Genomic DNA, 54,420 nt, shown 5'->3' on the forward strand with positions numbered 1-54,420 from the left:
TATCGTGTCAGTCCCGCCGTCGAACTGATGCCGAGCTTGCGCTTGATGTTCTTGCGGTGGGTCTCGACGGTGCGCACCGAAATGTCGAGCGCGTCGGCCACCTCCCTGTTGGAACGGCCCTGAGCGAGTTGCAGCAGTATGGTCTGCTCGCGGTTCGTGAGCTGGTCTCGGGTCACGCCGCCGTCGAGGTCGAGAGAGCCCTGCGCGCCGGTACACAGATATTGACGGCCCGACATCACGGCGTCGATCGCGTGCTTGATCTCCTCGGTCGGCACGTCCTTCAGCACGTAGCCCACGGCGCCGTGGCTGAGCGCGGAAGAGATGTACTCGGGGCTGTCGTGCATCGACAGGATCAGGATGCGGGTGCGCGGCCGCCGTTCGAGGATGATCTCGGTGGTCGACAGGCCGCCGAGCCCGGGCATGTTCAGATCGAGCAGGATCACGTCGGGGTCCAGCGTCTCGACACGATCGATGATCTCCTGCCCGGTGGCCAGCGTCGCGATCACCTCGACGTCGTCGTAGCCCTCCAGAACGGACTGGATTCCCTCGGCCACCATCGGGTGGTCATCGACGATGACAAGGCGGGCAGGCTGATCGGTCATGCGCTTGCCTTCGCGTTCGTGTCCGTGCGGTCCTCAGGCGGCAACAGGTGGGTGAGCGGCACCGATGCCTCGATGACCGTGCCGCCCTTGCTGGACAATATTCTGAGCGTGCCGTCAAGTTGTTCGATCCGTTCCTGCATGTTGCGAAGGCCGAGACCGCCGCCCGTGCCGACCGCCGGGACCTCGGTGGTGTCCAGCCCGCGGCCGTTGTCGGAAATCCGCAGCGTGGCGCCGCGGCTGTGCCCCCGCACATCGACCGCGACGCGCGTGGCGCCGGAGTGGCGCTCGACATTCGTCAGCGCTTCCTGCGCCACGCGGTAGAGCGCGATCTTGGCCTCCCCGTCGAGCCGGTTGCGGAAAACGACCGTGTCGAACGCGGTCTCGATGCCGGTGCGCTGGCCGAAATCCTCCACGAGCGCCTTCAGCGCGGGGCCGAGCCCGAGATCGTCCAGCACGCCGGGACGCAGGTCTCGGCTGATGCGGCGCACCTCCTGGATGGCGCCCGAGAGGTAGCCCATGCCCTTGTCGAGCGTGTCCACCGCGCCCGCGTCGCCCGCTTCCATCCGTCGCCGGGCGGTTTCCAGTGCGTAACGCACGCCCACGAGGATCTGGCTGATGCCGTCATGCAACTCGCGCGCCACGCGGCTGCGTTCCTCTTCCTGCGCGTCGAATATCCTCTGGGTCAGGCGCTTGAGCTTGGCGTCGGCAAGGCGCCGTTCGCGGATGTTGATGAAAAGCCCAGACGTGAAGACCAGCAGAAGCGCCGCGAAGGTAATGCCCCCGATCCACAGGAATGTTCGCTGCATCCGCGCCTCGACGCCGGCGCGCGCGGCGTTCACGGTGGAGGCGACATCGTCGATGAACACGCCCGTGCCCACGGCCCACCGCCAGTCCTGCAGGCCGGTCACGTAGGCGACCATCCGCGCCGTCTCGCCCGTCGACGGTTTGGGCCAGTCAAAGGAATGGTAGCCGCCGCCGCTGCGCGCGAGCCGGATCAACTCTTCCGTGACGGGCGTGCCATCGGCATCGGTCAGACCAAGCCAGTTGCGCCCGATCAGCGCCGTCCTGCGCGGGCTGACGAGGTTTTTGCCATCGTAATCGAAGACGAAGAAGTAACCGTCCTGACCGTAGAGCATCGCCGCCAGCATCCGCGTGACCTGCAGCTTGGCCTCGGCGTCGTCGGGCGCGGCGCGGCCATAGATATTGAAGAACGCCTTTCGCGCGATCGAGAGATAGTTCTTGAGCTCCGCGCGCTTGGCGGCGATCAGTTGCCGCTCGAGGTTGTGGATCTCACGCTCGGCCAGTTGGCGCGACTCCAGCGTGACGATCACCGAGACGAGCACCGCCCCCAGCACCAGCGGGAGCGTGGCCGTCAAAAAGAGCTTCTGGCCGTAATTGAGCGTCTTGAGAAAGCGCAAGGATCGCATGTCGGAACCGAATAAGGCGAATCGCGGCCAAATCCCACCCTCGCAATGGCGGTTGCGGCCACGGCGTGCGGGTTGCACGCCGCGTTCGGCCACGTGCCGGGCTTTCTACGCAGTACTAGGTATTCCCATGCCACGTGTTGCGCGCTAGTTTGCCCGAACTCGAAGCGATCCGCGCGCACGCGATGATACTGTGCGCGCTGCAACTGAACCGGGAGGAAACACCACATGGATCGTCGTTCATTTCTGAGGAATTCTGCTCTTGGCGGCGCCGCGGCGGCGGCATCGGGCCTGGCCGCGCCTGCCTATGCACAAGGCAAGCGCACGCTTACCATGGTCACCACTTGGCCGCGCGGCTTTGCCGGGGTGCATGACAGCGCGCAATACTGCGCAGACAGTATAACGGAGCTGACCGACGGCCAGCTTACCGTGGAACTCAAGGCTGCAGGCGAGCTTGTCGGCGCGTTCGAATCGTTCGACGCGGTCGCGGCAGGGCAGGCTGACATGTATCACGCGGTCGATTACTACTTCATGGGCCAGCACCCGGCGCTGTCATTTTTCAGCCAGGTGCCCTTCGGCATGACCTTCCAGGAATTCAACAACTGGTACTACCATGCGGGCGGCATGGAGCTTGCCGACAACCTCTACTCGATCTTCGGGCTGAAGTTCTTTCCCGCCGGCAATACCGGGCCGCAGTCCGGCGGCTGGTTCAACAAGGAGATCAACAGCCCCGAGGACTTCCAGGGTCTCAGGTTCCGCATGCCCGGACAGGGTGGCGAGGTGCTGGCCCGGCTGGACGCCAGTGTCCAGAACCTGCCCGGCGGCGAGGTCTATCAGGCGCTGTCCTCCGGGTCGCTCGACGGCACCGAGTGGATCGGCCCGTGGTCGGACGAGAAGGTCGGCTTCCAGGAAATCGCCAAGTTCTACTATACCGCCGGGTTCCACGAGCCGGGCCCGGTGCTGTGCCTCAACATGAACCGGCAGGTGTATGACAGCCTGACGCCGGCACAGCAGGCTGCCGTCGAGCAGACCGCCCGGGCCTCCAACAGCTGGACGATGTCGCTGTTCATGGCCAACAACGCGGCGGCGCTTCAGCGCCTGCAGTCGGGCGGGGTGCAGGTGCGCGAATTCCCCGACTCGGTGTGGGACGCCTTCGGCGCCGCGGCCGAGGAGGTCACGCGCGAACCCCTGGACGACGAGATCTACAAGGAATGCTACGATAGTTACATGGCGTCGCTCAAGAGTTCGGCCGCCTGGGGCAGCCGTTCCGAGGGCGAATTCACGCGCCAGCGTAACCGCGTCGTCGGCATCTGACCGGTACCGTGCCGCCGAGAAACAGGCGGACCCCGTTCCGGGGTCCGCCGACCGATGGGCCAGCGGCCCGCTGCATCAATAACCGGGGCACATGCCCAATGCTCTAGGGTTCGGGGGGAATGATGCTGGACGCCATCGTCTGGTTCTTCAAGAATATCGGCCTCGCCTTCTACAATTTCGGCTATGCCGTCACGCATCCGCAGCTCTGGCTCGACTGGTCGGACAAGGAAGCGGTCATGCGCTTCGTCTATTACGGCGGCTCGGTCGAGTTCTTCTTCGTGGTTTTCACCGCCTTCTTGGTGCTGACCGGCGTGGGGCTATGGCGCAATTCGGTGATGTGGGGCGTCGTCCGCGGGCTGGAGACGTTCGCGAACGCTGTCGGTCGGTTCTTTGCATGGGCGGGCCTGATCATGGTCGTCCAGCAGATCATCATCGTCTTCATCCAGCGGATCTTCGCCCGGCCCGACATCGTGCTGGGGTTCGGTATCCCGGTCGAACTGGACATCAGCTGGTGGGCGGAGGAACTCAAGCTTTACAACGCTTTGGTGGTGGCGCTGTGCTGCACCTATACCTTCGTGCAGGGGGGGCATGTCCGGGTCGACCTGATCTATTCCGCCGTGCGTTTCCGCACCAAGAAGGTCATCGACATGGTGGGCGCGCTGCTTTTCATGATGCCGGTCACGGTGCTGATCTGGCTTTACGCGTGGTTTTTCATGTGGCGCCACCTCATCGTGCCCAAGCCCTCGGCGTCGGACACGCTGGACAGGCTGCTTCTGAAATCCCGCGCCATGCGCTGGAACGTCGAGACGATCGGCTTCAGCCCGAACGGGTTCAACGGTTACTTCATTTTCAAGATCCTGCTGGTGGCGTTCAGCGCCATGGTTTTCCTGCACGCCGTGGCGTTCCTTTACCGCTCCTACCTGGAGTGGAAGGAAGGGCCGGAAAGCGAGAACAAGTACCTTGACAAGGACAGTCTCGGCGAGGGCCAAGAGGCCTTCGAGGGCACGCATTAAAGGGGGCAGGGCAGCATGCTTTTCGGACTAGACGGCGTCGAGATCGGCCTGATCATCGTGTTCATCTGCCTCTTCGGCAGCATCCTTTCGGGCTTTCCGGTGGCCTTTGCCATCGCCGGGGCGGGGTTGTTGTCGTTCGGCATCATCGCCGCGCTGGACAGCGCGGGGCTTCTGATCCACCAGGCGATCGACACCACGAGCGATGCCTACGACGCACTCGTGGCGTCGGGGGTGAAACCACAGACGATATCCATATTCCGATACCCGGATTTGCCACGCATCGCCGAACCGGTGTTCGAGCGCGGCTGGGAGATGGCGCTCGACCGCAATATCAGCTTCATCGTCAACCGCATGAACGAACGGGTCCTGGCGGGGCAGTCCATCGAAACGCTGCTGGCGGTGCTGATGTTCGTCATGATGGGCATCACGCTGGAGCGGTCCAACATCGCCGAGGACCTGCTGACGACCATGGCGCGGGTGTTCGGGCCGCTGCCGGGCGGTCTGGCCGTGTCTGTGGTGGTCGTTGGGGCGTTCCTGGCGGCATCCACGGGTATCGTGGGGGCGACGGTGGTGACGATGGGCCTGCTGAGCCTGCCAACGATGCTGCGCAACAACTACAGCCCCGAGATCGCAACCGGGGTCATCTCGGCCTCGGGCACGTTGGGGCAGATCATCCCGCCCTCGATCGTGATCGTGCTTCTGGGTACGCTGGCGGGCGATCTCTATTCCGCCGCGCAGGAGGACCGGGCGCAGGCCGCAGGCTGTACCGACGCGCTGACCTATCTGGGCGAGCCGGCGGTCGTTTCGGTCGGGACGCTGTTCCAGTCGGCCTTGCTGCCGGGCATCCTGCTGGCGCTGCTTTATGCGGGCTACGCGTTTTCCTACGCGTTGCTGAACCCCTCACGTGCGCCCGCGGTCGAACTGGGCGGCGGCGGTGGCGAGCCGCGCACCCGCGGCGAAACCTTCACGTGGTTCCTTGGCGTGCCGGTGGCGCTGATCGCGGGTCTGCTGCTGTTCGTGCAGATCGGAATCGTGGGATCGCAGAGCCTCGTGGTGGACACCTTTACCGATGCCGGCCAGACCGCCTCTTTGCGGACGAATGTCAGCGAAGAGTGCAAGGAGTCGATGATCGCACTGCACGGGCAAGAGGCCTGGGATGCCGCGGTGGCCGAGCAGGAACGCATCGAGGCGCAGGGCGGCGTGGCCGAGAGCACCCGGCTCAGCGAAGAGGAAATCGCCGAGAAGGTCGCCGAGAAAGAGGCCGCGGCGGCGCCCATAGGCACCGGTGTGGCCGTCATCATGCTGCTCCTCGGGCTCACGCTGGCGCTTGGCCGCGGGATCAAGCCCACGGCCAACCCCGCGCCGCTGCTCATCGGGGCGCTCGGTATCGTGCTGGGGCTCTTGGCGGACATCCTCTTGATCGCCCCCTCCATGAGTTCCGGCCTGACCACGGTGATCCTTGCCATTCCGTACGCCATGGCGCTCTACGGCGCGGCGCATGCGGCGGGCCGTCTGGCCCGCAACGACCTGATCCGGGTGGTTTTCCCGCCGCTGGTGCTTATCGTTGCGGTGCTCGGGTCGATCCTGGGCGGTATCACCAACCCGACCCCTGCGGCGGCACTGGGCGCGGGCGGCGCGATCATGCTGGCCGCCTACCGCAAGCTCAGGGAAAACAACGAGAGCGGCAGCGTCATCATCTGGGCGACGCTGGCCGTCATCCTGTCGATCCTGATCGGGATAAACTTCGATCTGCGCATCAACCAGGAGGATGTCGGTTTCGAAAGCTGGGTGGCGTTTCTCGTGGCCTATGCCTCGTACCTGTTCGCCGCCTTCGGCTTGCTCTATTCCTGCTACGTCCTCTTCCGCAAGGGCGTGCTGACCCCCGTTGTGCGCGAGACCGCCAAGGTCACCTCGATGGTGTTCACCATCCTGATCGGCTCGCAGCTGCTTAACCTCGTGGTCATCTCGTTCGGGGGCGAGCATTACATCCAGCAGTTCCTGCGCAGCTTCGACAACGAGTTCACGGTTTTCCTGCTGGTGATGCTGGTGCTGTTCATCCTGGGCTTCGTGCTCGATTTCCTGGAGATCATCTACATCGTCATCCCGATCGTGGGGCCGGTGATCTATGGTGGCACCTTCGACCCGAAATGGGTGACGATCATGATTGCCGTGAACCTGCAGACGAGCTTCCTCACGCCGCCCTTCGGTTTCGCGCTGTTCTATCTGCGCGGCGTGGCACCCAAGGAGGTGACGACGGGCCACATCTACCGCGGCGTGGCGCCCTTCGTCCTGATCCAGGTGGCGGGGCTCGCGATCCTGTGGTTTTTCCCGGACATCGTGACCATCGTGCCGCAGCTGATCGGGAACTGAACGGATCCCGGCCGCCGCGGAAGCATGAGCTTTCCGGCGGCCGGGCGGGGCCGCAGCGCCGGGCGTTCGGCCCCTGCAGGCTCAGATCAGCCTGAACCGGCCCGGGGCGCGGCGGTGCGTTCGGCCATCGCGGTGCGCCCCGCCCGATAGCAGGTTCATGGCCCTTTCGCTGCGCAAGCCGCGGCCGAGCTGCATGTAGTGGTCGGTATCGATCGATCCGTCGGGGCGGTATCTGATGCGCGGGGTCTCGGTCATCTCGGTTCTCCTGTCTCCGGTGTCTTTGCGCATCAAAGCACGGACGGGCGCGGTCGGCTTGAAGAGGTTCTTCGGAAAAGCTTTCGCTTTTCTTGCGGTTTGCTTGCCATTCCGCGGAATGGGGTTGCATCCGCGTCGCGCGGGCGCGTTACTTGGACCATGATCCACCGTTTCGCGGATTGCCAGATCGACACGGACCGCCGTGAACTCACCCGCGGCGGTGAGAGTGTGCATGTCGAGCCGCAGGTCTTTGAAATCCTGCTGCAACTCGTCCGTGCGCGCGGGAACGTGGTGAGCCGGGACAGGCTGATCGAAACGGTCTGGTCGGGGCTCAACGTGTCTGAGGCCACGGTCAGCGCGCGGATCAGCGCGGCGCGCCGGTCCGTGGGTGACGACGGGCGCCGCCAGCGGATCATCCGCACGGTGCCCAAACACGGCTTTCAGCTCAACGTGCCGGTCACGGGTGGGCAGGTCGCGCACGGCGCCGCGGCGGGGCAGGCCATGCCGCCGATCCGCTTCGCGCGATCCGCCGACGGCGCGTTCATCGCCCATGCCTGTCACGGGGCGGGCCCGCCGCTTGTCCGGGCGGGCCACTGGCTGTCGCATCTCGAGCTAGACTGGGGAAAGCCCGGTATGGCGGCCGATGCTCGACCGGCTTGGGCAGGCTTTCACGCTCTACCGATATGACCAGCGCGGCACGGGCTTGTCCACGCGGGACGTTGGCAACCTGACGCTTGATGCGTTTGCCGACGACCTGCGCGCGGTGGCCGATGCGAACGGGCTGGACCGCTTTGCGATATTCGCGGTGTCGCAGGCCGTGCCGGTGGCCATCCGGTTTGCCGCGCTGCATCCCGAACGGGTGAGCCGCATGGTGCTCTACGGCGGTTACGCGGTGGGGCGCGTGCACCGGCAGGTGGGCGGTGGCGAGGTTGACGAGGAGACCATTCTGGGCCTGATCCGCGCCGGCTGGGGCCGGGAGAAGGGCGCCTTTCTCAACGCCTTCACGTCCCTTTTCATGCCCGATGCGACGCCGCAGCAGGTCGAGAGCTTCGTGAACATCCAGCAGCAGTCGATCACGCCGGAAAAGGCGGCCATCCTGCGGCAGGCGGTCGACCGGCTGGTGGTGACGGAGGATCTGCCGAAGGTTCGCGCGCCGGTGCTGGTGGTGCACGCGCGTGACGACGCGATACATCCCATCTCGCAAGGGCGGTTGCTGGCGTCGTCACTGCCCGGCGCAGAGTTCATGACGTTGGAGTCACGCAACCACGCCATGCTCCCGGAGGAAGAGAGCTGGGTCCGTCTCATGCAGGCGGTGACGCGCTTCCTGCAACCGGAGCGCGGGGCGTGATCAGCCCGTTTCGCGGCGCATGGGGCGGCCGTCGGGCAGCGATATGTTGGCGACCTGCTCGGCGATCGGGTCGTTCGACAGCGGGTGCCGCTTGCAATCGAACTCGGCCGGGTCGCGCATTTTCTGCCACTCGCCGCTGGAATAGACCTCCAGCCCCGAAAAGGCGGCCTTGTATCCCATCTTGGGGCTGCCCGGTACCCAGTATCCGAGATAGACATAGGGCAACCCGGCGTCGCGCGCGACATCGACGTGGTCGAGGATGACATAGGTGCCCAGCGACTGCCGCGGCAGGGCGGGATCGTAAAACGAGTAAACCATGCTGAGCCCGTCATCCAGCACGTCGGTGAGGCAGACCGCCACCAGCTCGCCGCTTTCGGAATCGGTGTATTCCACCACGCGGGTGCGGATCGGCGTTTCCTCGATCATCGCGGCGAACTCGAAGGCGTCCATGTCCGCCATGCCGCCGTCGGCGTGGCGATCCTCGAGATAGGTGCGGAAAAGCTCGTACTGTTCTTCCGTGGCCCAGGCCGATGTGGCGCGCCGGTCAAGATGCCGGTTTCGGCGCAGCGTGCGTTTCTGGCTCTTGGAGGGGGTGAAATCGGCCACGTTGATGCGCGCGGACAGGCACGCCGCGCAATCCGCGCAGGACGGGCGGTAGAGCACGTTCTGGGATCGGCGGAAACCCTGTTTCGACAGGCTGTCATTGAGTTTCTGCGCCTGGTCGCCCTGAAGCGCGGTGAACAGCTTGCGCTCCATCCGGCCCTCGAGGTACGGGCAAGGCTGCGGCGCTGTGACGTAGAATTGCGGCGCAACGGGAAGCGTGTGGCGCATGGCGTCTCTTTTCAGCTCTTTCCTGCAGGAACGATAGCAACGAACCCCGCCCCCGCCAAGGGCCAAAGCAGGGTTGGATTTCAGTCGGTTGCGCGACGGTTCAGCGCAACGGTCCCGAGCAGGTGGTCGGTCAGCCCCTGGGCCCGCGGCGTGGTCAGCATCAGCACGACCGAGATGATCTGCAAGACGAATATCGCGCAGGAGATGGTGAAGCCAAGGGTGTGAAGGAAGGCCATCTGCAGATCAAAGCGCCGGCCCGTGATCGTGCGGAACTCGATCGCCACGAGCCACATTCCCCATGTTGCCGAGCCGCGCGCGATCGTCACCACGCGATAGGCAAAGCCCACGAGCAGAAGCAGCGCCGGGAAAAAGAAGATCCCGGCAAAAGCGGTGAACGGCAGGATCGCCAGGCACATCAGCGCCACCACAAGCGTGTCCACCACCCAGGCGACCAGACGCTTGGCCGGCACGTTGGCGAAGAATTCCGGTTGCGTGACGGGATCGGGGATATGCCAGCTGAAATCGCTCATCGTCGTGGTCCAGTAGCATGAATGTTCCGGCCCGGAAATGCCCGGGCCGGACGATCCGGCGTATCAGGCGCGCGTGCTGTCATGTTCCGCGCCGTCCTCCGGGGATGGCGTGGCGGATGCACGGGCGCGCTCTTCCATGAACTGGTCGAACTCGGCCTTGTCGCGGGCCTCGCGCAGCCTTTGCAGGAAGGACTCGAAGTTTTCCTGCTCGCGTTCAAGCCGGTCCAGCGTCTCTGCCTTGTAGGCATCGAAGGCGGAATTGCCGGTCGTGCGCGTCATGTGCAGGCGGCCCTGCCCGCGGCTGTGATGCTTGGACGAACAAACCATTTTCTTGCTCCATATCATGTAGGCGAGAAGGGCGAGGCCGAGCGGCCAGAACAGGACGAAGCCGAGGACCATGGCGGCGATCCAGGCGCCCTTGCCCTTGTCATCCAGCCAATGTTCGGCCCGGGCCAGCCAGCCCGTGACGGCGGGTCGGGTGGAATAGGCGGCGGTGTTCATGTCGCGATGTCCTTTCATCGGTGGGTTTTGACGGTCGGAACTCAATGTGAAAAGTATTCACATAGATGCACATCGGTATTCACCCGTCCCGCCGCAAGAGGGTATGTGAATAATTTTTACATTTCTTGGCGGATGTCTGCGTTCAAACGGTGAAATACCCCTCGACCGCGCCGGAAAGGCGCAGCAGGTCCGCGGGCGTGATCGGGAAGACATGACGCGGCGTGCCTGCCGCGGCCCAGACCGTTTCGAAATCGTGCAGCCGCGGATCGAAAAAGGCGCGCGGCGGGGTGAGGTGGCCCACCGGTGCGACCCCGCCGATGACGAAGCCGGTCTGCGCGCGTATGAGGGCGGCATCGGCCTTTCCAAGTGGCTCGCCGGCCAGCGTGCCGGCCTTGGCCTCGTCCACGCGGTTGCCGCCGGCGGTAATGAACAGGATGGCGGCACCGCTGTCAGCGCCCCGGAAAATGATCGATTTCGCAATCTGGTCCGTCGTACATCCCACCAGCCCGGCGGCCATCTCAGCGGTATTGGCCTGCCCGATCTCGACGGGCGCGCTATCGATCCCGCCATCATGCAGCGCACGGACAACGCGCTTGACGCTCTTGGACATGGCTGTGCGTCCTCCCCTCGTCGATTGCGCGGAGTGTTCCATCCCCGCCCGCCATTGACCAGCCCCCGGTGCGCTGTATCACTGGCGACATGAGTTTCGTTTCCCGAATGACACGCTGCCCGCGCCCCTTTGACCCGCTGGCGGGACAGGAGGCGCGCGCGCTGTTTCCCGGCATGGCGCCGCAATTGGCGGAGCTGGTGGAGGGCGCGGCCGGCTGTAGCCCGTATATCAGGACGCTGTGCGAGGCCGAGTCCGCGTGGTTGCCCGACGCGCTGGACAGGCCCGAGGCCGCGCTGGACACCGTGCTGTCCGAGCTCGCGGATCTGTCGCCAGATGCCGTTCCCGCGGCGCTGCGTCGGGGCAAGCGGCGGGTCGCGCTGTTGGTGGCGTTGGCCGACCTCGCCGGCGTCTGGCCGCTCGAAGAGGTGACGGGGGCGCTGACCGGCTTTGCGGATCGCGCGGTGGACGTGGCACTGCAAGAGGCGCTTGCGCGGGAAATCCGGCGCGGCAGGCTGCCCGGCGCGGGGCAGTCCGACACCGCGCATGGCGCGGGGATGGTGGTTTTCGCCATGGGCAAGATGGGGGCTGGGGAACTGAACTACAGCTCCGACATCGACCTTGTCTGCCTGTTCGACGAAACCCGTTTCCGGGAAGAGGACATGCAAGAGGCGCGCGCCGGATTTGTCCGTGCCACGCGCCGGATGGCGGCGACGCTGAGCGACCGCACCGGGGATGGATACGTCTTTCGCACCGATCTGCGCCTGCGTCCCGATCCCTCGGTCACGCCGGTCTGCATGGCCATGGCGGCGGCGGAAACCTATTACGAAAGCCTCGGCCGGACATGGGAGCGCGCGGCCTACATCAAGGCGCGGCCCTGCGCGGGTGACATCGCCGCAGGCGAGCGGTTCCTGGACACGCTCAGGCCCTTCGTGTGGCGGCGGCACCTCGATTACGCGGCGATCGAGGACGCCCACAACATGCGGCTGAGGATCCGTGCGCACAAGGGGCTCGGCGGCCGGCTGGCGCTGCCGGGGCACGACATGAAACTCGGCCGCGGGGGTATCCGCGAGATCGAGTTCTTCACACAGACGCGGCAGCTCATCTCCGGCGGGCGCGATCCCGACTTGCGTGTGCGTGGAACGGTGGAGGGGCTGGCGCGGCTGGCCGGCAAAGGCTGGGTGCCTCAGGACGCGGCGGAAATGCTGACCGCGCATTACCGGTTTCATCGCGAGGTCGAGCACCGCCTGCAGATGCTGCGCGACGCGCAAACCCATGCGCTGCCGACCAGCGAGGAGGAGTTCGAGCGGCTCGCCGCGTTCATGGACCGTGACCGTGCCGAGCTGGAGGAGGAGCTTCGCCATCGCCTGACGGAGGTTCACGAGACGATCGAAAGTTTCTTTTCCCCCGAGGACGGGGGCGGCGGCGCCACCGAACCAGACGCTGACCTCGACCCCGATATCATCGCGCGCTGGCCCAGCTACCCGGCCCTCAGGTCGAGCCGCGCCGTCGAGATATTCAATCGCCTGCGGCCGGACATCTTGTCGAAGCTGGCCCGATCGGTCGATCCCAACGAGGCCTTGCTGGCCTTCGACGGTTTCCTGGCCGGGCTGCCGGCGGGTGTGCAGCTTTTCTCGTTGTTCGAGGCGAATCCGCAGCTTGTCGACCTTCTGGTGGATATCGCCGGCACCTCGCCCGCCTTGGCCGCGCACCTGTCGCGCAATGCCGGCGTTTTCGACGCGGTGATCGCGGGGGATTTCTTTGCCCCGTGGCCTGGGCGCGCCTCGCTGGAGGCGGCGCTGGCCGACAGGATGTCGCGTGAAGACGATTACGAACGCAAGCTCGACGCCGCCCGCCGCTGGTGCAAGGAATGGCATTTCCGCATCGGCGTGCATCATCTGCGCGGCCTGATCGGTGCCGATGATGCCGGGGCGCAGTATGCCGACCTTGCCGCGGCGGTGCTGGGGGCGCTCTGGCCGGAGGTGATCGCGCAGTTCGCGCGCAAGCACGGCACGCCGCCGGGGCGCGGGGCGGTGGTGCTGGGCATGGGGTCGCTCGGCGCCGGCAAGCTCAACGCCACGTCTGATCTGGACCTCATCGTGCTGTATGACGCCGACGGCGCGGAAAGCTCCAATGGGCGCCGTCCCCTGGGGGTGCGGGCCTACTACGCGCGCCTGACGCAGGCGCTGATCACGGCGCTGACCGCGCCCATGGCCGAGGGCCGGCTCTACGAGGTGGACATGCGTTTGCGCCCTTCCGGGAATCAGGGGCCTGTGGCCACGGGGTGGGCGGCGTTCCGCAATTACCAGCGCGAGGAGGCGTGGGTTTGGGAGCACCTTGCGCTGACGCGGGCGCGGGCGATCGCGGGCCCCGAGGCCCTTGCACGGGATTTCGAATCTTTCCGCACGGACTTGCTGAGCGAAAAGGGCGGACGCCAAAGGGTGCTGGCCGGGGTGGCGGACATGCGCCGGCGCATCGCGGCGGCCAAGCGCCCGGATGGGCCGTGGGACCCCAAGATCGGGCGCGGCCGCCTGCAGGAGATCGAACTCGTCGCGCAGGCCGGCAGCCTCATGGCCGCCGAACCCGGGCGCAGCGTTGGCGAGGGGCTCGGCGCGTCTGTCGCAATTGGCTGGCTGGATGACGCGGACAGGGCGGCGCTTGACCGCGCTTACGGGCTTTGCTGGGCCGTGTTGCAGGCGGCGCGTCTGCTTGGGCAGAAACCGCTTGAGCCGGACAGGCTGGGCGAGGGGGCGGTGTCCTTCCTGCTTAGGGAAACCGGCGCCGACACGCTGGAGGACGCCGAGAGCGCGCTTTCCGCGGCGACGGGTGCCGCGGCCGAGGTGATCGACACGGCGCTTGCGCCGTATCTGGAGGATGGGCATGACGAGGGAGCGTGATCCGCTGGACCCCAAGGGGCTGATCCGGGAATCCTACCGCATAGACGGCATCAGCGAGGGTGAATGCCGATCAATCTTTCTTGACTGGGCGCTGTCTCTGCCGGACGGGCGGGACAGCCGCGCGGCGATAAATACGCTTCTGTCCCGTCACGCGGACGCCGCGCCGGACCACCCGATGACGCGGGTTCTGCGCGAAGGGCGCGAGACCGCGGACCGCCCGCGCCGTCGCGGAGGATGGCGCTCGCGCGGGCGGGGCGGTTAGCGGGACCGCGCGGCGCGGTTACCGAGAGCCCGCGCAAGAGAAAAAGATTTCCCTTCCGAAGAAATCGCCGGCGGCGGGGCGCGCGGGCAGGGCGTGGGCGAATTCTCATCAAAGAGCAAATGTTGCCGAAAATCCGCCAAAATTCAACGCCATGCCTGACCTGACGAAGGGCAGACCCGCGGTCAACATCATCAATCGAAACGCAAGCGGGCAATACAGGAGGCGAGACATGAACACGCTCAAGCTGATCACCGCGCTGACCGCCGGGCTGGCGCTGACCGCTTGCGGGCAGGCACCGCTCGAGACGGCCTCGCGGAACGCGCCCGCCCCGTTGCCGTCCGACGCCGCGGGGACACTGACGCAGGAGGCCCGGTCGCAGGCCGAGACGGCCAGCTATGACGTGGTGGATGTGCGGGTAACCGTCCCGCGGACACTCGAAGTGTCGGAGGCCAACCGGTTCTACCCCGGCGGGGATATCGTCTGGCGCGAGGACCCCCCGGGGGACCGGCATGCGCAGGTCAGGAAGATCGTGGAGGACGCGATGCGCAAAGGCGCGCGCGCGTCCGGGGCCGGGGACGTTCCGGTTGTGCTTGACGTCGAGGTGACGCGCTTCCACGCGCTGACGGAAAAGGCGCGCTACACCGTCGGCGGGGTTCATGCCCTGCAATTCAACATGCAGCTGCGCGACGCCGAAACAGGCGCGCCGCTCGGCGAGCCGCATTTCGTCAAGGCCGACTTCAAGGCGCTCGGCGGGCAGGCGGCCGTGCGCGCCGAACAGGCGGGTCTGACCCAGAAGAAGCGCATTACCGACCATCTGGCCAACGTGATCCGCACCGAACTGACCAGCCCCGGCGGCTACCGTGCCGCCAATCTGGGCCTGATGGGTGCGCTCAACCAACTCTGAGCTTTCCCGCCCGGAGCAAACGGCTTAAGGGGACGGCATGACGCCGCCCCCTTTGCCCGTCATCCGGCTGAAGCCCAAGGCCAACGCCCGTGCGATCCGTCACGGCGCGCCATGGGTCTATGACAACGAGATGGTCACCGACCGCCGCACGAAGAAGCTGGCCCCGGGCAGCATTGCCGTGCTTCAGGATGCCGGGCGCGAGCCGCTGGCGCTGGTGGCGGTCAACCCCGGCTCGCGCATCATGGCGCGGGTGTTGGAGCGTGACGTTCAGGCGCATATCGGTACGGACTGGCTGCGCGCCCGTCTCGCGGCCGCGCTGGAGCTGCGCCAGCGGCTTTACGACCGCCCGTTCTACCGGCTCGTCCATGCCGAGGGCGACGGCCTGCCGGGCGTGGTGATCGATCGTTTCGGCGCCACCGCCGTGATCCAGCCGAACGCGGCATGGGCCGAGACAATGTTGCCGAAGCTCGTGCAGGCGCTGCAGGAGGTCACCGGCGTCACCACCGTTCTCAAGAACGCGACCGGCCGCGCGCGTGCCCTCGAAGGGCTGGACGATGCCAACGTTACCCTCGCGGGCACTGCGCCGGCGGCGCCGGTCGAGGTCGCGATGAACGGTGCGACCTATCTTGCCGACCTGACGAGCGGGCAGAAAACCGGGCTCTACTACGATCAACGCCCCAACCACGGCTTTGCGGCGCGGCTCTCAAGGGGCGCGCGCGTGCTTGACATGTTCTCGCATGTCGGCGGGTTTTCTCTCGCCGCGCTGGCCTGCGGGGCGGAGCATGCGCTGGCCGTGGACGGCTCGGCCCCGGCGCTGGAGCTGGCGCTGTCCGGCGCGGCGCGGACGGGCGCGGCCAGCCGGTTCGAAACCCGCAAGGGCGACGCTTTCGATGTTCTGGCTGCGCTGGAAGCGGAGGGTGCGCGCTTCGACGTCGTTGTTTGCGATCCCCCGGCCTTTGCACCGTCGCGACAGGCGCTGGAGCCCGGGCTGCGCGCCTATGAACGGGTGGCGCGGCTGGCGGCGCCCCTCGTGGCCGAGGGTGGCGTGCTGGGGCTTTGCTCCTGTTCGCACGCGGCCGATCTGGGCCGGTTCCGCGCTGCGTGCGTGCGCGGGATCGGACGGGCAGGGCGGGCGGGGTCGCTGATCCATACCGGCTTTGCAGGCCCCGACCATCCCCAGCACCCGCACCTGGCCGAAACGGCCTATCTCAAGGCGCTTTTTTTCCGGTTATGAGGGCCTTGCTCGACACCTGCGTGATTTATCCCACGGTGATGCGTCAGATGCTTCTGGGCGTGGCGGCGCGCGGGGCCTTCACGCCGCTATGGTCGGCCCGGATCATCGCCGAGTGGCAAAGGGCTGCGCAAAAGCTGGGGCCGGAAGGCGCGGCGCAGGCCCGGGCGGATGCGGTTTGGCTGGAGCGGGACTGGCCAGACGCCGAGGTGGGCTGGCCGCCCGCGCTGGAGCGGCGCCTGTGGCTGCCCGACCCGTCGGATATCCACGTGCTGGCCGCGGCAGTGTCGGGATCGGCCGACGTGATCGTGACGCTCAACGCGGGCGATTTCCCCCGCGGTGTGCTGGCCGAGGAGGGGCTGTCGCGTGCCGATCCCGATGCCTTGCTGCTTGGGATATGGCAGTCGCGGCCGGACATGGTGCGCGAGGTGGCGGAAAACGTGCTGGCCGAGGCCGATCGCCTGTCCGGCCGGTCCTGGAAGATGCGCGCCCTGCTCAAGAAGGCGCGCCTGCCGCGGCTGGCCAAGGCTCTGGCCGGGCCTGGCGCCGACCGGTAGCTGCCGGATGGGGCCGCAATGCCGCCTGAGGGGCGCCAGCCCTTGGGGCGCAGGCCTTTCGGGCCTTGCTGTTGTTTCTCTTCGGGTAACCCGACCCCGGACCATGGGGCAGCAGGGCGTGGCATCGTGTCGGCGTGCCGGTCGTGCGCTCAGCTCTCCGGGATCGCCCCCCACTTGCGCTCCAGTTTCTCGATCGCGGCGATGCGTTCCGCGGTCTTGGGGTGACTCATCAGCCATGCCGGCATGGCGCCCGCGCGTGACTGCGTGAGTTCCTCAAGCTTGGCGAATAGCGATTTCTGGGCGCCTGTCCCGATCCCCGCCTTGGTCAGCAGCGCGGCGGCGTATTCGTCGGCCTCGTACTCGTCACCGCGCGACAGCCGGGCCGCCAGCAGCGTGGTCAGACCGTTGGCGATCCAGACCCCGATGCCGGGCAGGAAGCGGCTGAGGATCATCGCGAGCGCCGTCCGCAGGGCATTCTGACCCGAGAAATCGATCATGCGCCGCCTTGCATGGCCAAGCGCCACATGCCCAAGCTCGTGCGCGATGACGCTGGCCATCTCCTCGGCCGAGATCTCGCCCTGCTGGAACTTGCGATAGAAACCGCGGGTGATGAAGATCCGTCCGTCCGGGGCGGCCAGACCGTTGACCGGGTCGATCTCGTATATGTGCACCTTGATCCGGGGCAGGTCGAGCGCGCCGGCCATGCGGTCGGTCAGTTTCTTGAGACGGGGGTCGGCCAGCTCGGTCGAACGCTGGTCGAGCTCCCGCTTGGTGCGCCACACCGAGAAGCGGTACATGCCAAGGGCATAGAGGATCGCCAGCAGTATCGGGGTGAACTTGAGCATGATGCGAATATGGGGCGGCGCGTGGCACGGGGCAAGCTGCGTCTTGCAGGAATGCCCCGCGCCACCGGGACGGGCGGCGCCGGCACCGGCTAGCGCACCAGCAACTCCAGCGGTTGTCGCGAGAGCCTTTCCACGCCCGTTTCCGTCACGAGGACGGTATGGCCCGGGCACATGGCAAGGCCAGCCTCGTGATCCATCAGGATCATGTGCAGGAAGAACACTTGCCCGGCCTGCATGACCTGCGGGTTGCCCTCGTAGAACATGGGAAAATCCACCCATATGGGCGTGAACGCCGCCCCCATCCCGTAGCCGCAGGCCTGCATCCGGGCATGTGACAGGCCATGCGCGTCGAACACGCGGGCATGGGCGTCGAAAACCTCGCCCATCGGCCGTCCGGGGCGGATCGCGGCCTCGCAGGCCTCCAGCGCCTCGGTCGCCGCGGCATGCATGCGGCGCTGCGCGTCGCTTGGTCGGCCGATGATCACGGTGCGCATCATCGCCGCGTGGTAACGCGCGTAGGCGCCCGCCCATTCCAGCGTCATCTGGTCCTGCGCGTCCAGATGACGCCGGCCGGAGTGATAGCGGCACAGCAGCGCCTGCGGACCCGAGCCGAGGATGAACTCGTTGCCCGCGTAATCGCCGCCCCCGCGCAGCACCGCGCCCTGCATGGCCGCGAGGATTTCGCCCTCGAACGCGCCGGCGCGTGTCTCGGCCAGCCCCGCATCGAGCGCGTCGTCGGCCAACGCGGCGGCGCGGCGGTGCATGGCGATCTCGGGCGCGCTCTTGACCCGGCGCAGGGCGGCGACGAGATCGGAGCGATCCTCGATGCCCGGCAGGGCGGCACGCAGGCGCCGGCCGTTGTGATCGGTCAGGCCGGCGGTGCGCGATTCGTAGCCCAGCCTGCCCCGGGCGACGCCGAGTTCAGACAGCAGGTTGCGCAGGTGGTCTGCGGGGTCGGACCCCTCGTATTCGGGCCATACATGCACCTGATCCTCCCGCAACGTCGAGGTCAGCAGCGCCTGCAGGCGGTCGGGTTTACGGGTGAGCAGGTGCAGCTCTCCGCGCGCCGTCAGCACCAGCGCCTGGAACATGGCGAAACCGAAGGTGTCATGCCCGCACAGCCAGTACTGGCTTTCGGGGGCGAACATCACGAAGGCGTCCAGCCCGGCCTGATGCACCGCGCGCGCCGCGCGATCCTGGCGCGCGGCGTATTCTTCGGCATCGAAATGGAATGGCATGGGTATCTCCGGGTCCGTTTGCGGAACTGGAAACCGGATCATGGATGCGGGCAAGCATTTCCTTGGCCGCGCCCGCCGCGGTCTTGCGCGAAATCAATGCCGCAATGTGGCCACGGGGTAGTCTGCATCCCATGGCAGCGGGAAGGACGGCATGAAGCTTCTGGTTGGCTACGCCACGAGCGAGGGGCAGACGCGCAGGATCGCGCGGCACGTTGCCGACCGGCTTGCCGGCGGCGGCAACGTGGTGGAACTGCTGAACCTGTCGGAGGCAGAGGATATCGAGCTGGACCGGTTCGACCGGGTGATTATCGCGGCCTCTCTCCACGTCGGTCATTACCAGCGCTGCGTGTCGGAATTCGCGGCCGCCCGCGCGGAGACGCTGAACCGGATGCCCACGCTGTTCCTGTCAGTGTCGCTGGCGGCGGCGGGTCACGAGGCCGACGACTGGAAGGCCCTCGACCGTATCCTTGCGGAGTTCACGGAGGCCACCGGCTGGACGCCGGGCCGCGTGGCACAGGTGGCCGGAGCCTATGCGCCGTCGCGCTACGATGTTTTCCGCCGCTTCATCATGCGCCGAATCATCGCCGCCAAGGATCCCGGCGCCGACCCCGATGCCGATCACGAGTACACCGACTGGGCGGCGCTCGATGCGGCGCTGGACGACTGGCTCGGGACATGAGGCTACGGGCGGCCGCTGTCGCGTGACGGGCAGGGGTGATCGACAGGCAGGGGGATCACCCAGAGCAGCTCGCCCCGCCGAGCACGCAGAACTTGGCGCAATGGGGGTGGTTGAGGGCCACGTCGCGCTCGGCCTCTTCCAGCGTTTCGCCCATCTCGAACGCCGGATCGTAGGGGATGAGCGTGCAGGACAGCACCGTGGGCCGCGCCGCGCCCTTGCGCTTGACCACCATGCGCGAGGAGGCGCACATAACGTCGCCCGGCGACTTTCCGAGTATGTCCCAGCAGGCCGTCGTGATCTCGGGGACTTCGGCCGTGTCGTCCATCTCGGGGAACAGGACGGTCTCGTCCGGCGCGTCGGCGTCGATGTCGAAGCCGTGCGCGGCATAAAGCTGGCGGTAGCCCTCGCGTGCATCAGCATCGGATTCGCCCCAGACGGTCCGGCCCGCAACGGTCATCCTGATCGCGTTGTCGCGCAGCCAGCACATCCCCGACAGCGTCTTGGCAAAGGCGCCGTCACCGCGTTCGGCGTCGTGCAGGCGTTCGGACCAGTGATCGACCGAGATGCGCAGCGTCAGCTTGTCGCCGAATTCCCTGCGAAGTGCGGCCAGCTCGGCCCGCACCCGGGGGCGCATCATCGGGCGCATGGCATTGGTCAGGATCAGCACCTCGAACCCCCGTTCCAGCGCCGCGCGGGCCATGGCGCACATCTGGGGGTTCATGAAGGGCTCGCCGCCGGTAAAGCCGATCTCGCGCACGGGCCAGCCGCGCGCCGCCACCTGGTCGAGGAAATCGCACACCTCCGCGCTGGTGATATAGACCAGCGCATCGTTGGTTGGGGAGCTGAGGATATAGCAGTTGCTGCACTCGATGTTGCACAGCGTGCCGGTGTTGAACCACAAGGTTTGCGGCGCCTCCAGCGCCACGCGCGCCCGGGGCTGGCCATCGGCGGTGACGTCGGGGTTGTTGAACTTGCCGCTGTTGGCCGGGGACTCTGGGGTGTCCTTCATGGTACCTTCCGGAAATTCCTTTGCCTGCCGGGGGTAACGCGTCATCCCTTGCAAGAAAAGTCCGCCACGGGCTGGTGACGGCTTTGTGATGGCGGCATACTGTGCGCGCCGGACCGACGGTCGCGGGACGGCGAAAGAGGAGGGGTAATGGTTTCGCGTGTCATTCCGGTCGAGCCGTTCGACCTCGTGATCTTCGGCGGGACGGGTGATCTGGCGCGGCGCAAGATCCTGCCGGCGCTCTACCGGCGCTACTGCGCGGGGCAGATCGCGGGGGATGTCCGTATCACCGGCGCGGCCCGCGCCGAAATGGACGACACCGCCTACCGCGATTTTGCCCGCCGCGCCATCGCGCAGGCTGATCCCGGGGCCGCGCAGGACAGCGGCGCGCTGGAGGCGTTCCTGGAGCGTGTCGACTACGTGGTGGTCGATGCCACCGGGGATACCGGGTGGGAAAAGCTGTCCGGCGCCAGCCGGCCCGGCCGGATCCGTGCCTATTACTTTTCCGTCGCGCCCGGGCTCTTCGGTCCACTGGCCGAACGGCTGCACGAACATGGGCTGGCCGACGATACCGCGCGCATCGTGGTGGAGAAGCCCTTCGGCCGGGACCTTTCGAGCGCCAAGACCCTGAACCGCGTGCTTGCCACGCAGTTCACGGAGTCGCAAATCTACCGGATCGACCATTACCTGGGCAAGGAAACGGTGCAGAACCTGATGGCCATCCGGTTCGGCAACATGCTGTTCGAACCGCTTTGGAACAGCCAGTACGTGGACCATATCCAGATCACCGTGGCCGAGGAGGGCGGCGTCGAGGGGCGGGGCGATTACTATGACCGCGCGGGCGCGATGCGCGACATGGTGCAGAACCACCTGATGCAGCTGTTTTGCCTGATCGCCATGGAACCCCCGGCGAAATTCAACCCCGACGCGGTGCGCGACGAGAAGCTCAAGGTGATCCGCGCACTGGACCCGGTGGGGCCCGACGACGTGGTGCGCGGACAGTACGAGGGCACGGCCGACCAGCCAGGATATCTCAACGAGGTGGGAAACCGTGACAGCACGACCGAGAGCTTCGTGGCGCTGCGCGCGGAGATCAGCAACTGGCGGTGGGCCGGCACGCCCTTTTACCTGCGGACGGGCAAGCGGCTGAGGGAGCGGACCAGCGAGATCGCCATCGTGTTCAAGGATGCGCCCCATTCGATCTTCGGCGAAAAGGCGGGGCGGCACCGCAACATCCTGACCATCCGGCTGCAGCCCAACGAGGGGATCGAGCTTGGCGTCACGATCAAGGAGCCGGGCCCGGGGGGCATGCGGCTGATCGACGTGCCGCTGGACATGACCTTCGCCGAGGCTCTCGGGCCGGAAGAAGCGGATTTTCCCGACGCCTATGAACGGCTTATCATGGACGTTATACGTGGCAACCAGACCTTGTTCATGCGCGGGGACGAGGTCGAGGCCGCATGGGCGTGGACCGATGCGGTCATCGCCGGTTGGGAGGAGCGCGGCGACTCCCCCCTGCCATACGCGGCGGGCAGTTCCGGCCCGGAGGACGCGCTGATGCTGATGCACCGCGACGGGCGGCGCTGGCGGGAGATCAAGGCATGAACTTCATCGACTACGCCGATTCCGACCTCATGGCGGTTCACCTTGCCAACACCCTTGCCGGCGAGCTGACGGCGGCGCTGGAACACAAGGAGCGTGCGCTTTTCGTGGTGCCGGGGGGCACCACGCCGGGCATGGTCTTCGACAGCCTGTGCGACGCGGATCTCGACTGGTCGCGCGTCGATGTCCTGCTCAGCGACGAACGCTGGCTGCCCGAGGTGCATGTGCGTTCCAACACGCGGCTGGTGCGCGAGCGGTTGCTGACGGGGCGTGCCGCGCGGGCGCGCTTCCTGCCGCTCTATGCCGGTCCGGAACCGCCCGAGCAGGTGCTTGCCGAACTGGAATCCAACATCGCGCCCGCATTGCCGATCGATGTCTGCCTGTTGGGCATGGGCACGGACATGCATACCGCCTCGCTCTTTCCCGGGGCGGACAATCTCGAGGCGGCGCTTGATCCGCAGGCGCCGGTGCTCATGCCCATGCGCGCAGCGGAGGCCCCGGAGCCCCGGATCACGCTGACGGCGCGCGTGCTGGCCGGGGCGCTTGCACTGCATGTCGTCATCACCGGCGCGGCGAAACGCGCGGCGCTTGAACGGGCCCGGTCGCTGGAACCGGCGACAGCGCCCGTGGCGGCGGTGCTGGACGAGGCGACAGTGCACTGGGCGCCATGAGCCGGCGGTGGGCATGGCCGCCCGATTTCCAAAGAACCTGACGCGATTCGAAAGGGCGATCCATGTGGGATGATCTCAGAACGCTGACCGGCGCGCGCATCGCCGAGCTGCTGGATGACGAGGGGCGTGCAGAGGCGTTCTCGGTGAGCTTCGACGGGATGCTTTTCGACTATGCAAAGACGTCCATGACCGCCGCGGCGCGGTCGCGTCTGCTGGACCTGGCGGCGGCGCGCGGGGTCGCGGCCCGGCGGGACGCCATGTTCGCGGGTGATCCCGTCAATGAAACCGAGGGGCGGGCGGTGCTGCACACCGCGTTGCGCAACCTGTCCGGCGGGCCGGTCGAGGTGGATGGTCAAGATGTCATGCCACAGGTGCGCGAGACGCTTGCCCGGATGGAAACGTTCGCGGCCGACGTGCGCGCGGGCCGGTTCCGTGGCGCCGGCGGTCCGATCACGGACGTGATCAACATCGGTATTGGCGGGTCCCATCTGGGCCCCGAGATGGGAACGCGGGCACTGGCACCTTACCATGACGGTCCGCGTTGCCACTTCGTATCCAACGTGGACGGGGCCGACATCGCAGATACTTTGCGCGGCCTGGACCCTGCCACGACACTGGTGATCGTGGCGTCCAAGACCTTTACCACCATCGAGACGATGACCAACGCCGCCACGGCGCGCGAGTGGATGGCCGCCTCGGTGGCGGAGCCCGCGGCACAGTTCGCCGCCGTCTCGACCGCGCGGGACCGGACGGCGGAGTTCGGCATCGCGCCGGAGCGGGTGTTCGGGTTCGCCGATTGGGTCGGCGGGCGCTATTCGATGTGGGGGCCGATCGGACTGCCCTTGATGATTGCCATCGGCGCGGCGGATTTCCGCGCCTTCCTGCAGGGGGCGGAGGCGATGGACGGCCATTTCCGCAACGCGCCGCTGGACGAAAACATGCCCGTCATGCTGGCACTTGCGGGGATCTGGCACCACCAGGTATGCGGCCACCCAAGCCGCGCGGTTCTGCCCTATGACCAGAGACTGGCGCGGCTGCCTGCCTATCTCCAGCAACTGGAAATGGAGAGCAACGGCAAGCGCGTGACCATGGCCGGCGCGGTGCTGGAGGGGCCCGCCGGGCCCGTCGTCTGGGGCGAGCCGGGCACGAACGGCCAGCATGCCTTCTACCAGCTGATCCACCAGGGTACGCAGGTCGTGCCTTGCGAGTTCATGGTGGCGGCAAGGGGGCACGAGCCCCGGCTTGCCCATCACCACCGTTTGCTGGTGGCCAATTGCCTGGCGCAGTCAGAGGCGCTGATGCGGGGGCGCACCATGGACGAGGCGCGCGCCCTGATGGCGCAGGAGGGGCACGAGGGCGATGAGCTCGAGCGTCAGGCGGCACACCGTGTCTTTCCCGGCAACCGCCCGTCGACGACGCTGGTCTATGACCGGCTCACACCCCGGCGGCTGGGACAGGTTCTGGCGCTGTACGAACACCGCGTTTTCGTGGAGGGGGTCATGCTCGGCATAAATTCCTTCGACCAGTGGGGGGTGGAACTCGGCAAGGAACTGGCCAAGGAAATCGCGCCGTTGCTCAGCGATCCGGCGGATGCGGCGGCACGCGACAGCTCAACCCGGCAGCTTCTGGGCTACGTCCGCGAGGTGGCCGAAGAGTGAAAGGCCCGGAATGCCGATCGCATTCCGGGCCGCGGATTCGGTGGCCGCACTCGTTACCACGCGACACCATGCACAAGCGTGCACGCATACCATGGCGCACCGAACCCGGTATGCCGGGGAAAAGGGCAAACCCCGGCATGTCCGGCACGAGACAGAAGGGGATACGCCCTGCGCTGCTCTGTCCGCAGGGGCGCCTCGCGCCGTGTTCCGGCCCGCGGCCATGCCGGGACCACGCGAAGGTATCGCCGGCGTGAAACAAGGCTGCGGGCCGTGCAGAACGTGGCATGGCCCTATTTGGGCACGAGCACGCCATTGACCACGTGGATGACGCCGTTCGACTGGTCCACGTCGGAAATGGTGATGCGCGCCGCATTGCCGGATTCGTCGTAGATGTAGAGCTCTCCGCCCTTGATCTGCGCCGAGAGCGCATCGCCTGAAACGGCCTCGAAATGGTAGAAATTGTCGGGGCTGTTCATGGCCTGGCTGCGGATCTGCGCGGCGGTCCAGTCGCCCGCGACGACGTGGGCGGTCAGCACCTTTTGCAGCATCTCCTTGTTCTCGGGCTTGAGCAAGGTGTCGACGGTGCCGGCGGGCAGCTTGCCAAAGGCCGCGTTTGTGGGGGCGAACACCGTGAACGGCCCCTCGGCGTTGAGCGTGTCCACCAGCCCCGCGGCCTTGACCGCGGCAACCAGCGCCGTGTGGGCCTCGGAATTGACGGCGTTCTCGACGATGGTCCTGTCGGCGTACATGGGGGCGCCGCCCACCATGGGGTTGGCCGCCGGCGCCGCCGTGGCCATCAGTGTCGCGGCCGCCGTCGCGGCGAGTGTCGTTTTGAAACGCATGATTGTTATCTCCGTTTGCTTCGCTGGCCCCGCTTTTGCGGGACGACACCGGAACTCACGCGCCGTGGCGCGAAAAGTTTCAAACGGATGCGCGATTTTCCATGGCCGGCGTTCAGACCGCGTCTGGAATGTCGAAGCCGGCCGGTGCCAGCGTGAAGCCCTTGAAGCGGAAGCCGGGCGAGACGGTGCACCCCACGAGCGTGAAGTGGCCTGTGCACTCGGCGCGCTGCCAGTGATGCGGGGGCACGATCAGCTGGGGGCGTTGCCCGGTGGCCAGACCGCGGCCCAGCAGATGCCGCGACGCCGGGCCGGTGTCGGTTTGCGAGATGCGCAGCACCAGCGGATCACCCGCGTAGAAGTGCCAGATCTCGGCTGCATCCACCCGGTGCCACCGGTTGTCCTCGCCGCCTTGCAGCAGGAAATAGATACACGTCCCCGAGGGGCGCCCATCGTTCCCGGCCACCCACGTTTCACGGTAATGCCCGCCCTCCGGATGGGGGACAAGGCCGAGCGTGTCGATGATGTCCTGCGCGGTCATGGGCGCAGCCTAGCCCCGCACGCCACGGATGGAAAGGCGCCCATGCGCGCGCCACGAAGGGCCGGGCGCGTCACCGCAATATGGACTTTCCCGAGTAAACCGCCGTGTCGCCCAGCCATTCCTCGATGCGGATGAGCTGGTTGTACTTTGCCAGCCGGTCGGACCGGGCGAGGCTGCCGGTCTTGATCTGCCCGCAATTGGTGGCAACGGCGAGGTCGGCGATGGTGGCATCCTCCGTCTCGCCCGACCGGTGGGACATGACGTTGGTCATGCCGGCGCGGTGCGCCATGTCGACCGCCTGAAGCGTTTCCGTCAGGGTGCCGATCTGGTTGACCTTGACCAGCATGGAATTGGCCGCCCCCTTGGCGATGCCCTCGGCCAGCCGGTCCGGATTGGTCACGAAAAGGTCGTCGCCAACGAGCTGCACGCGCTCGCCGAGGGCCTCGGTCAGGGCTTGCCAGCCCTCCCAGTCATCCTCGGCGCAACCATCCTCGATGGAGATGATGGGGTAATCGGCCACCAGTTTCCCCAGATAGGCGACGTTCTCTTCCGAGGTGAGCGACGCGCCCTCGCCGGTCATGGCGTAGCGGCCATCGCGGTAATATTCGGTCGCGGCGCAGTCGAGGGCGAGGTGGATCTCCTCGCCCGGCTTGTAGCCGGCCTTGTCGATCGCCTTCAGGATCATGTCCAGTGCCTCCCGGGTGGAGGCGAGCTCGGGCGCGAAGCCGCCCTCGTCGCCAATGCCGGTGGACAGCCCCGCCGCAGACAGCTCCTTCTTGAGGGTGTGGAACACCTCCGCCCCCATGCGTACCGCCTCTCGGATCGAGGAGGCGGCGACGGGCATGATCATGAATTCCTGGATGTCGATCGGGTTGTCGGCGTGTTCGCCCCCGTTGAGGATGTTCATCATCGGCACGGGCAGGGTGCGCGCCGAGGTGCCGCCAACATAGCGGTAGAGGGGCTGGGTGGTGAAATCGGCCGCCGCCTTTGCGCAGGCCAGGGACACGCCGAGGATTGCGTTCGCGCCCAGCCGGCCCTTGTTGGCCGTGCCGTCCAGCTCGATCATCGCGCGGTCGATCGATACCTGCTCGGTGGCGTCGAGCCCCGTGAGGAGATCGGCTATTTCGCCGTTCACGGCCGCGGCCGCCTCCAGCACGCCCTTTCCGAGATAGCGACCCGTGTCTCCGTCACGCTTTTCCACGGCCTCGTGCGCGCCGGTGGAGGCACCCGAGGGGACCGCGGCACGCCCCATCGTGCCGTCCTCCAGGATCACGTCAACCTCGATCGTGGGATTGCCGCGGCTGTCGAGAATTTCGCGGGCGTGAATGTCGATGATCGTGCTCATTTGGCTCCCTCGGAAGGCTGAAATCGGTTGGCCGTCCCTTAGCAGCTTGCCGGTGGAATGCAAATGCAGCGCCGCGCCTCATCCGGCGATGCGGCGCGCCCGCCGTGCCAGCCGGTGTTCGCGCAGGAAGGTGTAAAGGCCGGTGCCGATCACCAGTGCCGCGCCAAGCAGCGTCAGCGGATCGGGACGCTCGCCAAAGACGAGCACCCCGACCAGCAGGGAGAACAGAAGACGCGTGTAGCGGAAAGGCGTCACCGCCCCGGCGTCACCGATGCGCATGGCCTGAACGATCGCGTAATACGCCAGCGCGCCGAAGACGATCGCAACCAGCAGCATGGCGACCTCGTCCCATGACATGCTGACGGGCGCGGTCCCGGAGACCAGCAGCATCGCCGCCCCGGCCGGGATCACGGCGGCAAAACCCTGGAAGGAAACGACGGTCGAGGACACGGCAACGTCGATCCGGCGGGTCACAAGGTCGCGCGTGGCCACGGCGCAGACCGAGATCAGCACGAAAAGCGCGTCCGGCTCGAACCCCGACAACCCGGGGCGGATGATCATGAGAACCCCCACGAGCCCGAGCGCGATGGCGCTCCAGCGTCGCCACCCGACCGCTTCTCCCAGGAACAGCGCGGCCCCCATGGTGATGACCAGTGGCGTGGCCTGGAACACGGCGGCAACGACCGAAATGTCCACCAGGGACAGCGCCGTGACAAAGGCCATGGCCGCGGTCGCCTCGGCGATGGCGCGCACCAAGAAGATGGGCCGCCACGCCGCCCGTGCCAGCACCGATTGTCCGCGAATTGCCGACATCACCGCGAAGATCATCGCGCTGCTGAAGCCGATGAGGACCAGGATCTGGCCCACGGGCACCGCCTGCGACAGGTGCTTGATCACCATGTCCTCGACGGTGAACCCGGCCATCGCTGCGATGACCAGCATGATGCCCTGTATGTTCTGCATGGGCCGGGCCTCTTGCGGGGATGATCTGGATGGTTCCCGCAATGGCGCATTTCCCGGCGGCACTCAAGCCGGGCGCGGGTTTTTCGTGCAAAATGCTCGCCCCGAACTCCCGGCGGGGTGCCGGGGCTGCTATCCTTTCTTCAGAGGCACGCCGTAGAGTTCCAGCTTGTGCCCCTTCAGGCGGTATCCCAGCTTGCGGGCGATCTTTTCCTGAAGCGCCTCGATTTCCGCGTCCACGAACTCGATCACTTCGCCGGATTGCAGGTCGATCAGGTGGTCGTGATGGTCGCGCTCGGCATCCTCGTAGCGGGCGCGGCCATCCCCGAATTCCACCTTTTCGAGAATGCCTGCCTCCTCGAACAGCTTGACCGTCCGGTAGACAGTGGCGATGGAGATGCCCTTGTCGCGGGCCGATGCCCGGGCATAAAGCTCCTCCACGTCGGGATGATCGTCGGACTCTTCCAGCACGGCGGCGATGATGCGGCGCTGGCCCGTCATCCGCAGGCCCTTGGTCTCGCAGCGGTCGGTAATCGTGTCGGTCATGGCCATGTTCCTGCGTGTCGTGGGGCCGTTGGATAGCCGGAACGCGGGCGATTTTCCACCATTTATGCGCCGCTCAGACCAGCTCGCCGCGCATAACCTGCACGGCTTGTCCGCTCACCGTTACCGTGCCGCTGGCGGTGCGCAGCCCGATCCGGCCGGGCCGGCCCATGTCGTCGCCCTGTCTCACCGTCAGTGCCATGTCGCGGCCGAGCCTGTCCGCCAGAAGCGCGGCCAGCGTGGCGCCCGCGCTGCCGGTGGCGGGGTCTTCGGGGATGTTGTCGAGCGGTGCGAACATGCGGGCATGGACGGTGCCGCCATCCCGGACATAGGCGAACTGCGCGAAATCAAGCCCGCCGGGATGCGCCAGTGCACCCGCACGAAAGGCGGCGATGTCGGGCTGGCAGGCCGACAGCGCCTTGCGACTGGCGAGTTCAGTGATCGTGAAGGGCAGGCCGAGCGACGCCATCACCGGCGCATGGGTGGTGGTGGCGATGTCTGCCGGAACGAGCCCGAGCGCGCGTGCCACGAGGGCCGGATCGGGCTCGGCTAGGAACTCCAGCCGGGCGGCGGTCGTGAAGGCCGCCTCCCCGCGCGCGGCCGTGCAGGGCAGCGGACCGTCGTGCAACTCCAGCACCATGTCCGGACCGTGGCCCAGATCGGCCAGCATGACCGCCGTGCCGATCAGCGGATGCCCCGCGAAAGGCACCTCCATGGTCGGGGTGAAGATCCGCAGCCGCGCGGTGTTGCCGGCCAGGTGAGCGGGGTAGCAGAAGACGACCTCGGAGAAGTTGAATTCCGCCGCGATCCGCTGGAGATCCGTCTCGGGAAGGGCCGCGGCGTCGGGAAAGACCGCGAGCTGGTTGCCGCCGAAGCGCGCTTTAGTGAAAACGTCGTAGACGTAATAACGTTTCATCCTGTCCTCACATCAGGTCCGGTTCCCGGCCAATGCGCGCGGCCAGCCGGCCGACGCTCAGCCCCTGCACGACGATCGAGAAGATCACGACGATATAGGTGGTGGCCAGTATGAGCGGCTTCCAGTCGCCTTCGGGCAAGGAAAGGGCGAGCGCGACCGAGATGCCCCCCTTGAGACCGCCCCATGTCATGATCGGTATAACCCCGCGCGAGAAGCTGCGGAACGGGCCGAGGATGAGGACCGGCACGGCCACGGCGGCCAGCCGCCCGGCAAGCGCCAGCCCGATCGCGAGCACGCCGGTGACCAGATGGTCTAGCGCGAAAGCCACGGCGAACACCTCGACCCCGATCATGAGAAAGAGCACGGCGTTCAGGATCTCGTCGACGAGTTTCCAGAACGCATCCACGTATTGCCGGGTTTCGGCGCTCATGCCGTGGCGCGCGCCGACGTCACCGATGAGAAGCCCCGCGCAGACCGCCATGATCGGCGCTGACACGTGCAGCCAGACGGCCAGTTCGTAGCCGCCGAATGCCAGTCCGAGCGTCAGGAGAACCTCGAGCGCGTAGTCGTCGACATGGCGCATGACGCGGAAGGTGAGCCAGCCGAGCGTCAGCCCGAGCGCGGCGCCGCCAAGGGCCTCCTGCGCGAAGAGTAGCGCCGCGTCGCCCGGCCCGCCTGCCCCGTGCCCCCCGGCGGGAAAGGCCAGCCCGGCCAGCACGAGAAAGACGACATATCCCACGCCGTCGTTGAAAAGCGATTCGCCGGCGATCTTTGTTTCGAGGCTCTTGCGCAGATGCGCCTCGCGGAGCACGCCCAGAACGGCCACCGGGTCTGTCGGGGAAATAAGCGCGCCAAACACGAGCGCCACCATCAGGGGCATCCCGGTAAGCCAGCTGAACGCCACCCCCACGATCGCGGTCGACAGCGCCACGCCCATCGTGGCCATCAGCAAGACGATCCGCCATTGCGCGCGCAGGTCCGAGAGCTTCATGTGCAGCGCCCCGGCAAAGAGCAGCAGCCCCAGCATCCCTTCCAGCAGCGCCTCGGAAAACTCGATCGAGCCGACGAGGCCGCGTGCCGTGGCGGCGATGAGCAGGTCCGGCCAGATCCGGTCGGCCAGCAGCACGCCGAACGAGGCCAGCAGGGCCACGACGAGAATGCCGATCGCGGATGGCAGCCGGAAAACGAAGTAGTTGATCGTCCCGAAAACACCGGCCAGCACGATCAGCAGAGAGGCGATCTGCAAAAGGCTCATGCGCGCACTCCTCGGGCCGGTACGGCGCCGGACTAGCATGGCGTCCGCGCCCGCGCCAGATGTCAGCCGCCGCCGGGCTCCAGCTCTGCCCAGACCGGCAGGTGGTCGGAGGCGATGTGGGCGGGCTTGGCCGTGTGGTGCCCGCTGGCGGTGACGCGCAGCCGGTCGCAATGGGCAATCCGGTCAAGCCGCGCGACGGGCCGCGGCGCGGGAAAGCTGGGCGGCGTGACGGCAAAACGCAGGCCACGTGCCCGCGACTCCACGCCGGCGGTCTGCCCCCATTCGTTGAAATCGCCCGCCAGCACGGTGGGCATGGCGGGCAGGCGCCGGATGTGCCGCATGATCGTGATCACCTGCAAGAGCCTGTAGCGGCGGACCAGACCGAGGTGCAGCCCGACGACGCGCAGCGGGCCGATGGCCGTCTCGATCTCGGCAAGGATCGCGCCCCGTGGCTCCAGCCCCGGAAGGTTCAGGTGGTGCGTCGTCAAAAGGCGGCAGCCGGGGCGCATCAGCATGGCGTTGCCGTGCCAGCCCATCGAGCCGCCGGGCGCGCCAAAGGGCAGGATCTGCCAGCCATCGGCCTCGACCATGTCGTGGGGCAGGGCGGCCGGCCGTGGCGGAAGCCGCTTGTCGGCCTCCTGCAGCACGACGATCTGGGCGCCAAGGGCCTCGATCACCGACAGGCTGCGGTCGGGCCGGCGGCGCATGTCGAGCCCCACGCATTTCTGAAGGTTGTAGGTTGCAATCCGAAGCCGCGGTGTAGTCATATCGCAGGATTAGCACCCCGTGGAGACAGAGGCATCAGAAAGAGGCATACCCCGTGTTCGCGGATCAGACATGGCTGGCGCGTGCGATCTGGCTGGCCCTCGCGGGGGTCGTGCTGACGGCGCTGGTGCAATGGCGGCTGGAGCTGGCCTTTGTCGCGCTGGTGACGCTGGCTCTTTCGCTGGCGCCCGTGGTCGTCGCGCAGTGGGCCGATATCCACGTGCCGCCCTCGTTCATTGCCGCGCTGGTCATCTTCGTCGGTGCCACCCTGTTTCTGGGCGAGATCCTGGATTTCTACGAACGTTTCTGGTGGTGGGACATCGCGATGCACGCCACCTCGGCGATCGGGTTCGGGCTGATCGGTTTCGTTCTCGTATTCATGATGTTTCAGGGCGATCGCTATGCCGCGCCGCCACTGGCGCTGGCGTTTCTCGCTTTCTGTTTTGCCATTTTCATGGGCACCGCTTGGGAAGTTTTCGAGTTCGCCATGGACCAGCTGTTCGGACTGAACATGCAGAAATCGGGTCTCATGGATACCATGGGCGACCTGATCGTGAACATGATCGGCGCGTTGATCGGGGCTGCCACCGGCTTTGCCTATCTCAAGGGGCAGGCGCGCGGGGGGCTGGCGGCGCTGATCGACGAGTTCGTGCGCGGCAACCCCCGTTTTTTCCGGAACGGGCGAAAATAGCCGTTCCGACAGGGGCGTGTCGCCGGCCGGCAGCGCCGCCCCACAGGCCGGGCGCGTCACGTTCCGCAAAAGGTCTGGTGCACCACTTCCGAGGGCGCGGGCGGGCGGGTGAGGTCGGCCGCGTCGGGCTGGTCGTCATAGGGGCGCGACAGGACCTCCAGCAGTCTTTCGAAGGGGCCGAATTCGCCATCCACGGCGGCGGTGATCATCTCCTCGACCCGGTGGTTGCGGGGAATGAAGGCCGGGTTGGCCGCGCGCATCCGTTCCCCGGGGTCGGCTTCGGACTCCAGCCGCTTGCGCCATTCCGCTTCCCACGCGTCGAATGCGGCGGGGTCGAGGAACTGGTCCCGCGCCGGCCCGCCGGTGGCCAGCATGCGGAAGGTGTTGGTGAAATCCGCCCGGTTTTCCGCCATGCGCTGCAACAGGTCGGTGATCAGCGTCTCGTCCTCGGACCGCGCCTCCCCGATCCCGATCTTGCGCCGGAACAGGGCCATCCATTCGCCGCGGATCTTGTCCGGCATGGCGTGCACCGACTCGGTGAACCGCTCCACGGCCGCCTCTTGGTCCGGCATGAGCGGGACCAGCGATGTTGCCAGCTGTGCCATGTTCCAGACGATCACGTTGGGCTGGTTGGAATAGGCATAGCGCCCCTGCATGTCGATCGACGAAAAGACCGTGTCGGGGTGATACGTGTCCATGAACGCGCATGGGCCGTAGTCGATCGTCTCGCCCGAAAGGGTCGTGTTGTCGGTGTTCATCACGCCATGGATGAAGCCGACGGCCATCCACTGCGCCACCAGCCGCGCCTGCCGGGCGATCACCGCGTCGAGCAGCTCGGCGGGTGACTGCACCTGCGGGTAGTGCCGCTCCACGGTGTGTTCGTACAGCGCCGTGAGCGCCTCGATGTCGCGGCGCGCCGCGAAGAACTGGAAGGTACCCACCCGGATGTGGCTGCTGGCGACGCGCGCCAGGACGGCGCCCGGCATCCCCCCGTTTTCGCGATAGACCCGTTCCCCGGTGGCCACGGCCGCCAAGGCCCGGCTGGTGGGAATCCCAAGGGCATGCATCGCCTCGGACACCACGTATTCGCGCAGAACCGGCCCCATCCACGCCCGGCCATCGCCCATGCGGCTGTAGGGCGTGGGCCCGGACCCCTTTAGGTGGATGTCGTGACGCCGTCCGCCGGCGCGCACCTCGCCAAGAAGGTTCGCGCGCCCGTCGCCCAGCTGCGGGGAAAACCCGCCGAACTGGTGGCCGGCATAGGCCTGGGCCAGCGGCTCCGCGCCTTCGGGTACCTTGTTGCCCGAAAAGATCATCGCCAGATCGTCCTCCGACGCGCCCGGCGCGATGCCGATCTCCGCCGCGAGCTCATGATTGAACCGGATCAGCCGGGGCGCCTTGACCGGCAAGGGATCGAGCCGGGCGTAGAACCGGGCGGGAAGGCGTGCATAGGAATTGTCAAAGGGTATCTGCAGGGTCATGCCATGGAAGTAAGCGTTCCGTCGGCGAATGCCAGTGGGGCGTCAGAACCGGCGGCTCATCAGCATCGTTTCCTCGCGCGGGCGGAACCCGGCCCTGCTAAAGAGCGAGCGCGCCCCGTGGCGTCCTGTCTCGACATGGATGGCCCTCAGGCCTGCGCGGGCAAGGGTCTTGGGCAGGCTGAGCAGCATCTCGGTGCCGATGCCGCGCTGCCGCACGCCGGGGCGGACGTAAAGCTCGTCCACGAACCCGTCGAGCCCCCCGGAGGACACCGACCAGCCGAACGTCACGACGATGTAGCCGATTGGCGCGCGCACGGGCCCGGCGAGGTAGATCGCGCCGTGCGGCGATCCCTCCAGCAGGGGCGCCAGCGCGGCGCGGCGCTCGCTCTCGTCCTGTGCGATCCCGGCCTCGTGATGGAAATCCGCCACCAGCCGCATCAACGTGTCGAGGTGGTCGGGCCGGGCCAGCGTCATCTGGGTCAAGTGCCTGTCATCCTTCTGCCGGGCCGCGCGCGGCCGCTGTCGCCACGGCTGTCTCACGGCCCTGCCCATTTGTCCACATGCGTGCGGTCCGCGCCTGTCCGATAACGTTTTTTCCCTGCGCCGCGCGGGCTGCTAGCGGCCCAGCTCCTTCATGCCTTCCTCGATCCCCGCCAGGGTCATCGGCACCATCCGGTCCTCGAAAATCTCGCGGATCATCCGGATGGAATGGGTGTAGGGCCAGTGCCTTTCCGGCACCGGGTTGATCCAGAGATGATCCGGCCATTGCGCACGGGCGCGCTCAAGCCAGACCTGCCCCGCCTCGGCGTTCCAGTGCTCGTTGGCGCCGCCGGGATATGCGATCTCGTAGGGGCTCATCGACGCATCGCCCACGAAGATGCACTTGTAGTCCGATCCGTATGTGTGCAGCACGTCCATCGTCGGGGTCTGGTGGTCCCACCGGCGGCGGTTGTCGCGCCAGACGCCTTCGTAGAGGCAGTTGTGGAAATAGTAGTATTCGAGGTGTTTGAACTCGGCCCGCGCGGCCGAGAAAAGCTCCTCGACCACGTGAACATGCGGGTCCATCGAGCCGCCCACGTCGAGAAAGAGCAGAACCTTCACCGCGTTGTGCCGCTCGGGGCGCATCTTGACGTCAAGATAGCCGTGCTCGGCGGTGGACCGGATCGTGCCGTCGAGGTCCAGCTCGTCCTCTGCGCCCTCGCGCGCCCAGTTGCGCAGGCGTTTCAGCGCTACCTTGATGTTGCGCGTGCCCAGCTCTACCGAGTCGTCGAGATTGCGGAACTCGCGCTTGTCCCAGACCTTGACCGCCCTGCGGTGACGGCTCTCCTTCTGGCCGATGCGCACCCCCTCGGGGTTGTAGCCATGGGCGCCGAAAGGAGAGGTTCCCGCGGTGCCGATCCACTTGTTGCCACCCTGGTGCCGCTCCTGCTGTTCCTTCAGCCGCTCCTTGAGGGTCTCCATCAGCTTGTCGAACCCGCCGAGCGCCTCGATCTCCGCCTTTTCTTCTTCGCTGAGGTGTTTCTCGGCCATTTTTTCCAGCCATTCGCGGGGCAGGTCGACGGCCTCGATCACGTCGTCGGCGCTGATCCGCTCCAATCCCTCGAAACTGGCGGCGAAGGCGCGGTCGAACCGGTCGATGTGGCGCTCGTCTTTCACCATCGCTGCACGGGCGAGGTAGTAAAAGCCCTCCACGTCGTAGGTCACGAGATCCGCCACCATGCCCTCCAGGAAGGTGAGGTATTCGCGCAGCGACACCGGCAGGCCCGCGTTTCGAAGGTTCTCGAAGAATGGCAGGAACATCGCCGGCCCCGTCAGCCCGCGCTGCGCACGAGGAAAATGGCGAGGAACAAGCCGATCAGCGCGAAGATAACGGCGAAAACGGCGGCGTATTGCAGGATATCGGCGATCGTGCCTTTCCGCCGCCACGCGACCAGCGCGCCGATGATGGCCCCGATGACGGCCGCGATGACAGCAAGGAACATGGGCTACCCGTCTTTATCATTCAGGGGGCTGAGCGCCGAGATCTCGCGCAGCTTCGCACGCACCGCCCAGTCCGCGCCGAAGCCGTAGCGCGCCCAGCCCAGACTGTCCAGCCGGACGGCACGTGCCTCGCTCGCGCGTCCCTCCAGCTCCAGCGCCTCCGCGCGCAGCATCAGCAGGGTCGACAGCAAGGCCGCGTTCTCGTGCCGCTTGGCGATGATCAGGTGCGGGCGAAGCAGCTCCAGCGCCTCGGCGCCCCGGCCCTGGCTGATGGCGTAGGCAGTCAATTGCGAGGCGGAGTAGGCACGATGCAGCCCGGTCCCGGGTGTCTGCCGGTATATGGCATCCGCGGCGATGAACTGGTGCAGGGCGTGTTCGGGATCGGCGGATTGCACCAGCCGCCCGAGCGCGAAGTGACTGAAGGCCAGCCTGTGGTCGCGCCAGCCCTCGTCCTGGGCGATCTCGAGCGCCTGCCGCGCCGCGCGCCGCCGCGTGTCCGGCCCGGCCCCCGGGCCGAGCGCCGTCTGGATCGCGCGGATCCAGCTGCGCGGGGTGGCCGGCAGGCGCCGGGGCGGTATCGACGCCCCGCCCGGGTTGAGCCGTGCGAGGATATCCGGCAGCCGCGTCGCGACCTGCTGGCGCGTCATTCCGGGTTTCAGTTCCGGCGCATAGAAAGCGCGCAGGATCAGCATGTCGAACCCGGTCAGCACCGCGTGCACGTTGTCGTCGTTGAACACGCTGTCGGGCAGGCGGTAGAGGTCGTTGAGCGGCCCGATCGCCTGTGCCAGCTCTTCGTGGAGGCAGTCGCGCACCTCCTGCGGGGCGCTGTCGGCAGGCACGAAGATTGCGATCCGGTTCCGGCGGGTCAGTTCGGTCCAGCTGGTCCTGTTGGAATGGCGCGCACGCCGGTACGCGTCGAGGCTGGACACGTTTGGTACCACGAAACAGGCCGCCTTGGGCAGGTGCCGGCGGATCTCCGCGCGCGTCACCGCCTCGATGGTGACATTGGCGACGCCGCCGCGCACGCGGCGGATGTCTATCCCGGCCTCTCGGCGCAGGCGGCCCAGCACCCGGTCGAGATCGGGCACGAGCGTAGGCGGCGCGTCGCCGGTCACCCGCACCGAGATGGGCTCCTCGAAGCGCGAGAACCTCTCAAGCGCGCGGCCTGATTCGAGCGTGAAGGCGAGGTCGAGGAAATCGCGGGCGATATCGCGGTTCGATCGCTCGGGCGGAACCGGGTTGGTCGTTTCGAACGCCTTCATCGCCGGCATGGACGGCGCATAGGTCGCGGCGCGCGAGGGCACGTCCTCGATCGGGGCGGACACGCAGGCCCCCAGCCCGAGGAAAAGCGGCATGACAAGCATCCGCGCGGCGTGGTGCCGGATACGGCCGTGCGGAACGGGTGGCATGGCCAACGGTTTGGCGAACTCGCTCATGGCAGCCTTTGTCGTGCTTGGACAGCGCGACGCTGGGGAACGATACTGACCGGAGTGCGGAACGCCCTTGGCAAAAGCATGGCGAGGGTGATTCGAAGCATTCCGGCGGCGTGCCTCATCCGCTTGCGGAAACGACAGGCCGGGCACGGTGCGATTGTTTCCACGGGCGGTCACGACCGCGCACGGCCCAAGAAGGCGAAAGAGCCCATGTCTCACCCGCGGCACACCTGTCGGGCGTCGTTCCGGGGGACGGGATCGGACCTTTTTGTCTGGCACGGTGTGCACCCTTGTCCTGCGTCGCTTCTGGCCTGCCGGGGCAAGCCTACACGGTTTGGTGGCCGAAGGAAGGGCGATGCGGCGGCGCGCGCGGTCAGCGTTGCCGCCGGGCCATGAACGCCAGCCGTTCGAACAGTTGCACGTCCTGCTCGTTCTTGAGCAGGGCGCCATGCAGCCTTGGCAGGGCATCCGCCCCGTCGCGGCGCAGGTCCTCGGGGGCCAGATCCTCCGCGAGGATGAGCTTGAGCCAGTCCAGAACCTCCGAGGTCGATGGCTTCTTCTTCAGCCCCGGCTGTTCCCGGATCTCGTAGAACTGGGTGAGCGCCGTGGTCAGAAGGTGGTCCTTGATGCCGGGGTGATGCACCTCGACGATCCGTCGCATCGTTTCGGTGTCGGGAAAGCGGATATAATGGAAGAAACACCGCCGCAGGAACGCGTCCGGCAATTCCTTTTCGTTGTTGGACGTAATAATGACGATCGGCCGATGCAGGGCGCGGACCGTCTCGCCCGTCTCGTAGACGTGGAATTCCATCCGGTCGAGCTCCTGCAGCAGGTCGTTGGGGAACTCGATATCCGCCTTGTCGATCTCGTCGATCAGCAGGACCGTCTTGTCGGTCGATTCGAAGGCCTGCCACAGCTTTCCCTTGCGGATGTAGTTGCGCACGTCGTGCACCCGCTCGTCGCCCAGCTGGCTGTCGCGCAGGCGCGACACGGCGTCATACTCATAGAGCCCCTGCTGCGCCTTGGTGGTGGACTTGATGTTCCATTCCAGCATCGGCAGCCCGAGCGCACCGGCCACCTGCCGTGCGAGCTCGGTCTTGCCCGTGCCCGGCTCGCCCTTGACCAGCAGCGGGCGTTCGAGCGCGACGGCGGCGTTGACGGCCACGGTCAGATCTTCGGTGGCGACATACGAGTCGGTGCCGAGGAATTTCATGTGATTTCAATCCTTTTCGTGATGGGTGGCGCACGGCCCGGCCAGAGGCTACTGCGTTGCAGAAAACACATCAATGGCCCGGATTTGTGTAGTGACATTCCCGGGGTAGGGGTGTAAGTGCACGCTCACAGGCTCGCCAAATGTCTGAGGAGTATACGATGCCAGACACTGGCCTTGATGAGGGAGCGGATATGAAAGCAGAAGTCTTTCTACCCGACGACTACCGACCGGCCGAAGACGAACCCTTCATGAACGAGCGACAGCTCGAGTACTTCCGCCGCAAGCTGATAAACTGGAAAAACGAACTTCTTGAAGAAAGCCGCGACACGATCGAGGGCCTGCAGGACAGCACGCGGGCCATCCCCGATGTTGCCGACCGCGCCAGCGAGGAGACCGATCGCGCGCTGGAACTGCGCACGCGCGACCGCCAGCGCAAGCTGGTGGCCAAGATTGACGCCGCGTTGCGGCGGATCGACGAGGGCGAATACGGCTATTGCGAGGTGACGGGTGAGCCCATCAGCCTCAAGCGGCTTGACGCGCGCCCGATCGCGACCATGAGCCTGGAGGCGCAGGAACGCCATGAGCGGCGCGAGAAGGTGCATCGCGACGATTGAGCCGTTGATGCGCAACGGCGACAGGGCTGTATTGGCGCCGGGGTCGAAACCCCGGCGTTTTTCGTCCCGGGGAGAGCCATGTCACTGACCGGCATGAACATTGTCGTCGTGGGCGGTGGCGTCGGCGGTTTGGCAGCGGCGCGCGCACTGAAGTTGCGCGGCGCCGAGGTGACGCTGCTGGAGCAGGCCGACGCGATCCGCGAGGTGGGGGCCGGGTTACAGGTCAGCCCGAACGGGTTCCGGGTGATCGAGGCGCTCGGGCTGGCCGAGGGCGTGCGGGCGCGCGCGGTCCGTGCCGAGGCCGTGAGGCTTGTCGACTACCGCGGCGCGGATGTCGCCCGGCTTGATCTGGGCAGCCTCGCCAGCCGCGACTACTGGTTCGTACACCGCGCCGATCTGGTCGACACGCTGGCAGCGGGGGCGCGCGAGGCGGGTGTGCGCGTGCGGTTACTCCAGCATGTCGAGCGCGTCGAGCCGGGAACACCCGCGCGGCTCAAGCTGGCCCACGGGGCCGAGCTGCAGGCCGATCTCGTGGTGGGGGCCGACGGGCTCCATTCCGTTGCGCGCGCGGCGCTCAATGGCATGTCCGCGCCGTTCTTTACCGGACAGGTGGCATGGCGGGCGGTGGTGCCAAACACCTCCGGCCGGGGGCCGGAGGCGCAGGTGCACATGGGACCCCACCGCCACGTCGTCAGCTACCCGCTGCGCGACGGCGCCGCGCTCAATATCGTTGCGGTGCAAGAGCGCGCGGCATGGCAGGAAGAAAGCTGGAGCCAGCAGGACGACCCCGGAAACCTGCGCGCCGCCTTTGCCGATTTCTGCCCCGACGTGCGTGACATGCTGGCACGGGTGGAAACGGTGCACTTGTGGGGACTTTTCCGGCATCCGGTCGCCCCGTCATGGCACGGGCCGGGGATGGTGCTGGTCGGCGATGCGGCGCACCCGACGCTTCCCTTCATGGCGCAGGGCGCGTCGTTGGCGCTGGAGGACGCATGGGTGCTGGGCGATGCGCTGTGCGGCGAGGGATCGCTGGCGTCACGGCTCGCGGACTATCAGCTCCGACGGCGGGAACGGGCACGACGGGTCGTCGAGGCCGCGGGTGACAATGCATGGAAATACCATCTCTCGCTGCCGCCGCTGCGCGCGGCGGCGCACGGCGTGCTCAGGCTGGCGGGGCGCGTCGCGCCGGGGCGGCTGATGCGGCGCTACGGCTGGATATACGACCACGACGTGACGGCCGGGCCGGCCCGCCCGTGATTCAGGCGTCGAGCTCGATCCAGACGGGCACGTGGTCGGATGGTTTGTCGTAACCGCGCACTTCCCTGTCGATGCGGCATTCCACAAGCAAGTCGGCGGCCTGTGGTGTCAGCAGGAAGTGATCTATCCTGATGCCGTCGTCCCGGTTCCACGCGCCGCCCTGGTAATCCCAGAAGGTATAGTGGCCGGGCCCCTGCACGCGCGCGCGGAACGCGTCGGTGTATCCAAGGTTGAGCACCCGGCGAAAGGCGGCGCGGCTTTCGGGCAGGGCGAGCGCGTCGTCGGCCCATGCCTCGGGCCGCCTGGCGTCCTCGTCCTGCGGGATGACATTGTAATCGCCCGCCATCAGCGCCGGCTCTTCGGCCGCCAGCAACGTCGCTGCCCGGTCCTTGAGCCGCGCCATCCATGACAGCTTGTAATCGAATTTCGGCCCCGGCGCGGGGTTGCCGTTGGGCAGGTACAACCCGCAGACCCGCACCGCCGTGTTCTCGCCCATTACCGTCGCCTCGATCCAGCGGGCCTGTTCGTCCGCATCGTCGCCGGGCAGGCCGCGGGTGACGTCCTCCAACGGCAGGCGCGACAGGATCGCCACCCCGTTGAAGCTCTTCTGGCCATGGGTTTCCACGGTATAGCCGCGATCCTCGAACAGCTCGCGCGGGAAGGTCTCGTCGACCGATTTTATCTCCTGCAGCAGCACGACGTCGGGGCGGGCGTCCTCCAGCCACGAGGTCAGGGCGGCGGCGCGCGCCTTGATGCCGTTGATGTTGAAACTGGCGATTTTCATGCTTCCCCCGCGCGTCTTTGCCCCTCTATCGCGCAGCCGCCCGGCGCTGGCAAGTGACCACGCGCTGCGGGCTGGCGCGAAGATATCCGAGAGCGAGATTGATTCGCTGTCGGAATTGCCCGGAAAGGTTGAAAATCCCGCAATATCAGGCCTGTGGATAACATTTTTTTCCGGGCATCGGGGCGAAGATTTCCTGACAGGCTTTCAGGGATTTGGCCACGGACCGACCCCGAAAAGCGCCCTGTGGATAACTCGTTTAGCGCGAAAACGAAGTTGGCAGAACACGGAATACGTGCAAGCGTTTTCGTGCGTCACTCAAAACGGGAGCCAATCAGATGACCGCACAACGCAAGCATGTTCAGTTCAACGAAACCGCCGCTCCGGTCAGCACGGGCAGCCTGCATGACGGCGCCGCCGTGGGGGCGTTCACCTCGTCCATGGCACCGGTGACGGCGGCCGATGCCGGCCTTGGCGAAGGCACCGAGATGTTCACCTCCTCGATGGCGCCGGCCGTCACGGCCGAGGTTGCGTCGGGCGAGGCGGTGGGTCTGTTCACCTCCTCGATGGCGCCGGTTGCCGGGGCCGACGCCGGGGCCGGGGACGCGGTGGAGATGTTCACCTCATCCATGCAGCCCACGGCCAGCACCGAGGCGGCCACCGGGGAGGCCGTGGAGATGTTCACCTCCTCGATGCGCCCCGAGACCCGCTCGCAGGTGCATGCAGGCGATGCGGTGAGCACGTTCACATCGTCGATGGGGCCAACCCGGGGCACCGAGGCGGCCGATGGCGAGGGCTGCGAGATGTTCACCTCGAGCATGTGATCGAGGCGGCGGAACGGAACTCGGGAGATCAAGGAGGAAAGGACCGGACATGGGCGATCTTCTTCACCTCGAAACCCCGTTCCGCCAGCGCAGTCGCGCGGCGCGCCAGGCGGCGCTCGTGGACCGGGTGGCCAACACGCGCCGTGGCGGCGAGGATGTTTTCTGGCTCAAGGAAAACGCCGAGTTGCTGAACGTTCTCGAAAGCACGGGCGCCGCACCGGGGGCGGCGGCGCTCGGTTCCTACGACGCCTTTTACGGTACCATCGAACGGCGGATCGGGTTTTTTCCCCAGTACTACCGCTTCTTCCTTTCGATCTGCCTGGACCTCGAGGATCTTGGGCTCGACGGGGCCAAGGGCGCGGCGCTGGCCGAATGGGTGGCCGAACAGAACCTGACCGGCGCGGAACTGTCCGACCTCCAGCGGGCCGAGGCGCGGCGTCTGTGCCGGCGTCGCGGAATGGAATGCATCCGGCACGATGCCGGGCTCGATGACCGGCTGCGCGCCTTCGCGCGGCGCTCGGAAACCTTCGCGCTGCCCAACAAGAAGGCCGCCTACGAACTGACGCATATCGTCTTCTACCTGTCGGAATACGGTCGCCGTGACCCGGGGCTCGATGAAGAGATGATCGACAGCCTGCGCTACACCGGTACGCTGGCCTTTCTCGAACTGAATATCGACCTTCTGTCGGAGGTCTGCATCGCCCTGCGCTATGCCGGCCGGACGCCGCCGCCGGTATGGGAACGCTGGCTCAGCGATCAGGTGCGGCTCTTTCACGTCGTGACCGCGGACCGGCCCGGCGGGATCGACGACTATCACCCGTGGCTGATGGTCAACTGGTTCATGGATCTCTCCGGCCGGGGCGGATTTGCCAATGAAATGCCCCAGGGCGCGGTGGCGTTTGCCGCCCCGTCGCCGGGCAGCGGGCCGCTGCGCGAGTTGTCGGATTGCATCTACCGGATGGAAGACGCGCGCAGCCCGGACTGGGGCGTGATGCGCCAGCGCGTTGGCGACCGGCTGTCCGACGAGGCGCTGACCGTTATCGAGGCGGCCGAGACGGCCGTGGATTTCGGGGCATTCTTCCGCGGCTTCGCGCGGACCGCGGTGCCGGGGGTGGTGACGTGACCGCGGCGGTCGCGCGCGGCGCGTGCCTTGCCGGCTTGGGGCTGACGGTTGTCTACACGCTGCTCATTTCCACCGCCGACGCGATCACCAAGCTTTTCGCGGCGTCCTACGCGGCGCCGCAGCTTTTCGCGCTTTCGGGCGGGATCGTCGCCGGGCTCAGTCTGCTGGCCAACCGTGGCGGCGGGGGCTGGAGGGGTGTGAAAACGCGATGCCCCTTGGCAATGGCGGTGCGCGCCGTGGCGACGGTGCTGGCGACGGTGGCGTTCTTTCATGCCTTCCGGCTGCTGCCGTTTGCCGAGGTGTTCCTGTTCATTGCGCTCATCCCGCTGCTTGCCGCGCTCATGTCGGGGCCTGTGCTTGGCGAGGCGGTTCGGCCGCAGATCTGGATGGCGCTGCTGCTTGGCACGGGCGGGGTGCTGTGCCTGTTTCCCGCCGGTCCCGACAGCGTGGGCGCGGGCCATCTCGTGGCGTTTGCCGCGGTTGTTCTGGGCACCGTCTCGATGCTGGCGTCGCGCTTTATCGGGCAGCGCGACGACAACATCCTTGCCCAGGTTTTCTATCCCAACCTCGCGCTGATGGGGGTGATGGCCTGTGCATTGCCGTTCGTGTACCGGCCGATGGCCCCGGCCGATCTGGCCTGGGCGTGCGCCTACGCGGTGTTTCTTTTCGGTGCGCGGTGGGTGCTCGTTGCCGCGCTGCGGCTGTTGCCGGCCTACGTGGTCACGCCGCTGATGAACCTGCAGTTTCTGTGGATGGTGGGGATCGGTCTTGTCGCCTTCGGCGAGCGGCCGGGCGTGGGCGTCTTCCTTGGGGCGGCCATCGTTATCGCCGCGGGCAGCTGGCTGGTCTGGGATCAGGCACGGCCGCGCGCTGCATCCGCGGTTCCAGCGGAGTAGGCGGGGCGCCGGACCCGGCTGCGCGCGGCCACCGGAACCATTGCGCCGCGTCACATGGCAAATGATGTCCCGCACCCGCAGGAGCTGGCGGCGTTGGGATTGTCGATCGTGAAGCGCGCGCCGATCAGCTCCTCGGTGAAATCTATCGTGGCCCCGGTAAGGAATGGCAGCGACACGCTGTCGACCACGACCTTCTGGCCGTTGCCTTCGAGCACGAGGTCGTCCTCGGCCGGGGCATCAAGGCGAATGTCGTACTGGAACCCGGAACAGCCGCCACCCTCGACGGCAATGCGCAAGGCCTGCCCGTCCTCGCCGGCACCGATTTCGGCCAGGCGGGCAAAGGCGCGGTCAGTGACTTTCGGCGGCAGTTCCATGTTGGCAGGATCCTCACGGTTTCCATTGTGTTGCGCTTGAAATATATGCGTCCGCGGCACGGGCGACAAGGATGGCAGTCATGCAGATGGCCTATGCGGCCGATCCCGCGAAAACGCGCGGGCGGCTGGTTGCGGAGGAGGAAAGCGCCTACCGGTCCTGTTACCAGCGGGACCGCGACAGGATCATCCATTCCAGCGCCTTTCGCCGCCTCAAGCACAAGACACAGGTTTTCGTCGAGCATGAGGGGGATTATTTCCGCACCCGTCTGACCCATTCGATCGAGGTGGCGCAGGTCGCCCGCACCATTGCCGGGGCGCTCGGCCTCAACCAGGAACTGACGGAGGCGGTCGCGCTGGCGCACGACCTTGGCCATACCCCGTTCGGCCATACCGGAGAGGACGCGTTGAACGAATTGATGGTCCCCTATGGCGGGTTTGACCACAACGCGCAGGCGGTGCGCATCGTCACCACGCTGGAACGCCACTATGCCGGGTTCGACGGGCTGAACCTGACATGGGACACGCTGGAGGGCATTGCCAAGCATAACGGCCCGGTGACAGGCGCCCTTCCCTGGGCCCTGGCCGAATACGTTGAGGGTCACGATCTCGAACTGGACACGCATGCCAGCGCCGAGGCGCAGGTCGCGGCCGTCTCCGACGACATCGCCTACAACAACCACGACCTGCATGACGGTCTGCGCGCGGGTCTGTTCACCGAGGCGGACATTCGCGCCTTGCCCGTTGTGGGGCCGTGTTACGACGAGGTCGATCGGGCGTGGCCCGGTCTTGACGATTACCGGCGGCGGCACGAGTCGCTGCGGCGCGTGTTCGGCATGATGGTGGCCGATGTGATCGAGACCTCGCGCGGCCTCATTGCCGCCGCCGCGCCGGCCAGCGCGACCGAGGTGCGCCATCTGGGATACCCGGTGATCCGATTTTCCGACGCGATGTGGGCGGACCTGCAGCAGATCAGGAGGTTCCTGTTTGCGCGCATGTACCGCGCGCCTGCGGTGATGCAGATGCGCCGGCAGGTCACCGGGGTCGTGGAGGAGCTGTTTCCCTTTTACCTCGAAAAGCCGGAATTCCTGCCAGGACGATGGCAGGATGCCGTCGCGCTGGCCACGACTCGATCCGAGCTGGCCCGGCTGGTCAGCGACTACATCGCGGGCATGACGGACCGCTTTGCCCTGCAAAGCCATGCGAGGTTACTCGGGGGGCCGGGCGGCGCCGGGGAGCGGCGGGGTTAACCACGTCCCCCTGTCACGCGTTGTGGCAAAGGCACCCTGCCTGCTATTGTAAGGCCTCAGCGATCTGGAGAGAGGACGTGGCCAAGCCTGACCGGCCCGGGGGTTTTGCGGATTCTACCGTTCTGGTGGCCGGCGCGGCCTGTGACGTCGGGGTCGAGTTGTGCCACGCCTTTGCCGGGGCAGGGGCACGGGTCGTGGCCGTGGACCCCGACGAGGCGTCGGTGCTCGGGCTTGGACGGCACGCGCCGGACCGGATCGACACGCTCGCGCTGGACGTCATGCAGCCCGTGGCATGTCGTCGTCTGGGAAACGCGTGGGCGGACGAGCCGCTGCATGTGCTCTTGCATCTTCTGCCCTTGCGCAGCCTTTCGCATCCCGCCGCCGCCATGGCCGCGGCGGAGACGTTGACGCGCGCGCTGTCCACGGGATTGCGGGCCGGGCGCGGACGGGTGCTGATCGTCGCCGCCGGGGCGCCCCGCGATGCGAGCGTCACGGCGGGTCTCCTGCACGATGCGACCCGGCGCCTCGCCCCGGCGCTGCAGGTCCGTCATGCCAGCGGCGGGGTGACGGTGAACGCCATACTGCTGCCGGGGGAGGGTGCAGCGGTGCTGGAACCGCGGGCGCTTTGGCACGCGGTGGCGTATCTGGCGGCGCCGGGGACGGCGCGGCCCTGCGGGGCGATCGTGCCATTGGCCGCGTTTCCGGCTGACTGATGCGCGCCTTGGGGCGCGGGCGTCGCGCTGGCGCCTGTGATGCCGCCAATGAAAAGCCCCGCCACGGGATCGTGGCGGGGGCGCTTGACCAAGGATGCCAGCGCCGCGCAAAGGCGGCGCGACGAAGCGGGGCCGGGCCTCAGAAGTGGAAGTTGGCGCCGATACGAACCACGTCCATGTTCACGTCCTTCACGCCACAGCCGGGCGCCGCGCAAGCCGTTGGATCGTGCACGAAACTATCGGTGTCGAAGACATGCAGATATTCCAGCTTGACCGACCAGTTCGGCCCGGCGGCATATTCGAGTCCGAGCCCGGCCACTGCGCTTGTCTCGGTGGAATCGCCCGGACCCGCGCCGGCACCGACAAGGTCGGCCTCGATATCGGTGAAGGCCGCGCCGGCGGTCACGTAAGGCAGTAACGCGCCGCGATTGCCAACCGGTGTGCCCAGACGGGCCCTGATGCTACCGAACCCGCTGATTTCGGTCCGGCACCCGCCGCCACAGCCGAACACGGCGGTGCTGGGAACCGTTTCCGACAGGTCGCCGAACGAGTAGTCTGCCTCGAACCCCCAGACGAGGTTGGCGGACGGCTGGAAGTTGTAGCCGACGGTCAAGCCGGCCATCGCGCCGTCGGGCTCCGGTTTGGGCAGTGGTCCCAACCCGAAACTGCCACAGCCCGGGCCGTCGCAATGGGTGGATTCTGCGCTCGCATAGCCCACCGTGCCGCCGGCGTAAAAGCCCGTCCAGTCATGGGCGGCCGGTGCGGGGGGTGTCGGCGCCGGGGTTGGTGCAGGCGCGGGTGCCGGCGAGCCGGCGAAAGCCGCCCCTGCGGTGCTCAGCGAAAATGCAAAGACAATTGCTGCGGCTTTCATGGTTTTCTCCTCCCGTTTGACGCGCCCATCATATCACGTTTTTGCTATGTAAAGAAGGGCGGTAGACGGCCCGCGCCAAGGTCCGGTCCACGGCTGAGCGGACGACCGCCGCCCTTGACCGCCGGGATGCCTCTGCTAGAGCCACGCGGACAGTTTGGAGGCGCGACATGAATCTTTTCAGCGAAATCCGCGGACGGGTGCTGGAAGCGCTCGGCGCACTGCAGGCCGCGGGTGACCTGCCCGAGGGGCTGGATACGGCCGCGGTGACCGTGGAGCCACCGCGCGATCCCGCGCACGGCGACATGGCCACCAATGCCGCGATGGTTCTGGCCAAGCCTGCCGGGATGAAGCCGCGGGACATTGCCGGGCTGCTGGCGGACCGGCTGGCCCGCGACGCGCGGATCGCCAGCGCCGAGGTGGCCGGGCCGGGGTTTCTCAACCTTCGCCTGTCCGCCACCGCCTGGCAGGAGGTGCTGCGCGCCGCGCTGAGTGATGGCGCGGCGTTCGGCCGCTCGTCGCTCGGGGCCGGTCAGCGGGTCAACGTGGAATATGTCAGCGCCAACCCGACAGGACCGCTGCATGTGGGCCACACCCGTGGTGCGGTGTTCGGCGACGCGCTGGCCAGCCTGTTGGCTTATGCCGGCTACGAGGTGACGAGAGAATACTACATCAATGACGGCGGCGCGCAGGTCGACGTGCTGGCCCGCTCGGTTTACCTGCGCTACCTGGAGGCTCACGGGCAGGCGGTGGCCTTCGAGGAGGGGACCTATCCCGGCGATTACCTCATCGCCGTGGGCGAGGCGCTGAAGGACGAGGTGGGCGCCGCCTATGTCGACCAGCCCGAGGCGGTGTGGCTGGCCGAGGTGCGCGCCTTTGCCACCGAGCGGATGATGGAGCTCATCCGCGCCGACCTGAGCGCGCTCGGTATCGAGATGGATGTGTTTTTTTCCGAAAAATCCCTGTTCGGAACCGGCCTTATCGAGGAGGCGCTGCAGACGCTGGATGACAAGGGGCTGATCTACGAGGGCGTGCTGGAGCCGCCCAAGGGCAAGGTGCCCGATGACTGGGAGCCGCGCCAGCAGACCCTGTTCAGGTCCACAGCCCATGGCGACGACGTGGACCGACCGGTGCGCAAGTCGGATGGCAGCTGGACCTATTTCGCCCCCGATATCGCCTATCACTACGACAAGGTGAAACGCGGCTTCGACGCGCTGATCGACATCTTCGGCGCCGATCACGGCGGCTACGTCAAGCGGATGAAGGCGGCCGTCAGCGCACTGACCGACGGGCAGGTGCCGCTGGACATCAAGACCACGCAGCTCGTCAAGCTCTACAAGAACGGTGAACCCTACAAGATGTCCAAGCGCGCGGGCACCTTCGTGACCATGCGCGACGTGGTCGACCAGGTCGGACCGGATGTCACCCGTTTCGTCATGTTGACGCGCAAGAACGACGCGCCGCTCGATTTCGACTTCGACAAGGTGCTGGAACAGTCCAAGGACAATCCCGTGTTCTACGTGCAGTACGCGCATGCGCGCATCTGCTCGGTCCTGCGCAAGGCCGAGGCGGCCGGCATCGATGTCAGCGATGCCGTGCTGGCGGCAACCGACCTTTCCGGGCTGACGCACGATGCCGAGATCTCTCTGGCCCGAAAGATCGCGGAATGGCCCCGTCTGGTGGAGATCGCCGCACGCACGCACGAGCCGCACCGCGTGGCCTTCTACCTGTACGACCTTGCCAGCGAGCTGCACGCGCTGTGGAACAAGGGCAACGACGTGCCCGCCCTGCGCTTCCTGCAGGAGAACGACCCCGCCACGTCGCAGTCAAAAATCGCGCTGGCCCGTGCCGTGACCGTTGTTATTTCCTCAGGTCTTGGTATTCTCGGCGTCGTTCCGGTGCAGGAAATGCGGTGATCCGCAGACAATGATACGAAAAGCGCCGGGCGTGTGAGGCAGTCATCAACGACCCGGCGGCCATGGATCGCCGGGGATACGAGGCGAGACATGGCAGATATGCACGAGCCGTATCACAACGGCGAAAGCGAACGGTCCGGGCGCCTGAGAGCGGCGGCCAACCTACTGGGTGCGGTTACCTCCTTGGCGCTGCTCGTCGGAACGGCCATCTGGGGGTACAAGATGGTCGTGCGTGACGTCAGCGGGGTACCCGTGATCAAGGCGGCAGCGGGACCCATGCGGGTCCAGCCCGATGAACCGGGCGGACGTCAGGCGCAGCACCAGGGGCTTTCGGTCAACGAGATCGCGGCGGGCGGGGCCGCGGGCGAACCGGCTGACCGGCTGATCCTTGCGCCCGAACCGCTGGAGCTGTCTCTGGACGAGGCCGCGCTTGCCGACACCGGGGCCGACGACGGCGCCCGCGATGACGGCGGCGCCGCCATGCGGTCGGCCGCAGAGGCCGAGGGCACCAGTGCAGCGGACATAGAGGCGATCGCGGAAGAGGTGGCCGAGGGGGTCGCACCGCTGGAGGATCTTGAGCCGTCGAACGGGGAACGGTCGGCGGGCCGCGACCTTGCCGCCGCCGATACCGGCACCGTCGAAGGCGGGCTCGGCCGCTCCTTGCGCCCCAAGATGCGGCCCCAATCCCTTATGGACGGGCCCGAGGCGGTCACGCGTGCCGCCGCGCAGGTCGCGTCGGTCCGGGACATCGACCCCGATACCATTCCGGCCGGCACGCGTCTTGCCCAGCTCGGCGCCTTCGCCAGCCGGTCGGTGGCCGAGGAACAGTGGACCAAGCTGGCCGAGCGTTTCGACGGCTACCTCGCCGACAAGGACCGGGTCATCCAGAAAGCCACCAGCGGCGGGCGCACCTTTTATCGCCTGCGCGCCATGGGCTTCGAGGACATCAGCCACGCGCGGCGTTTCTGCTCGGCGCTGGTGGACCAGAACGCCGATTGCATCCCGGTGGTGGTGCGTTGAGCCGCTTTGGCGCGTGCATACTGGATCCGTCCGGGCTGCGGCTGACGGCCGAGGAGCGGGCGTTCTTCGCCGAGGCCGCCCCCTTCGGTTTCATCCTGTTCGACCGCAACATCGACACGCCTGACCAACTCCGTGCGTTGTGTGACGAGCTTCGCTCGGCGGTCGGCCGCCGGGCGCCGATCCTGATCGACCAGGAAGGCGGGCGGGTTCAGAGGCTCGGGCCGCCGCACTGGCGCGCGTGGCCGCCGCCGCTGGATCACGTCGCCGCGGCCGGGGCAGGGGCGCGGGACGCGGTGTATCTGCGGCACCGCATCATCGCGCACGAATTGCACGCCGTAGGGATCGACGTTGACTGCGCCCCGGTCGTGGACGTCGCAGGGGCGCAGACGCATCCGTTCCTGCGCAACCGCTGCTACGGCACCGAGCCGGGCAGCGTCGCGATGCTGGGCCGCGCGGCGGCCGAGGGGTTGCTTGCGGGTGGCGTTCTGCCTGTGCTCAAGCATATCCCCGGCCACGGACGCGCCACGGCCGACAGCCACGAGACCCTGCCATCGGCCGAAGCGGGGCAGGACGCGTTGACGGAGGTGGATTTCGCCCCGTTCCATGCACTCAACGACCTGCCCCTGGCGATGACCGGTCATGTGGTCTATCCCACCTTCGACAATCTGCCGGCAACCGTTTCTCAGACAATGCTAAGGTTGATCCGCGACGAGATCGGCTTTGCCGGTCTCGTGATGACAGACGATATCGCCATGGGCGCGCTGCAGGGGGCGCCAACCGCGCTTGCGCGGGATGCGCTGGCCGCCGGTTGCGACGTGGTACTGTATTGCAATGCCGGCCTTGAGGACCAACGCGCCGTGGCCGAGGCGGCCGGCGCGCTCTCCAACGCGGCGCAGGCGCGGGCCGAGAGCGCGCTGGCGGCACGGCGAACGCCCGACGAGGTTGACATTTCCGCCCTGGAGGCAAGGCTGGAGGCGCTGACGAACGGACGCGCCGATGGAGACTGACGACTTCGACACCGAAGGAAACGTCGCGCGGGTGTCGGACCGCATGGCGGCCGAGGCCCTCGTGGTCGACGTGGATGGCTTCGAGGGGCCGCTCGACGTGCTGCTGACGCTGGGGCGCACGCAGAAGGTCGACTTGCGGCAGGTGTCCGTTCTGCAGCTGGCCCAGCAATACCTCGATTTCGTGGAGACGGCCAAGCAGCTGCGTATCGAGCTGGCCGCGGATTACCTAGTGATGGCCGCATGGCTGGCCTTTCTCAAGTCGCGCTTGCTGCTACCGCCCGATCCGGAGGACGAGGCTCCCTCGGGCGAGGACATGGCGGCGCATCTCGCCTTTCAGCTGGAGCGTCTGCAGGCGATGCGCGACGCCGCGGCCAAGCTGATGGCCCGCGACAGGCTGGGGCGCGATTTCTTCGCGCGGGGTGTCCCGGAGGATGTCACCCGCGTCAAGCGTGTGGTCTACACCGCTACCCTGCTGGACCTGATGCAGGGATATGCCCGAATTCGCACGCGCGACGAATTCCGCCCCTACGCGTTCGACCGCGAATCCGTCTACACGCTGGAGGAGGCGATGGAACGCATGCGTGGCCTGATCGGCTTTGCGGGAAACTGGACGGACATCGCCACCTACCTGCCGGAAGGCTTCGGCACTGACCCCGCCCGGCGCCGGTCGGCGACGGCCTCCACCTTCGCGGCCTCGCTTGAGCTGGTCAAGGAAGGCCGGGCCGAGATACGCCAGTCGGAACCTTTCGCACCCGTCGAATTGCGCCGCAGGCAATAGCGCGATGACAGGGCCGCGCTCTAGCAATGGATGACACCGATGGCCGACGACCCAGAAGACACCGGCGACAGCCTGTTCGAGGCACCGCCCATGGCCGAGCAGGAACGCATGTGCGAGGCTATGCTGTTTGCCAGCGCCGCGCCGCTGACCCTGCGGGACATGGAGGCGCGGATGCCGCATGGCTGCGACGTGGCCGAGGCGCTGGCACATCTGCGCCGCCGCTACGAGGGGCGCGGCGTGCAGCTGGTCAGGGTGGGGGATGCCTATGCCATGCGCACCGCCCCCGATCTGGGCCACCTGATGCAGACGGAAACGGTGGAGACCCGCAAGCTCAGCCGCGCGGCCATCGAGACCCTCGCCATCATTGCCTACCACCAACCGGTGACCCGTGCGGAGATCGAGGAGATCCGCGGCGTTTCGGTCAGCCGCGGGACAGTTGATCAGCTGCTGGAACTGGAATGGATCCGCTTCGGCCGCCGCAAGATGACGCCCGGGCGGCCGGTGACCTTCGTGGTCACGCAGGAATTCCTCGATCATTTCGGGTTGGAGAGCGCGCGCGACCTGCCGGGGTTGAAGGAACTGCGCGAGGCCGGTTTGCTGGAAAACCGCCCGCCGCCTGGCGAGCTGCCGCAGACGGGTGAGACAGAGGACGGGAACGAAGCGCCGCCCAAGGGGCAGGACGAGCTGTTCGACGATTGACGCCGGCGCGCCCTGAAATTTCCAACATTCCGTGCTAGCTTCCGAATGGCAGGCATGAAAGGGAGGGCGCGATGAACGCCAACCAGATCATCAACATGGTCATGCGGCTGGTGATGCGCCGCGTGATCGGCAAGGGCGTGAACGCCGGCATCAATGCCGTTGGCAAGCGCATGAAGAACGGCCAGACAGAGGATGGCGCCGAGGGCAGCCAACAGGTGCAGGGCGCGACCAAGACGCAGAAACGCGTGAAACAGTCGATGCGGGCGGCGCGGCGGTTCGGGAGGTTCTGACCGCTCAACTGCGGAAGTGCTTGGACAGTTTCAGGCCCTGGCCCTGATAGTTCGACGCGATCCCCGCACCGTATAGCCGTTCGGGTACCTGGTCCATTCGCTCGTAGACGAGCCGGCCGACCACCTGGCCGTGGTCCAGCACGAACGGCGCCTCGTGGCAGCGGACCTCCAGCACGCCGCGCGATCCCGCGCCGCCCGCGGCATCGTGGCCGAAGCCGGGGTCGAAGAAACCCGCGTAATGCACCCTGAATTCCCCCACCATGGCAAGGTAGGGGGCCATTTCGGCGGCATAGGCGGGGGGGATGTGAACCGACTCGCGGCTCACGAGGATGTAGAAGGCCCCCGGGTCGAGGATGATCCGGCCATTGCCCGAGTGCAGTTCTTCCCAGTAATCCTCGGGCGGGTAATGGCCGACGTGGTCAAGGTCGATCACGCCGGCATGTGGCTTGGCGCGGTAACCCACCAGCGTGCCCGCCCGCGGCCTCAGGTCCACTGAAAAGCCCAGTCCGTCGGATATCACCGCCGCGCCGTCGACCAATGGCGTGGTGTCATGCAGCGCGGCGAGTTCGGGGTCGTCGAGCGCGGCCCGACCGTGGCGCAAGCGGATCTGGTTCAGGCGCATGCCCGGCCGCACCAGCACCGAGAAGGAGCGGGGGCAGATCTCTGCATAGAGCGGCCCGGTGTACCCGGGCGCGATGCGGTCGAATTCCTCGCCGTGGTCCGTGATGGCCCGCGTCAGCAGGTCCAGCCGCCCCGTCGACGACTTGGCGTTGGCCACGGCGTGCACCTCCGTGGGCAGGTCGAGCGTTTCCAGCAGGGGCACGACGTAAACACAGCCCTTTTCGAGGACCGCCCCCGCCGTCAGGTCGATGCGGTGCATCTCCAGTTCCTCGAGGCGCTGTGCGACGCTGCGATCGGTCCCGGTCAGGAAAGAGGCGCGCACACGGTAGGCGACGCTCCCAAGGCGCAAGTCGAGGCTGGCAGGCTGAATCTGTTCCGGCTGGATCGGGCGTTGCGCCGATATGCGCCCATCTGCGATCAGCGCCTTCAACTGCTGGCTGGCCAGAACGCCGGTCATGGGCACCCCCGATGTTCCCCGCTTGATCCCTCTGGCGCGGGATCCGGCTGTGCCGGATGTCTGTCCGTGACGCGCGGGGGAGGATCGGCTTGGTCGGGCTAGCAGGATTCGAACCTGCGACCTCCCGTCCCCCAGACGGACGCGCTACCAGACTGCGCTATAGCCCGACGACCCGCGTTTAATACTGGATTCATCACCCGGGACAAGGGGCAAACGCGAATTTTCCACCTCAGTTTTCATTCATCGCGGACAATCTTTCCCGCAACCGCGCCACGAATGGCCGCAGCGCCTGCCGGTCGCGCGGCAGCAGCGGACGGGGCAGCCGCGTGAGTTGCGACAGGATGCCCGGCCCGGCATCGATTGCGTCATCAGGATCGGGCGGCACATCCACCGACGTGACCGCGGGCCCGGGCGGGGCGGTTGCGCCTTCGGTCTCCGCGCCGGGGCGGGTGGCGTCCTGTCCGGTGGCGCCGGTTCCAGCCTGGGCGGGTTCCTGCCGGCCCGGCGGCGCGCCGGTGGTGGGGGCGTCGTGCGTTTCGCCCGGCGCTGGCGATTCTGCACCGGTGCCCGGTTGGGCCGGTTCAGCTGCATCCTGCCTGTCATGCTCGGTGGCAGGGGCATCAAGGTC

57 protein-coding genes and 1 tRNA gene (2 of these 58 cut by a window edge) are annotated in these 54,420 nt (G+C 66.9%); 28 read left to right on the top strand and 30 right to left on the bottom strand.

The features are described 5' to 3' along the window. Both ACH13J_RS01035 and ACH13J_RS01040 read right to left on the bottom strand, forming a co-directional pair. Positions 1–602, bottom strand: the 5' portion of a protein-coding gene (locus tag ACH13J_RS01035; protein WP_397541445.1) for a response regulator transcription factor. The gene continues 46 nt to the left of window position 1, outside the view; only the first 602 of its 648 coding nucleotides appear in the window; it begins with the start codon at positions 600–602; its stop codon lies off the left edge, out of view. Next, positions 599–2,029 carry a cache domain-containing protein gene (locus tag ACH13J_RS01040; RefSeq protein WP_397541446.1) on the bottom strand — a complete coding sequence of 477 codons (1,431 nt, stop codon included), beginning with the start codon at positions 2,027–2,029 and terminating at the stop codon, positions 599–601. Before ACH13J_RS01040 ends, ACH13J_RS01035 begins: the two co-directional genes overlap by 4 nt. Before the next feature lie 225 nt (positions 2,030–2,254). Here ACH13J_RS01040 and ACH13J_RS01045 point away from each other — a divergent pair, with 225 nt between their 5' ends. The 3 genes from ACH13J_RS01045 to ACH13J_RS01055 all read left to right on the top strand — a co-directional run bounded on the left by ACH13J_RS01045 (position 2,255) and on the right by ACH13J_RS01055 (position 6,723). After that, on the top strand, positions 2,255–3,340 hold the full coding sequence (locus ACH13J_RS01045; protein ID WP_397541447.1) for a TRAP transporter substrate-binding protein DctP: 1,086 nt from the start codon (positions 2,255–2,257) through the stop codon (positions 3,338–3,340). Positions 3,341–3,462: 122 nt separating this feature from the next. Further along, a complete protein-coding gene (locus ACH13J_RS01050; protein WP_397541448.1) occupies positions 3,463–4,353 on the top strand; it encodes a TRAP transporter small permease subunit in 891 nt (296 codons plus the stop codon). A 15-nt stretch (positions 4,354–4,368) separates the two neighbouring features. Next, entirely contained in the window at positions 4,369–6,723 is a 2,355-nt protein-coding gene (locus ACH13J_RS01055; RefSeq protein ID WP_397541449.1) for a TRAP transporter large permease subunit, read from the top strand. Between the two features lie 81 nt (positions 6,724–6,804). On the opposite strand, the gene ACH13J_RS01060 is transcribed toward ACH13J_RS01055, so the two are convergent. After that, entirely contained in the window at positions 6,805–6,978 is a 174-nt protein-coding gene (locus ACH13J_RS01060; protein ID WP_397541450.1) for a hypothetical protein, read from the bottom strand. Between the two features lie 159 nt (positions 6,979–7,137). Between ACH13J_RS01060 and ACH13J_RS01065 the strand changes: the two genes are divergently transcribed. Next, on the top strand, positions 7,138–7,665 hold the full coding sequence (locus ACH13J_RS01065; protein ID WP_397541451.1) for a winged helix-turn-helix domain-containing protein: 528 nt from the start codon (positions 7,138–7,140) through the stop codon (positions 7,663–7,665). Beyond that, positions 7,622–8,326 (top strand): alpha/beta fold hydrolase, encoded by a 705-nt coding sequence (locus ACH13J_RS01070; RefSeq protein ID WP_397541452.1) that lies wholly within the window; start codon positions 7,622–7,624, stop codon positions 8,324–8,326. Before ACH13J_RS01065 ends, ACH13J_RS01070 begins: the two co-directional genes overlap by 44 nt. Here the strand turns inward: ACH13J_RS01070 and ACH13J_RS01075 are convergent, their stop codons facing one another. The 4 genes from ACH13J_RS01075 to ACH13J_RS01090 form a co-directional block, all read right to left on the bottom strand. After that, the gene (locus tag ACH13J_RS01075) at positions 8,327–9,157 is read right to left on the bottom strand and encodes an arginyltransferase (RefSeq protein WP_397541453.1); all 831 of its coding nucleotides are present in this window, start codon (positions 9,155–9,157) and stop codon (positions 8,327–8,329) included. Between the two features lie 80 nt (positions 9,158–9,237). Further along, the gene (locus ACH13J_RS01080; RefSeq protein ID WP_397541454.1) at positions 9,238–9,687 is read right to left on the bottom strand and encodes an RDD family protein; all 450 of its coding nucleotides are present in this window, start codon (positions 9,685–9,687) and stop codon (positions 9,238–9,240) included. A 63-nt stretch (positions 9,688–9,750) separates the two neighbouring features. Then, the gene (locus tag ACH13J_RS01085) at positions 9,751–10,188 is read right to left on the bottom strand and encodes a DUF2852 domain-containing protein (RefSeq protein ID WP_397541455.1); all 438 of its coding nucleotides are present in this window, start codon (positions 10,186–10,188) and stop codon (positions 9,751–9,753) included. A 142-nt stretch (positions 10,189–10,330) separates the two neighbouring features. Beyond that, on the bottom strand, positions 10,331–10,798 hold the full coding sequence (locus tag ACH13J_RS01090; RefSeq protein ID WP_397541456.1) for a YbaK/EbsC family protein: 468 nt from the start codon (positions 10,796–10,798) through the stop codon (positions 10,331–10,333). Between the two features lie 89 nt (positions 10,799–10,887). Between ACH13J_RS01090 and ACH13J_RS01095 the strand changes: the two genes are divergently transcribed. The 5 genes from ACH13J_RS01095 to ACH13J_RS01115 all read left to right on the top strand — a co-directional run bounded on the left by ACH13J_RS01095 (position 10,888) and on the right by ACH13J_RS01115 (position 16,646). Beyond that, entirely contained in the window at positions 10,888–13,692 is a 2,805-nt protein-coding gene (locus ACH13J_RS01095; RefSeq protein ID WP_397541457.1) for a [protein-PII] uridylyltransferase family protein, read from the top strand. After that, the gene (locus ACH13J_RS01100; protein ID WP_397541458.1) at positions 13,676–13,954 is read left to right on the top strand and encodes a hypothetical protein; all 279 of its coding nucleotides are present in this window, start codon (positions 13,676–13,678) and stop codon (positions 13,952–13,954) included. Before ACH13J_RS01095 ends, ACH13J_RS01100 begins: the two co-directional genes overlap by 17 nt. Before the next feature lie 229 nt (positions 13,955–14,183). Further along, positions 14,184–14,858 carry a DUF6778 family protein gene (locus ACH13J_RS01105; protein ID WP_397541459.1) on the top strand — a complete coding sequence of 225 codons (675 nt, stop codon included), beginning with the start codon at positions 14,184–14,186 and terminating at the stop codon, positions 14,856–14,858. A 37-nt stretch (positions 14,859–14,895) separates the two neighbouring features. Next, complete coding sequence (locus ACH13J_RS01110) at positions 14,896–16,092, top strand: RSP_2647 family RNA methyltransferase (RefSeq protein WP_397541460.1); 1,197 nt, start codon at positions 14,896–14,898, stop codon at positions 16,090–16,092. Continuing rightward, positions 16,089–16,646: an RSP_2648 family PIN domain-containing protein gene (locus tag ACH13J_RS01115; RefSeq protein ID WP_397541461.1), complete on the top strand. Its 558-nt coding sequence runs from the start codon at positions 16,089–16,091 to the stop codon at positions 16,644–16,646. The genes ACH13J_RS01110 and ACH13J_RS01115 overlap by 4 nt, the downstream gene beginning before the upstream one ends. Positions 16,647–16,795: 149 nt before the next feature. On the opposite strand, the gene ACH13J_RS01120 is transcribed toward ACH13J_RS01115, so the two are convergent. Together ACH13J_RS01120 and ACH13J_RS01125 are read right to left on the bottom strand one after the other, a co-directional pair. After that, complete coding sequence (locus ACH13J_RS01120) at positions 16,796–17,491, bottom strand: M48 family metallopeptidase (RefSeq protein WP_397541462.1); 696 nt, start codon at positions 17,489–17,491, stop codon at positions 16,796–16,798. 89 nt (positions 17,492–17,580) lie between these two features. Further along, on the bottom strand, positions 17,581–18,729 hold the full coding sequence (locus ACH13J_RS01125; protein WP_397541463.1) for a M24 family metallopeptidase: 1,149 nt from the start codon (positions 18,727–18,729) through the stop codon (positions 17,581–17,583). Between the two features lie 151 nt (positions 18,730–18,880). Between ACH13J_RS01125 and ACH13J_RS01130 the strand changes: the two genes are divergently transcribed. Beyond that, positions 18,881–19,408 (top strand): flavodoxin domain-containing protein, encoded by a 528-nt coding sequence (locus ACH13J_RS01130; RefSeq protein WP_397541464.1) that lies wholly within the window; start codon positions 18,881–18,883, stop codon positions 19,406–19,408. A gap of 55 nt (positions 19,409–19,463) precedes the next feature. Here ACH13J_RS01130 and ACH13J_RS01135 read toward each other — a convergent pair whose 3' ends face one another. Beyond that, the gene (locus ACH13J_RS01135; protein ID WP_397541465.1) at positions 19,464–20,417 is read right to left on the bottom strand and encodes a radical SAM protein; all 954 of its coding nucleotides are present in this window, start codon (positions 20,415–20,417) and stop codon (positions 19,464–19,466) included. 147 nt (positions 20,418–20,564) lie between these two features. On the opposite strand from ACH13J_RS01135, the gene zwf reads away from it, so the two are divergent. The 3 genes from zwf (at position 20,565) to pgi (ending at position 24,345) form a co-directional block, all read left to right on the top strand. Further along, a complete protein-coding gene (zwf, locus tag ACH13J_RS01140) occupies positions 20,565–22,019 on the top strand; it encodes a glucose-6-phosphate dehydrogenase (protein WP_397541466.1) in 1,455 nt (484 codons plus the stop codon). Beyond that, positions 22,016–22,687 (top strand): 6-phosphogluconolactonase, encoded by a 672-nt coding sequence (gene pgl, locus ACH13J_RS01145; protein ID WP_397541467.1) that lies wholly within the window; start codon positions 22,016–22,018, stop codon positions 22,685–22,687. Before zwf ends, pgl begins: the two co-directional genes overlap by 4 nt. A gap of 62 nt (positions 22,688–22,749) precedes the next feature. Next, positions 22,750–24,345, top strand: coding sequence for a glucose-6-phosphate isomerase (gene pgi / locus ACH13J_RS01150; RefSeq protein WP_397541468.1), 1,596 nt, complete (start codon positions 22,750–22,752; stop codon positions 24,343–24,345). Between the two features lie 290 nt (positions 24,346–24,635). Here the strand turns inward: pgi and ACH13J_RS01155 are convergent, their stop codons facing one another. From ACH13J_RS01155 to ACH13J_RS01190, 8 genes are all read right to left on the bottom strand, one after another. After that, positions 24,636–25,187, bottom strand: coding sequence for a fasciclin domain-containing protein (locus tag ACH13J_RS01155; RefSeq protein WP_397541469.1), 552 nt, complete (start codon positions 25,185–25,187; stop codon positions 24,636–24,638). Positions 25,188–25,299: 112 nt separating this feature from the next. After that, positions 25,300–25,725, bottom strand: coding sequence for a cupin domain-containing protein (locus ACH13J_RS01160; RefSeq protein WP_397541470.1), 426 nt, complete (start codon positions 25,723–25,725; stop codon positions 25,300–25,302). 70 nt (positions 25,726–25,795) lie between these two features. Beyond that, on the bottom strand, positions 25,796–27,070 hold the full coding sequence (gene eno, locus ACH13J_RS01165) for a phosphopyruvate hydratase (RefSeq protein WP_397541471.1): 1,275 nt from the start codon (positions 27,068–27,070) through the stop codon (positions 25,796–25,798). 78 nt (positions 27,071–27,148) lie between these two features. Next, positions 27,149–28,033, bottom strand: a complete 885-nt coding sequence (locus tag ACH13J_RS01170; RefSeq protein WP_397541472.1) for an EamA family transporter — start codon at positions 28,031–28,033, stop codon at positions 27,149–27,151. Between the two features lie 129 nt (positions 28,034–28,162). Beyond that, complete coding sequence (locus ACH13J_RS01175) at positions 28,163–28,576, bottom strand: transcriptional repressor (RefSeq protein WP_397541473.1); 414 nt, start codon at positions 28,574–28,576, stop codon at positions 28,163–28,165. Between the two features lie 73 nt (positions 28,577–28,649). After that, positions 28,650–29,489 (bottom strand): PhzF family phenazine biosynthesis isomerase, encoded by an 840-nt coding sequence (locus ACH13J_RS01180; protein ID WP_397541474.1) that lies wholly within the window; start codon positions 29,487–29,489, stop codon positions 28,650–28,652. Positions 29,490–29,496: 7 nt separating this feature from the next. After that, on the bottom strand, positions 29,497–30,744 hold the full coding sequence (locus ACH13J_RS01185) for a cation:proton antiporter domain-containing protein (RefSeq protein ID WP_397541475.1): 1,248 nt from the start codon (positions 30,742–30,744) through the stop codon (positions 29,497–29,499). A gap of 62 nt (positions 30,745–30,806) precedes the next feature. Next, positions 30,807–31,511, bottom strand: coding sequence for an endonuclease/exonuclease/phosphatase family protein (locus ACH13J_RS01190; RefSeq protein WP_397541476.1), 705 nt, complete (start codon positions 31,509–31,511; stop codon positions 30,807–30,809). 53 nt (positions 31,512–31,564) lie between these two features. Between ACH13J_RS01190 and ACH13J_RS01195 the strand changes: the two genes are divergently transcribed. Continuing rightward, entirely contained in the window at positions 31,565–32,200 is a 636-nt protein-coding gene (locus tag ACH13J_RS01195) for a hypothetical protein (RefSeq protein ID WP_397541477.1), read from the top strand. A 56-nt stretch (positions 32,201–32,256) separates the two neighbouring features. On the opposite strand, the gene ACH13J_RS01200 is transcribed toward ACH13J_RS01195, so the two are convergent. From ACH13J_RS01200 to ACH13J_RS01225, 6 genes are all read right to left on the bottom strand, one after another. Next, positions 32,257–33,681 (bottom strand): protein adenylyltransferase SelO family protein, encoded by a 1,425-nt coding sequence (locus ACH13J_RS01200; RefSeq protein ID WP_397541478.1) that lies wholly within the window; start codon positions 33,679–33,681, stop codon positions 32,257–32,259. Positions 33,682–33,723: 42 nt separating this feature from the next. Further along, positions 33,724–34,155, bottom strand: a complete 432-nt coding sequence (locus tag ACH13J_RS01205) for a GNAT family N-acetyltransferase (protein WP_397541527.1) — start codon at positions 34,153–34,155, stop codon at positions 33,724–33,726. Positions 34,156–34,296: 141 nt separating this feature from the next. Beyond that, on the bottom strand, positions 34,297–35,481 hold the full coding sequence (locus ACH13J_RS01210; RefSeq protein WP_397541479.1) for a vWA domain-containing protein: 1,185 nt from the start codon (positions 35,479–35,481) through the stop codon (positions 34,297–34,299). Positions 35,482–35,492: 11 nt separating this feature from the next. Then, on the bottom strand, positions 35,493–35,663 hold the full coding sequence (locus ACH13J_RS01215; RefSeq protein WP_397541480.1) for a hypothetical protein: 171 nt from the start codon (positions 35,661–35,663) through the stop codon (positions 35,493–35,495). 3 nt (positions 35,664–35,666) lie between these two features. Next, positions 35,667–37,025, bottom strand: a complete 1,359-nt coding sequence (locus ACH13J_RS01220; protein ID WP_397541528.1) for a DUF2927 domain-containing protein — start codon at positions 37,023–37,025, stop codon at positions 35,667–35,669. A 442-nt stretch (positions 37,026–37,467) separates the two neighbouring features. Further along, positions 37,468–38,307, bottom strand: a complete 840-nt coding sequence (locus ACH13J_RS01225; protein WP_397541481.1) for an AAA family ATPase — start codon at positions 38,305–38,307, stop codon at positions 37,468–37,470. 191 nt (positions 38,308–38,498) lie between these two features. Between ACH13J_RS01225 and dksA the strand changes: the two genes are divergently transcribed. Next, positions 38,499–38,921, top strand: a complete 423-nt coding sequence (gene dksA, locus ACH13J_RS01230; protein ID WP_397541482.1) for an RNA polymerase-binding protein DksA — start codon at positions 38,499–38,501, stop codon at positions 38,919–38,921. A gap of 78 nt (positions 38,922–38,999) precedes the next feature. Continuing rightward, entirely contained in the window at positions 39,000–40,178 is a 1,179-nt protein-coding gene (locus tag ACH13J_RS01235; protein ID WP_397541483.1) for an FAD-dependent monooxygenase, read from the top strand. Position 40,179: 1 nt separating this feature from the next. Here ACH13J_RS01235 and xth read toward each other — a convergent pair whose 3' ends face one another. After that, on the bottom strand, positions 40,180–40,962 hold the full coding sequence (xth, locus tag ACH13J_RS01240) for an exodeoxyribonuclease III (RefSeq protein WP_397541484.1): 783 nt from the start codon (positions 40,960–40,962) through the stop codon (positions 40,180–40,182). A gap of 335 nt (positions 40,963–41,297) precedes the next feature. On the opposite strand from xth, the gene ACH13J_RS01245 reads away from it, so the two are divergent. Genes ACH13J_RS01245 through ACH13J_RS01255 form a run of 3 tightly spaced genes read left to right on the top strand, consistent with a single transcriptional unit; the run spans position 41,298 to position 43,802 of the window. After that, the gene (locus ACH13J_RS01245; RefSeq protein ID WP_397541485.1) at positions 41,298–41,783 is read left to right on the top strand and encodes a hypothetical protein; all 486 of its coding nucleotides are present in this window, start codon (positions 41,298–41,300) and stop codon (positions 41,781–41,783) included. Between the two features lie 49 nt (positions 41,784–41,832). Beyond that, complete coding sequence (locus tag ACH13J_RS01250) at positions 41,833–42,906, top strand: DUF6902 family protein (protein ID WP_397541486.1); 1,074 nt, start codon at positions 41,833–41,835, stop codon at positions 42,904–42,906. Next, positions 42,903–43,802: a DMT family transporter gene (locus ACH13J_RS01255; protein ID WP_397541487.1), complete on the top strand. Its 900-nt coding sequence runs from the start codon at positions 42,903–42,905 to the stop codon at positions 43,800–43,802. The genes ACH13J_RS01250 and ACH13J_RS01255 overlap by 4 nt, the downstream gene beginning before the upstream one ends. A 50-nt stretch (positions 43,803–43,852) precedes the next feature. Here ACH13J_RS01255 and ACH13J_RS01260 read toward each other — a convergent pair whose 3' ends face one another. After that, entirely contained in the window at positions 43,853–44,176 is a 324-nt protein-coding gene (locus tag ACH13J_RS01260; protein ID WP_397541488.1) for an iron-sulfur cluster assembly accessory protein, read from the bottom strand. Between the two features lie 80 nt (positions 44,177–44,256). Here ACH13J_RS01260 and ACH13J_RS01265 point away from each other — a divergent pair, with 80 nt between their 5' ends. Both ACH13J_RS01265 and ACH13J_RS01270 read left to right on the top strand, forming a co-directional pair. After that, complete coding sequence (locus tag ACH13J_RS01265; protein ID WP_397541489.1) at positions 44,257–45,423, top strand: deoxyguanosinetriphosphate triphosphohydrolase; 1,167 nt, start codon at positions 44,257–44,259, stop codon at positions 45,421–45,423. A gap of 77 nt (positions 45,424–45,500) precedes the next feature. Next, positions 45,501–46,136 carry a hypothetical protein gene (locus ACH13J_RS01270; RefSeq protein ID WP_397541490.1) on the top strand — a complete coding sequence of 212 codons (636 nt, stop codon included), beginning with the start codon at positions 45,501–45,503 and terminating at the stop codon, positions 46,134–46,136. A 139-nt stretch (positions 46,137–46,275) separates the two neighbouring features. Here ACH13J_RS01270 and ACH13J_RS01275 read toward each other — a convergent pair whose 3' ends face one another. Continuing rightward, the gene (locus ACH13J_RS01275; protein WP_397541491.1) at positions 46,276–47,007 is read right to left on the bottom strand and encodes an outer membrane beta-barrel protein; all 732 of its coding nucleotides are present in this window, start codon (positions 47,005–47,007) and stop codon (positions 46,276–46,278) included. Positions 47,008–47,174: 167 nt separating this feature from the next. Here ACH13J_RS01275 and argS point away from each other — a divergent pair, with 167 nt between their 5' ends. The 6 genes from argS (at position 47,175) to ACH13J_RS01305 (ending at position 52,714) form a co-directional block, all read left to right on the top strand. Next, positions 47,175–48,920 (top strand): arginine--tRNA ligase, encoded by a 1,746-nt coding sequence (gene argS, locus ACH13J_RS01280; protein WP_397541492.1) that lies wholly within the window; start codon positions 47,175–47,177, stop codon positions 48,918–48,920. A gap of 90 nt (positions 48,921–49,010) precedes the next feature. After that, the gene (locus ACH13J_RS01285) at positions 49,011–49,940 is read left to right on the top strand and encodes an SPOR domain-containing protein (protein WP_397541493.1); all 930 of its coding nucleotides are present in this window, start codon (positions 49,011–49,013) and stop codon (positions 49,938–49,940) included. Then, entirely contained in the window at positions 49,937–50,947 is a 1,011-nt protein-coding gene (gene nagZ, locus ACH13J_RS01290; protein WP_397541494.1) for a beta-N-acetylhexosaminidase, read from the top strand. The genes ACH13J_RS01285 and nagZ overlap by 4 nt, the downstream gene beginning before the upstream one ends. Further along, positions 50,937–51,725 (top strand): segregation/condensation protein A, encoded by a 789-nt coding sequence (locus ACH13J_RS01295; protein WP_397541495.1) that lies wholly within the window; start codon positions 50,937–50,939, stop codon positions 51,723–51,725. The genes nagZ and ACH13J_RS01295 overlap by 11 nt, the downstream gene beginning before the upstream one ends. Before the next feature lie 39 nt (positions 51,726–51,764). Beyond that, the gene (scpB, locus tag ACH13J_RS01300) at positions 51,765–52,424 is read left to right on the top strand and encodes an SMC-Scp complex subunit ScpB (protein ID WP_397541496.1); all 660 of its coding nucleotides are present in this window, start codon (positions 51,765–51,767) and stop codon (positions 52,422–52,424) included. A 71-nt stretch (positions 52,425–52,495) separates the two neighbouring features. Beyond that, positions 52,496–52,714 carry a hypothetical protein gene (locus ACH13J_RS01305; protein ID WP_397541497.1) on the top strand — a complete coding sequence of 73 codons (219 nt, stop codon included), beginning with the start codon at positions 52,496–52,498 and terminating at the stop codon, positions 52,712–52,714. 4 nt (positions 52,715–52,718) lie between these two features. Here the strand turns inward: ACH13J_RS01305 and ACH13J_RS01310 are convergent, their stop codons facing one another. From ACH13J_RS01310 to ACH13J_RS01320, 3 genes are all read right to left on the bottom strand, one after another. After that, a complete protein-coding gene (locus tag ACH13J_RS01310) occupies positions 52,719–53,792 on the bottom strand; it encodes a 2'-deoxycytidine 5'-triphosphate deaminase (protein WP_397541498.1) in 1,074 nt (357 codons plus the stop codon). A gap of 90 nt (positions 53,793–53,882) precedes the next feature. Next, positions 53,883–53,959: transfer RNA gene (locus tag ACH13J_RS01315), tRNA-Pro, on the bottom strand. A gap of 62 nt (positions 53,960–54,021) precedes the next feature. Further along, positions 54,022–54,420: the final stretch of a MerR family transcriptional regulator gene (locus tag ACH13J_RS01320; RefSeq protein ID WP_397541499.1), read on the bottom strand. 537 nt of this gene lie beyond the right edge of the window; only the last 399 of its 936 coding nucleotides appear in the window; the start codon falls outside the window, past its right edge; it ends in the stop codon at positions 54,022–54,024.

This window comes from Roseovarius salis (genome assembly GCF_044472985.1).
Classification (GTDB): domain Bacteria; phylum Pseudomonadota; class Alphaproteobacteria; order Rhodobacterales; family Rhodobacteraceae; genus Roseovarius; species Roseovarius salis.

Excerpts from the sequence above, each read along its gene's own strand:
- ACH13J_RS01040 (WP_397541446.1), bottom strand. The coding sequence starts at position 2,029 with ATGCGATCCTTGCGCTTTCTCAAGACGCTCAATTACGGCCAGAAGCTC.
- ACH13J_RS01045 (WP_397541447.1), top strand. The coding sequence starts at position 2,255 with ATGGATCGTCGTTCATTTCTGAGGAATTCTGCTCTTGGCGGCGCCGCG.
- ACH13J_RS01050 (WP_397541448.1), top strand. The coding sequence starts at position 3,463 with ATGCTGGACGCCATCGTCTGGTTCTTCAAGAATATCGGCCTCGCCTTC.
- ACH13J_RS01055 (WP_397541449.1), top strand. The coding sequence starts at position 4,369 with ATGCTTTTCGGACTAGACGGCGTCGAGATCGGCCTGATCATCGTGTTC.
- ACH13J_RS01060 (WP_397541450.1), bottom strand. The coding sequence starts at position 6,978 with ATGACCGAGACCCCGCGCATCAGATACCGCCCCGACGGATCGATCGAT.
- ACH13J_RS01065 (WP_397541451.1), top strand. The coding sequence starts at position 7,138 with ATGATCCACCGTTTCGCGGATTGCCAGATCGACACGGACCGCCGTGAA.
- ACH13J_RS01070 (WP_397541452.1), top strand. The coding sequence starts at position 7,622 with ATGCTCGACCGGCTTGGGCAGGCTTTCACGCTCTACCGATATGACCAG.
- ACH13J_RS01075 (WP_397541453.1), bottom strand. The coding sequence starts at position 9,157 with ATGCGCCACACGCTTCCCGTTGCGCCGCAATTCTACGTCACAGCGCCG.
- ACH13J_RS01080 (WP_397541454.1), bottom strand. The coding sequence starts at position 9,687 with ATGAGCGATTTCAGCTGGCATATCCCCGATCCCGTCACGCAACCGGAA.
- ACH13J_RS01085 (WP_397541455.1), bottom strand. The coding sequence starts at position 10,188 with ATGAACACCGCCGCCTATTCCACCCGACCCGCCGTCACGGGCTGGCTG.
- ACH13J_RS01090 (WP_397541456.1), bottom strand. The coding sequence starts at position 10,798 with ATGTCCAAGAGCGTCAAGCGCGTTGTCCGTGCGCTGCATGATGGCGGG.
- ACH13J_RS01095 (WP_397541457.1), top strand. The coding sequence starts at position 10,888 with ATGAGTTTCGTTTCCCGAATGACACGCTGCCCGCGCCCCTTTGACCCG.
- ACH13J_RS01100 (WP_397541458.1), top strand. The coding sequence starts at position 13,676 with ATGACGAGGGAGCGTGATCCGCTGGACCCCAAGGGGCTGATCCGGGAA.
- ACH13J_RS01105 (WP_397541459.1), top strand. The coding sequence starts at position 14,184 with ATGAACACGCTCAAGCTGATCACCGCGCTGACCGCCGGGCTGGCGCTG.
- ACH13J_RS01110 (WP_397541460.1), top strand. The coding sequence starts at position 14,896 with ATGACGCCGCCCCCTTTGCCCGTCATCCGGCTGAAGCCCAAGGCCAAC.
- ACH13J_RS01115 (WP_397541461.1), top strand. The coding sequence starts at position 16,089 with ATGAGGGCCTTGCTCGACACCTGCGTGATTTATCCCACGGTGATGCGT.
- ACH13J_RS01120 (WP_397541462.1), bottom strand. The coding sequence starts at position 17,491 with ATGCTCAAGTTCACCCCGATACTGCTGGCGATCCTCTATGCCCTTGGC.
- ACH13J_RS01125 (WP_397541463.1), bottom strand. The coding sequence starts at position 18,729 with ATGCCATTCCATTTCGATGCCGAAGAATACGCCGCGCGCCAGGATCGC.
- ACH13J_RS01130 (WP_397541464.1), top strand. The coding sequence starts at position 18,881 with ATGAAGCTTCTGGTTGGCTACGCCACGAGCGAGGGGCAGACGCGCAGG.
- ACH13J_RS01135 (WP_397541465.1), bottom strand. The coding sequence starts at position 20,417 with ATGAAGGACACCCCAGAGTCCCCGGCCAACAGCGGCAAGTTCAACAAC.
- zwf (WP_397541466.1), top strand. The coding sequence starts at position 20,565 with ATGGTTTCGCGTGTCATTCCGGTCGAGCCGTTCGACCTCGTGATCTTC.
- pgl (WP_397541467.1), top strand. The coding sequence starts at position 22,016 with ATGAACTTCATCGACTACGCCGATTCCGACCTCATGGCGGTTCACCTT.
- pgi (WP_397541468.1), top strand. The coding sequence starts at position 22,750 with ATGTGGGATGATCTCAGAACGCTGACCGGCGCGCGCATCGCCGAGCTG.
- ACH13J_RS01155 (WP_397541469.1), bottom strand. The coding sequence starts at position 25,187 with ATGCGTTTCAAAACGACACTCGCCGCGACGGCGGCCGCGACACTGATG.
- ACH13J_RS01160 (WP_397541470.1), bottom strand. The coding sequence starts at position 25,725 with ATGACCGCGCAGGACATCATCGACACGCTCGGCCTTGTCCCCCATCCG.
- eno (WP_397541471.1), bottom strand. The coding sequence starts at position 27,070 with ATGAGCACGATCATCGACATTCACGCCCGCGAAATTCTCGACAGCCGC.
- ACH13J_RS01170 (WP_397541472.1), bottom strand. The coding sequence starts at position 28,033 with ATGCAGAACATACAGGGCATCATGCTGGTCATCGCAGCGATGGCCGGG.
- ACH13J_RS01175 (WP_397541473.1), bottom strand. The coding sequence starts at position 28,576 with ATGACCGACACGATTACCGACCGCTGCGAGACCAAGGGCCTGCGGATG.
- ACH13J_RS01180 (WP_397541474.1), bottom strand. The coding sequence starts at position 29,489 with ATGAAACGTTATTACGTCTACGACGTTTTCACTAAAGCGCGCTTCGGC.
- ACH13J_RS01185 (WP_397541475.1), bottom strand. The coding sequence starts at position 30,744 with ATGAGCCTTTTGCAGATCGCCTCTCTGCTGATCGTGCTGGCCGGTGTT.
- ACH13J_RS01190 (WP_397541476.1), bottom strand. The coding sequence starts at position 31,511 with ATGACTACACCGCGGCTTCGGATTGCAACCTACAACCTTCAGAAATGC.
- ACH13J_RS01200 (WP_397541478.1), bottom strand. The coding sequence starts at position 33,681 with ATGACCCTGCAGATACCCTTTGACAATTCCTATGCACGCCTTCCCGCC.
- ACH13J_RS01205 (WP_397541527.1), bottom strand. The coding sequence starts at position 34,155 with ATGACGCTGGCCCGGCCCGACCACCTCGACACGTTGATGCGGCTGGTG.
- ACH13J_RS01210 (WP_397541479.1), bottom strand. The coding sequence starts at position 35,481 with ATGTTCCTGCCATTCTTCGAGAACCTTCGAAACGCGGGCCTGCCGGTG.
- ACH13J_RS01215 (WP_397541480.1), bottom strand. The coding sequence starts at position 35,663 with ATGTTCCTTGCTGTCATCGCGGCCGTCATCGGGGCCATCATCGGCGCG.
- ACH13J_RS01220 (WP_397541528.1), bottom strand. The coding sequence starts at position 37,025 with ATGCTTGTCATGCCGCTTTTCCTCGGGCTGGGGGCCTGCGTGTCCGCC.
- ACH13J_RS01225 (WP_397541481.1), bottom strand. The coding sequence starts at position 38,307 with ATGAAATTCCTCGGCACCGACTCGTATGTCGCCACCGAAGATCTGACC.
- dksA (WP_397541482.1), top strand. The coding sequence starts at position 38,499 with ATGAAAGCAGAAGTCTTTCTACCCGACGACTACCGACCGGCCGAAGAC.
- ACH13J_RS01235 (WP_397541483.1), top strand. The coding sequence starts at position 39,000 with ATGTCACTGACCGGCATGAACATTGTCGTCGTGGGCGGTGGCGTCGGC.
- xth (WP_397541484.1), bottom strand. The coding sequence starts at position 40,962 with ATGAAAATCGCCAGTTTCAACATCAACGGCATCAAGGCGCGCGCCGCC.
- ACH13J_RS01245 (WP_397541485.1), top strand. The coding sequence starts at position 41,298 with ATGACCGCACAACGCAAGCATGTTCAGTTCAACGAAACCGCCGCTCCG.
- ACH13J_RS01250 (WP_397541486.1), top strand. The coding sequence starts at position 41,833 with ATGGGCGATCTTCTTCACCTCGAAACCCCGTTCCGCCAGCGCAGTCGC.
- ACH13J_RS01260 (WP_397541488.1), bottom strand. The coding sequence starts at position 44,176 with ATGGAACTGCCGCCGAAAGTCACTGACCGCGCCTTTGCCCGCCTGGCC.
- ACH13J_RS01265 (WP_397541489.1), top strand. The coding sequence starts at position 44,257 with ATGCAGATGGCCTATGCGGCCGATCCCGCGAAAACGCGCGGGCGGCTG.
- ACH13J_RS01275 (WP_397541491.1), bottom strand. The coding sequence starts at position 47,007 with ATGAAAGCCGCAGCAATTGTCTTTGCATTTTCGCTGAGCACCGCAGGG.
- argS (WP_397541492.1), top strand. The coding sequence starts at position 47,175 with ATGAATCTTTTCAGCGAAATCCGCGGACGGGTGCTGGAAGCGCTCGGC.
- ACH13J_RS01285 (WP_397541493.1), top strand. The coding sequence starts at position 49,011 with ATGGCAGATATGCACGAGCCGTATCACAACGGCGAAAGCGAACGGTCC.
- ACH13J_RS01295 (WP_397541495.1), top strand. The coding sequence starts at position 50,937 with ATGGAGACTGACGACTTCGACACCGAAGGAAACGTCGCGCGGGTGTCG.
- scpB (WP_397541496.1), top strand. The coding sequence starts at position 51,765 with ATGGCCGACGACCCAGAAGACACCGGCGACAGCCTGTTCGAGGCACCG.
- ACH13J_RS01305 (WP_397541497.1), top strand. The coding sequence starts at position 52,496 with ATGAACGCCAACCAGATCATCAACATGGTCATGCGGCTGGTGATGCGC.
- ACH13J_RS01310 (WP_397541498.1), bottom strand. The coding sequence starts at position 53,792 with ATGACCGGCGTTCTGGCCAGCCAGCAGTTGAAGGCGCTGATCGCAGAT.